53 protein-coding genes, 3 tRNA genes and 1 rRNA gene are annotated in these 56293 nt (G+C 60.2%); 23 read left to right on the top strand and 34 right to left on the bottom strand.

Annotated elements, in window-relative coordinates; translation table 11 throughout:
* Nucleotides 1–314: 314 nt before the first annotated feature.
* A complete protein-coding gene (locus HW452_RS00285; RefSeq protein ID WP_224104111.1) occupies nt 315–479 on the bottom strand; it encodes a hypothetical protein in 165 nt (54 codons plus the stop codon).
* 127 nt (nt 480–606) lie between these two features.
* Here HW452_RS00285 and HW452_RS00280 point away from each other — a divergent pair, with 127 nt between their 5' ends.
* Complete coding sequence (locus HW452_RS00280; RefSeq protein ID WP_224104110.1) at nt 607–975, top strand: hypothetical protein; 369 nt, start codon at nt 607–609, stop codon at nt 973–975.
* A 51-nt stretch (nt 976–1026) separates the two neighbouring features.
* Here HW452_RS00280 and HW452_RS00275 read toward each other — a convergent pair whose 3' ends face one another.
* The 6 genes from HW452_RS00275 to trmB form a co-directional block, all read right to left on the bottom strand.
* Nucleotides 1027–1920, bottom strand: coding sequence for an AEC family transporter (locus tag HW452_RS00275; protein ID WP_224104109.1), 894 nt, complete (start codon nt 1918–1920; stop codon nt 1027–1029).
* Nucleotides 1921–2000: 80 nt separating this feature from the next.
* Complete coding sequence (gene glnE / locus HW452_RS00270; RefSeq protein WP_224104108.1) at nt 2001–4958, bottom strand: bifunctional [glutamate--ammonia ligase]-adenylyl-L-tyrosine phosphorylase/[glutamate--ammonia-ligase] adenylyltransferase; 2958 nt, start codon at nt 4956–4958, stop codon at nt 2001–2003.
* Between the two features lie 24 nt (nt 4959–4982).
* Nucleotides 4983–5354 (bottom strand): diacylglycerol kinase, encoded by a 372-nt coding sequence (locus tag HW452_RS00265; RefSeq protein ID WP_224104107.1) that lies wholly within the window; start codon nt 5352–5354, stop codon nt 4983–4985.
* Nucleotides 5355–5383: 29 nt separating this feature from the next.
* A complete protein-coding gene (gene dacB / locus HW452_RS00260) occupies nt 5384–6856 on the bottom strand; it encodes a D-alanyl-D-alanine carboxypeptidase/D-alanyl-D-alanine endopeptidase (RefSeq protein ID WP_224104106.1) in 1473 nt (490 codons plus the stop codon).
* Between the two features lie 11 nt (nt 6857–6867).
* The gene (locus tag HW452_RS00255) at nt 6868–7197 is read right to left on the bottom strand and encodes a DMT family transporter (RefSeq protein WP_224104105.1); all 330 of its coding nucleotides are present in this window, start codon (nt 7195–7197) and stop codon (nt 6868–6870) included.
* Nucleotides 7194–7859, bottom strand: coding sequence for a tRNA (guanine(46)-N(7))-methyltransferase TrmB (gene trmB / locus HW452_RS00250; protein ID WP_224104104.1), 666 nt, complete (start codon nt 7857–7859; stop codon nt 7194–7196). The genes HW452_RS00255 and trmB overlap by 4 nt, the downstream gene beginning before the upstream one ends.
* A 209-nt stretch (nt 7860–8068) precedes the next feature.
* Between trmB and HW452_RS00245 the strand changes: the two genes are divergently transcribed.
* The 8 genes from HW452_RS00245 to HW452_RS00210 all read left to right on the top strand — a co-directional run bounded on the left by HW452_RS00245 (nt 8069) and on the right by HW452_RS00210 (nt 15771).
* Entirely contained in the window at nt 8069–9952 is a 1884-nt protein-coding gene (locus HW452_RS00245; protein ID WP_224104563.1) for a beta-ketoacyl synthase, read from the top strand.
* Nucleotides 9949–10443: a pantetheine-phosphate adenylyltransferase gene (coaD, locus tag HW452_RS00240; RefSeq protein WP_224104103.1), complete on the top strand. Its 495-nt coding sequence runs from the start codon at nt 9949–9951 to the stop codon at nt 10441–10443. The genes HW452_RS00245 and coaD overlap by 4 nt, the downstream gene beginning before the upstream one ends.
* 80 nt (nt 10444–10523) lie before the next feature.
* The gene (locus tag HW452_RS00235) at nt 10524–10772 is read left to right on the top strand and encodes a YfhL family 4Fe-4S dicluster ferredoxin (protein ID WP_224104102.1); all 249 of its coding nucleotides are present in this window, start codon (nt 10524–10526) and stop codon (nt 10770–10772) included.
* Between the two features lie 13 nt (nt 10773–10785).
* Nucleotides 10786–12075 (top strand): MATE family efflux transporter, encoded by a 1290-nt coding sequence (locus HW452_RS00230; protein WP_224104101.1) that lies wholly within the window; start codon nt 10786–10788, stop codon nt 12073–12075.
* Between the two features lie 125 nt (nt 12076–12200).
* Nucleotides 12201–13511, top strand: a complete 1311-nt coding sequence (locus HW452_RS00225; RefSeq protein WP_224104100.1) for a short-chain fatty acid transporter — start codon at nt 12201–12203, stop codon at nt 13509–13511.
* A 70-nt stretch (nt 13512–13581) separates the two neighbouring features.
* Nucleotides 13582–14118, top strand: a complete 537-nt coding sequence (locus HW452_RS00220; RefSeq protein WP_224104099.1) for an acyl-CoA thioesterase — start codon at nt 13582–13584, stop codon at nt 14116–14118.
* A gap of 44 nt (nt 14119–14162) precedes the next feature.
* Nucleotides 14163–15167: an ion transporter gene (locus tag HW452_RS00215; RefSeq protein ID WP_224104098.1), complete on the top strand. Its 1005-nt coding sequence runs from the start codon at nt 14163–14165 to the stop codon at nt 15165–15167.
* Entirely contained in the window at nt 15160–15771 is a 612-nt protein-coding gene (locus HW452_RS00210; RefSeq protein ID WP_224104097.1) for a LysE family translocator, read from the top strand. Before HW452_RS00215 ends, HW452_RS00210 begins: the two co-directional genes overlap by 8 nt.
* Here HW452_RS00210 and HW452_RS00205 read toward each other — a convergent pair.
* Together HW452_RS00205 and HW452_RS00200 are read right to left on the bottom strand one after the other, a co-directional pair.
* The gene (locus tag HW452_RS00205; RefSeq protein WP_224104096.1) at nt 15768–16121 is read right to left on the bottom strand and encodes an I78 family peptidase inhibitor; all 354 of its coding nucleotides are present in this window, start codon (nt 16119–16121) and stop codon (nt 15768–15770) included. The genes HW452_RS00210 and HW452_RS00205 overlap by 4 nt on opposite strands.
* Before the next feature lie 94 nt (nt 16122–16215).
* Nucleotides 16216–16347 (bottom strand): entericidin A/B family lipoprotein, encoded by a 132-nt coding sequence (locus tag HW452_RS00200; protein WP_106373812.1) that lies wholly within the window; start codon nt 16345–16347, stop codon nt 16216–16218.
* A 204-nt stretch (nt 16348–16551) separates the two neighbouring features.
* Between HW452_RS00200 and HW452_RS00195 the strand changes: the two genes are divergently transcribed.
* Complete coding sequence (locus HW452_RS00195) at nt 16552–16971, top strand: HIT domain-containing protein (protein WP_224104095.1); 420 nt, start codon at nt 16552–16554, stop codon at nt 16969–16971.
* Here HW452_RS00195 and HW452_RS00190 read toward each other — a convergent pair.
* From HW452_RS00190 to HW452_RS00175, 4 genes are all read right to left on the bottom strand, one after another.
* Nucleotides 16968–17996 (bottom strand): nickel/cobalt transporter, encoded by a 1029-nt coding sequence (locus tag HW452_RS00190; protein WP_224104094.1) that lies wholly within the window; start codon nt 17994–17996, stop codon nt 16968–16970. The genes HW452_RS00195 and HW452_RS00190 overlap by 4 nt on opposite strands.
* A 36-nt stretch (nt 17997–18032) precedes the next feature.
* The gene (locus HW452_RS00185; RefSeq protein ID WP_425348078.1) at nt 18033–18641 is read right to left on the bottom strand and encodes a DUF1007 family protein; all 609 of its coding nucleotides are present in this window, start codon (nt 18639–18641) and stop codon (nt 18033–18035) included.
* Nucleotides 18642–18730: 89 nt separating this feature from the next.
* On the bottom strand, nt 18731–19108 hold the full coding sequence (locus tag HW452_RS00180) for a hypothetical protein (RefSeq protein WP_224104093.1): 378 nt from the start codon (nt 19106–19108) through the stop codon (nt 18731–18733).
* Complete coding sequence (locus HW452_RS00175) at nt 19105–19659, bottom strand: hypothetical protein (RefSeq protein WP_224104092.1); 555 nt, start codon at nt 19657–19659, stop codon at nt 19105–19107. The genes HW452_RS00180 and HW452_RS00175 overlap by 4 nt, the downstream gene beginning before the upstream one ends.
* Nucleotides 19660–19766: 107 nt before the next feature.
* On the opposite strand from HW452_RS00175, the gene HW452_RS00170 reads away from it, so the two are divergent.
* Together HW452_RS00170 and HW452_RS00165 are read left to right on the top strand one after the other, a co-directional pair.
* Nucleotides 19767–20906, top strand: a complete 1140-nt coding sequence (locus HW452_RS00170; RefSeq protein WP_224104091.1) for a glycerate kinase — start codon at nt 19767–19769, stop codon at nt 20904–20906.
* 177 nt (nt 20907–21083) lie between these two features.
* The gene (locus HW452_RS00165) at nt 21084–21560 is read left to right on the top strand and encodes a Dps family protein (RefSeq protein WP_224104090.1); all 477 of its coding nucleotides are present in this window, start codon (nt 21084–21086) and stop codon (nt 21558–21560) included.
* 62 nt (nt 21561–21622) lie between these two features.
* Here the strand turns inward: HW452_RS00165 and HW452_RS00160 are convergent, their stop codons facing one another.
* Together HW452_RS00160 and HW452_RS00155 are read right to left on the bottom strand one after the other, a co-directional pair.
* A complete protein-coding gene (locus tag HW452_RS00160; RefSeq protein ID WP_224104089.1) occupies nt 21623–23089 on the bottom strand; it encodes an aminoacyl-histidine dipeptidase in 1467 nt (488 codons plus the stop codon).
* 32 nt (nt 23090–23121) lie between these two features.
* Nucleotides 23122–25284: a tRNA(Met) cytidine acetyltransferase TmcA gene (locus HW452_RS00155; protein ID WP_224104088.1), complete on the bottom strand. Its 2163-nt coding sequence runs from the start codon at nt 25282–25284 to the stop codon at nt 23122–23124.
* 354 nt (nt 25285–25638) lie between these two features.
* Between HW452_RS00155 and dctP the strand changes: the two genes are divergently transcribed.
* From dctP to HW452_RS00140, 3 genes are read left to right on the top strand one after another with little or no spacing between them, the layout of a single operon-like run.
* Nucleotides 25639–26742 (top strand): TRAP transporter substrate-binding protein DctP, encoded by a 1104-nt coding sequence (dctP, locus tag HW452_RS00150; RefSeq protein WP_224104087.1) that lies wholly within the window; start codon nt 25639–25641, stop codon nt 26740–26742.
* A 58-nt stretch (nt 26743–26800) separates the two neighbouring features.
* Nucleotides 26801–27304: a TRAP transporter small permease subunit gene (locus HW452_RS00145; protein WP_224104086.1), complete on the top strand. Its 504-nt coding sequence runs from the start codon at nt 26801–26803 to the stop codon at nt 27302–27304.
* Entirely contained in the window at nt 27301–28635 is a 1335-nt protein-coding gene (locus HW452_RS00140) for a TRAP transporter large permease (protein ID WP_224104085.1), read from the top strand. Before HW452_RS00145 ends, HW452_RS00140 begins: the two co-directional genes overlap by 4 nt.
* A gap of 87 nt (nt 28636–28722) precedes the next feature.
* On the opposite strand, the gene polA is transcribed toward HW452_RS00140, so the two are convergent.
* Complete coding sequence (gene polA, locus HW452_RS00135) at nt 28723–31503, bottom strand: DNA polymerase I (RefSeq protein ID WP_224104084.1); 2781 nt, start codon at nt 31501–31503, stop codon at nt 28723–28725.
* A gap of 164 nt (nt 31504–31667) precedes the next feature.
* Between polA and HW452_RS00130 the strand changes: the two genes are divergently transcribed.
* Nucleotides 31668–32627: a homoserine kinase gene (locus HW452_RS00130; RefSeq protein WP_224104083.1), complete on the top strand. Its 960-nt coding sequence runs from the start codon at nt 31668–31670 to the stop codon at nt 32625–32627.
* The gene (gene speA / locus HW452_RS00125; protein WP_224104082.1) at nt 32624–34540 is read left to right on the top strand and encodes a biosynthetic arginine decarboxylase; all 1917 of its coding nucleotides are present in this window, start codon (nt 32624–32626) and stop codon (nt 34538–34540) included. The genes HW452_RS00130 and speA overlap by 4 nt, the downstream gene beginning before the upstream one ends.
* A gap of 74 nt (nt 34541–34614) precedes the next feature.
* On the opposite strand, the gene HW452_RS00120 is transcribed toward speA, so the two are convergent.
* From HW452_RS00120 to HW452_RS00065, 12 genes are all read right to left on the bottom strand, one after another.
* Complete coding sequence (locus tag HW452_RS00120) at nt 34615–35280, bottom strand: fumarylacetoacetate hydrolase family protein (RefSeq protein ID WP_224104081.1); 666 nt, start codon at nt 35278–35280, stop codon at nt 34615–34617.
* Between the two features lie 114 nt (nt 35281–35394).
* Entirely contained in the window at nt 35395–36378 is a 984-nt protein-coding gene (gene thpD / locus HW452_RS00115) for an ectoine hydroxylase (RefSeq protein ID WP_224104080.1), read from the bottom strand.
* Nucleotides 36379–36827: 449 nt separating this feature from the next.
* Nucleotides 36828–37634 carry a Crp/Fnr family transcriptional regulator gene (locus HW452_RS00110; protein ID WP_224104079.1) on the bottom strand — a complete coding sequence of 269 codons (807 nt, stop codon included), beginning with the start codon at nt 37632–37634 and terminating at the stop codon, nt 36828–36830.
* A 917-nt stretch (nt 37635–38551) separates the two neighbouring features.
* The gene (locus tag HW452_RS00105) at nt 38552–39055 is read right to left on the bottom strand and encodes a ferritin-like domain-containing protein (protein ID WP_224104078.1); all 504 of its coding nucleotides are present in this window, start codon (nt 39053–39055) and stop codon (nt 38552–38554) included.
* 39 nt (nt 39056–39094) lie between these two features.
* Nucleotides 39095–39931, bottom strand: a complete 837-nt coding sequence (locus HW452_RS00100) for a manganese catalase family protein (protein WP_224104077.1) — start codon at nt 39929–39931, stop codon at nt 39095–39097.
* A gap of 1429 nt (nt 39932–41360) precedes the next feature.
* Nucleotides 41361–41436: transfer RNA gene (locus HW452_RS00095), tRNA-Thr, on the bottom strand.
* A gap of 72 nt (nt 41437–41508) precedes the next feature.
* Nucleotides 41509–41583 (bottom strand) — tRNA-Gln (locus HW452_RS00090).
* Nucleotides 41584–41589: 6 nt separating this feature from the next.
* Nucleotides 41590–41665, bottom strand: a tRNA-Phe gene (locus HW452_RS00085).
* A 155-nt stretch (nt 41666–41820) separates the two neighbouring features.
* The gene (locus HW452_RS00080; protein WP_224104076.1) at nt 41821–42096 is read right to left on the bottom strand and encodes an oxidative damage protection protein; all 276 of its coding nucleotides are present in this window, start codon (nt 42094–42096) and stop codon (nt 41821–41823) included.
* A gap of 31 nt (nt 42097–42127) precedes the next feature.
* Nucleotides 42128–43222, bottom strand: a complete 1095-nt coding sequence (gene mutY, locus HW452_RS00075) for an A/G-specific adenine glycosylase (RefSeq protein WP_224104075.1) — start codon at nt 43220–43222, stop codon at nt 42128–42130.
* A 126-nt stretch (nt 43223–43348) separates the two neighbouring features.
* Nucleotides 43349–45682, bottom strand: coding sequence for an AsmA family protein (locus tag HW452_RS00070; protein ID WP_224104074.1), 2334 nt, complete (start codon nt 45680–45682; stop codon nt 43349–43351).
* Entirely contained in the window at nt 45682–46164 is a 483-nt protein-coding gene (locus HW452_RS00065; RefSeq protein WP_224104073.1) for an acetyl-CoA sensor PanZ family protein, read from the bottom strand. The genes HW452_RS00070 and HW452_RS00065 overlap by 1 nt, the downstream gene beginning before the upstream one ends.
* Before the next feature lie 206 nt (nt 46165–46370).
* Between HW452_RS00065 and hisB the strand changes: the two genes are divergently transcribed.
* Genes hisB through hisF form a run of 4 tightly spaced genes read left to right on the top strand, consistent with a single transcriptional unit; the run spans nt 46371 to nt 49189 of the window.
* Nucleotides 46371–46964 carry an imidazoleglycerol-phosphate dehydratase HisB gene (gene hisB / locus HW452_RS00060; protein ID WP_224104072.1) on the top strand — a complete coding sequence of 198 codons (594 nt, stop codon included), beginning with the start codon at nt 46371–46373 and terminating at the stop codon, nt 46962–46964.
* 55 nt (nt 46965–47019) lie between these two features.
* Nucleotides 47020–47661 carry an imidazole glycerol phosphate synthase subunit HisH gene (gene hisH, locus HW452_RS00055; RefSeq protein ID WP_224104071.1) on the top strand — a complete coding sequence of 214 codons (642 nt, stop codon included), beginning with the start codon at nt 47020–47022 and terminating at the stop codon, nt 47659–47661.
* A gap of 11 nt (nt 47662–47672) precedes the next feature.
* Entirely contained in the window at nt 47673–48419 is a 747-nt protein-coding gene (gene hisA, locus HW452_RS00050; RefSeq protein ID WP_224104070.1) for a 1-(5-phosphoribosyl)-5-[(5-phosphoribosylamino)methylideneamino]imidazole-4-carboxamide isomerase, read from the top strand.
* Entirely contained in the window at nt 48416–49189 is a 774-nt protein-coding gene (hisF, locus tag HW452_RS00045; protein WP_224104069.1) for an imidazole glycerol phosphate synthase subunit HisF, read from the top strand. The genes hisA and hisF overlap by 4 nt, the downstream gene beginning before the upstream one ends.
* Nucleotides 49190–49269: 80 nt before the next feature.
* On the opposite strand, the gene HW452_RS00040 is transcribed toward hisF, so the two are convergent.
* Complete coding sequence (locus HW452_RS00040) at nt 49270–49869, bottom strand: YjaG family protein (protein WP_224104068.1); 600 nt, start codon at nt 49867–49869, stop codon at nt 49270–49272.
* Between the two features lie 111 nt (nt 49870–49980).
* Between HW452_RS00040 and HW452_RS00035 the strand changes: the two genes are divergently transcribed.
* Nucleotides 49981–50685, top strand: coding sequence for a type 1 glutamine amidotransferase (locus tag HW452_RS00035; protein WP_224104067.1), 705 nt, complete (start codon nt 49981–49983; stop codon nt 50683–50685).
* A 30-nt stretch (nt 50686–50715) separates the two neighbouring features.
* Here the strand turns inward: HW452_RS00035 and mnmH are convergent, their stop codons facing one another.
* The 4 genes from mnmH to HW452_RS00015 form a co-directional block, all read right to left on the bottom strand.
* Complete coding sequence (gene mnmH / locus HW452_RS00030) at nt 50716–51810, bottom strand: tRNA 2-selenouridine(34) synthase MnmH (protein WP_224104066.1); 1095 nt, start codon at nt 51808–51810, stop codon at nt 50716–50718.
* A complete protein-coding gene (selD, locus tag HW452_RS00025; RefSeq protein WP_224104065.1) occupies nt 51810–52847 on the bottom strand; it encodes a selenide, water dikinase SelD in 1038 nt (345 codons plus the stop codon). The genes mnmH and selD overlap by 1 nt, the downstream gene beginning before the upstream one ends.
* Nucleotides 52848–52904: 57 nt before the next feature.
* The gene (gene radA / locus HW452_RS00020) at nt 52905–54281 is read right to left on the bottom strand and encodes a DNA repair protein RadA (protein WP_224104064.1); all 1377 of its coding nucleotides are present in this window, start codon (nt 54279–54281) and stop codon (nt 52905–52907) included.
* 94 nt (nt 54282–54375) lie between these two features.
* Nucleotides 54376–54828, bottom strand: coding sequence for a copper resistance protein NlpE N-terminal domain-containing protein (locus HW452_RS00015; protein WP_224104063.1), 453 nt, complete (start codon nt 54826–54828; stop codon nt 54376–54378).
* 164 nt (nt 54829–54992) lie between these two features.
* Between HW452_RS00015 and hisC the strand changes: the two genes are divergently transcribed.
* Complete coding sequence (gene hisC, locus HW452_RS00010; RefSeq protein ID WP_224104062.1) at nt 54993–56054, top strand: histidinol-phosphate transaminase; 1062 nt, start codon at nt 54993–54995, stop codon at nt 56052–56054.
* Nucleotides 56055–56173: 119 nt separating this feature from the next.
* On the opposite strand, the gene rrf is transcribed toward hisC, so the two are convergent.
* A 5S ribosomal RNA gene (gene rrf / locus HW452_RS00005) occupies nt 56174–56289 on the bottom strand.
* Between the last annotated feature and the right edge of the window lie 4 nt (nt 56290–56293).

Genomic DNA, 56293 nt, shown 5'->3' with positions numbered 1-56293 from the left:
TCCGAATACCGAGATCCGATCAAACCAGCCGAAAAACCGTGTTACGGTGTCCAGTGCCGTTTCAGAACCATTCAGTATGAGCAACATTAGCGCCTTGTACGCTGGGATATCGCTCAGGCCGCCCGCTGGCAATCACGTTGCCCTGCACATCGGCAACCCACAGATCCAGATAAACCGTGTAAGAGCGTAGAATCGTCGCCAAACGGGTGCTTGCATGAGTACAGTGTGACTGACTGGCCGTCTGAGCAGCTTCCACAACGGCGCTATCCGTGGCCCACCAGCGTACATCACAGGAGCGCTCATACAGGTTACGGTCAATGATCTCGACGGCATTGAGGGCGATATCCGTAAGCAGCCTCGATACGGGTATTCAGTGCCAGAATTTCGGTCTGCTGCATGATTTTCTCAATCATGCCGATCTTCTCCTGTGTAATGGTGGCGATATCGTAGGCGAGACTTAAGACGCTGTTATCCTGCATGGGCGTTCCTTTTGATGATTAAAAGCCATACAACCCCTGCTTATTCTCAAGCAAGATATACGCCAGCTACCAATGAACTTGCCAGGCTAGCTGTGTTCCAATAAGGCAAACGACGATGGAGGCTTTTATGCCACAGATGAATCGCGACCAACGCAACGCTGCCTGGCAGGCCGCCCACCAGTGGCGGGCACGTGCCGCGCAGACCCGACCCACCGGATTGATGGGTAGCCTGAAGCTTTTATTAACGTGGCTGGCGTTTGGTGCATTGATGGTGGTTGGCGTGGTGCTTGGCCTGATCTTTCTTCTGATCGGCTGGGCGATGATGCCTTTCGTGCGTCACAAGATGAAAAAGCGCATGGAGCAGATGCGTGCCGACCAGGCCCAGGATATTGGCGGTGGCTATGCTCATACGCATGCCCGGCCCGAGCCCCGTTCAAATCATCAGGACGCGCTGGAGGGCAGTTATGAAGTCAAACAGGAAACGCCACCCCGCTAAGCCGGAATTAGAGCGCTCTTACTCCTCTCTGAAACAGATCGGGTCGCTTTTTTAAAGCGGCGCATATACCCATGAAAATGCAGCTGCCAGCGTAAGCGGCATCACGATCAGGCTTCCCAGGTTGCCGATAAGCACCAACGAGGCCACTTTCTGGGGGGCAAGCTTGAACTGCTCGGCCACCAGATAGTTGAGCACCGCAGGCGGCAAGGCGGAAAACACCAGAAGCGCCGCCATCTGAAGCGACTCCAGTGGAAGTAGCCACATCAACGGCAGGCCAATCATCAGCCCGGAAAGTGGACAAAGTACCGCGCCCAGCAGGCCCGTGCGCCAGTCACCCAGATCCACGTCCAGAAGCCGCACGCCCAAGGCAAACAGCATCAGAGGAATACACACCCCGCCAAGCATGTGCATGGCTTCCAGCAGCCAGCCCGGTAGCCCCACCCCGCTCACGTTCACCACAAGCCCGGCCAGGCTTGCCGCCACGATGGGCATGCGCAGGATGTGCCACATCGGGGCGCGCGGGTTGATCATGTAAAGCCCCACCGAGAAATGCAGCACCATCTCGACGATAAACAGCACCACCGCTGCCGGCAGCGCCGCCTCACCAAAGGCCAGCACCAGCAGCGGCACGCCCATGTTGCCGGTATTGTTGAACATCATGGGCGGCAGAAAGGTTTTTATATCCAGTTTCAACCAGGACGCCAGCGGCCACAGCACGAGACCCGACCCCAGCACGACGGCGGCGCCGGCAAATCCGAGCCATGCGTAATCCGCCAGCGGCGCCTGACGGTCGGCCAGTACCGCAAACACCAGCAGAGGAACGAACAGCTCCATGTTCAGGGTGTTGAGACTGCTGATATCCGGCGTGCGAAAACGCCCATAGAGCGCCCCGCTGCCGGCAATCAGGAACACCGGCAGCAGAGTGGCCAGAATATGCCCCATCATGGAGTGCGCCCCGGTTGGCGTGGGTACATGGTCACATCACTTGTTGTTATGGTGTGGGCACCGCCACTTCACCCCCCTGTTCAGGGTTCAAGAAAGCGCTGCCAGAGTGCGCCTACCGCTGCCCGGTGCACCTTGAAGTCCTCCGCTTCGCCCATGGCCTTTTCGCCGGTCAGCGCACCGCGATGGGTGCGGCTGCGGTAGGCAAGATACGCCTGCTTGAGCTGTTCGCCCTCCTCGGCAGGTAAGTACCCACTATCAGTCAGCGTCTCCAGAATGCGGATATTGTCGCTATAGGTCAGCAGCGCCGGCGTCTGGTGAGCAAGCGCTAACACCGCGTACTGGCAGAGAAACTCGATATCCACCATGCCGCCCGCATCATGCTTGAGATCAAAGCGGGTATCCGGCGTCTTGCTGCCCAGATGATCGCGCATCTTGTGACGCATGGTTACCACGTCGTCACGCAGGGTCTGGGTATCGCGCTGGCGTCCGAGTACCTCGCCACGAATCTCATCGAAGCGCTTGGCAAGCGTCGCGTTTCCCGCCACGACGCGGGCACGCACCAATGCCTGGTGCTCCCAGGTCCAGGCGCTCTGCTGCTGGTAGTCGGCAAAGGCATCGAGCGAGGTAACCAGAAGGCCCGCGTTGCCCGACGGGCGCAGGCGCATGTCGACCTCATACAGGCTGCCGGCAGGCGTCACCGCGGTGAGCAGATGAATGATCCGCTGGCCCAGGCGGGTAAAGAACAGCGGCGTATCGATCGGTCGCGCGCCGTCGGTGGTGCCCTTACCGTCGCTGTCGTGAAGGAATACAAGGTCAAGGTCCGAGCCATAGCCAAGCTCGATACCGCCGAGCTTGCCGTAGCCTAGAATCAAAAACGCCGGCTCGCGCGCATTGAGCCCCTGAGGGGCGCCATGCTTGCGGGTCACATGCTTCCAGGCCATGGCCAGTACGGCGTCGAGGATTACCTCGGCGATATAGGTGAGGTAATCGCTCACTTTCATCAAGTGGCGTGTACCCGCCACGTCCGAGGCGGCCACGTGAAGCATCTGCGCATGCTTGAATACGCGCAGCGCTTCCAGCTGGGCCTCTTCATCCTCCTCCGGCAAGCGGCTGAGCGTCTGGCGCAGCTCGTCGGCCAGACGCGACTTGTCGGCCGGCGTATAGAGCGTCTCGGGCGTCAGCAGCTCATCGAGCAGGATGGGATAGCGCGCCAGCCGCTCGGCAATCCAGGGGCTGGCCACGCACAGGCGCATCAGGTGCTCCAGGGCGTGAGGGTTTTCACGCAGCAACGCCAGATACGCCGTGCGCCGCAGGACCGATTCGATCAGCGGCTGTACGCGGGCAAGCGCGATATCCGGCATCTCGTTTTCGGCCACGGCGGCCAGCAGCAGCGGCATCAGCGCATCCAGGCGCTCAAAGCCGATCCGCTGCATGCTCTGCACCTGGCGCGAATGGTAAAGGCTCTGCAGGCGCTTGAGCACTTTATCAGGCTCGGCAAAGCCGGAGTCGCGCAGGTAGGCCACCGCGTCCTCCTGGTCGAGCTCGTTGCGCCATATCAGCCGCCACTGGGCCGGCGCCAGGCGGCTCTCTTTACCCGCCTCCTCGGCCTCTTCCTCTTCCGGGTCGGCAATCACCGCGTCGAAGTGGCGGCGTACGCGTTCGCGTGCTGCCTCGAGTGCGCCGATCAGCGCCGGCCAGTCGGCATACCCCAGGGCAAAGGCAACGCGCGCCTGATCGAGCTCATCGACGGGCAGCGTCTGGGTCTGGCGATCTTCAAGGGCCTGCAGCACGTGCTCGATATCCCGCAGAAAGGCGTAGTCGGGCAGCAGCTCATCCACCACGGCCTGGGGCAGAAGGCCCAGTTGAGGCAGGCGGTTGAGCGCCTGTTGCAACGAGGTGATCTGCAGTTCGGTGTCGCGGCCGCCGCGAATCAGTTGAAACGCCTGTGCCACGAACTCCACTTCACGAATGCCACCGGGGCCAAGCTTGATATTGCTCTGCATGCCCTTGCGCTTCACTTCGCGGTTGATCATGGCCTTCAGTTCACGCAGCGATTCGATGGCACCGAAGTCGAGATAGCGGCGGTAAACGAAAGGCCTGAGGCTAGCCAGAAGCTCGGTGCCAGCGTCGATATCACCCGCTACCGGGCGCGCCTTGAGCATGGCGTAGCGCTCCCATTCGCGCCCCTGGTCCTGATAGTAGCTCGAGAGCATGGAAAAACTGCCCACCAGCGGCCCGCCATCGCCGAGCGGACGCAGGCGCATGTCCACCCGAAACACGAACCCGTCGGCGGTCATCGCATCGAGCGCGGCAATCAGCTTCTGGCCCAGCTTGGTGAAATACTCCTGATGCTCAAGCGACTTGCGCCCGCCCTGGGTGTCGCCCTTTTCGGGAAAGGCAAAGATCAGGTCGATATCCGAGGAGAGGTTGAGCTCCCCCGCCCCGAGCTTGCCCATGCCCAGTACCACCAGGCGCTGGGGAGTGCCGTCGGCCCGTGCAGCGGGCACTCCCCAACGGCCGGCATAGAACTGCTCGAGCCAACCAAGCGCCCCCTCAAGGCACAGCTCGGCCAGCTGGGAAACCGCCTGGGCGGTGTGCCACATGGTATAGCCCGCCGGGCGGTTCATGTCGCGCCACACGATACCCAGCATGCGTGCCCGACGAAAACGTCGCAGCGCTCGCTGCATGGCAGCCTCATCCTCGGCGCCCTCAAGCGCCACCTCAAGCCACTGCTGCAGGTCGCGGCGCGTCGGCATCGCGTCAAGCTCGCCGCGGGTATCGAGCTCGGCCAGCCAGCCGGGATAGCGCGCCAGCGTATCGAGTGCAAAGGTGGATACCGTGACGACACGGGTCAGCGCTTCGCGGCGCGGCTCGCCAAGCGCCTGCCAGTACCGGGATGGCAGCGGCTGCTTCGTCATCGAGGCGACGTTATCCGCCTGGCCAAGCGCATCGTTGAGTCGCTGGTTCGCCTTTTGCGCCGCCCCGGCAAGCGCCTCAGACAGGACATTCTCGGATAAAGCACCATCGCCATGTTGCATAACCACCTCATTGCCAAGAAGGCTCTAGCCGAAGAATCTTTGCCAGCCAAGCAGGCCCCAGGTAAGTCCAGCCATGATCAGCGAGAGCATCACCGCCGCGGAGCCGATATCCTTGGCCCGCCCGGAAAGCACGTGATGCTCGGTACCGATACGATCAACGACATTCTCGATCGCGCTGTTCAAGAGCTCGACGATCAGTACCAGAAACAGGCTGCCCACCAGCATCAGCCAACTGATCGCGTCGCTGCTGAGCCACCAGGCAAAGGGCAGCATGATCGCTGCAATGCCGACCTCCTGGCGAAAGGCCGTCTCGTTGCGAAAGGCGGCTTTCAACCCTTTCCAGGAGTATCGCGTCGAGTGCATCAAATGGGTTAGACCGGTGTGCCCTGGTTTCATGCAGCTTGCCTCACATGCACGTAAAAGAATCAGTTCGCCAGAATCATCGCATCCAGATCGAGCGACAGCGGATCCAGCACCTCGGGCCAGCTTAAATAAGGTGTGTTACCACTTCCGTTCACCAGCACACTAAATACGCCCCAACGTCCGGTCGCTGTACGAAAGTAGCCTGCCGCTGCGCGAACCGCAAAGGGCTGGTTGAGCGTTCCCGTCTTCAGCATGACGTTATTCTGAAACGTGGGCGAGCCTCGCTTTATAAAACGCATGACACCGTTGGCCGGTGACTGAAAGGCGGCCACGAAGCTTGGGAACAGCGCACTCTGGCGATACATGTCTTCGAGCATCACGTTGACGCCGTGGGCCGAGGTTCGGTTCTCCGTGGTCAGCCCGCTGCCGCTGTAAAGCGTGAGTGGCCCATGGCCCGGCAGCTGTTGGGCATAGGTCTCGATGGCGGCCCCGGCCTGACGCAGCTGCGCCTGCGGCGTTTGTACCAGGTTCAAGGCGAGTACATCGGCCATGTAGTTGTTGGAGTAGTTCATGGTCCGCAGCAAGAGCTCCTGCAGCGGCTGGCTATCCACGGCGGCCAGACGCCGAGCGCTGCCGGCAGGCTGCATGGTGGTCAAGCGCCAGGGGTCGCGCACCACGATGCCTGCCTGGTTCAACATGCCAAGCAGCACCTGGGCCGTCTCCTCGGCGGCATCGCTCGCGCCGCGGTAGATGTCCTGAGCCATGGCGTTGGTCGAGATCTGGCCGGTGAGGCGCATCATGTCACCCCGCTCATCGGTGATGCGCTCGGCACTGATCTCGGTGCCGCTGTTGGCAGGCCGGGTAACGACCTGGTTGTCAATGGCGATCAGCGGCTGCTGGCTATCGCACAGCCCGGTGCGCGCGGGCTCGCCGGCAACGCTGGATGGTGCCACGTTGACGCACCAGTTGCCGAAGTTCACCCCCGCCGAGCTCAGCGGCGCGCTGTAGGCATTGGTCACTCGGGCGCGCGCATTGCAGCGGTCACTGGTAATGCACTCTACCGGGCCAAAGCGCCACTGGCTAACGACCAGGGCGCCATCGACCTCGCGGACACCGGCCAGCTGCAGGCGCTGCACCAGGCGCCACAGGTTCTCCGTGGTAAGCCCCGGATCGCCACCGCCTTCGAATACCAGATCGCCGCGCAGCACGCCGTTATCGATATGGCCACTGCTGACCAACTGGCTGGTGAAGCGGTGCTGAGGGCCAAAGCGGTTGAGCAGCGCAGCGGCCATGTACGCCTTGGTGACCGAGGCAGGCGCCATCTGCCGCTCCGGGTTCAAGCTTCCCAGGGTAACGGGGGCGCTGCTATCCAGCAGGCGCGCCTCGGCACTGATCGAAAAGCCCTTTTCCTGCAGTTGGCCCAGGCGGGTGAAATCGGCCAGGGCCGATGCACAGACGCTCAGCGCGGCCGCCGCCACACCAGCCAGCAAGCAGACGCGCCACGGGCGCGCCGCTGATTTAGACAAGTAAGTCACGTTAATACGCCTCAATGCACACTCATTTTGGAAAATACTTGCAGCACGACGACCCCGGCCACAATCAGACTTAGGCCTATCACGCCGGGCAGGTCGGGCCTTTCACCGAACGCGTACACGCCCAGCAGCGTAACCAGCACGATCCCCAGCCCCGACCATATTGCGTAGGCGATACCGACGGGCAGCGTACGCAGCACCAGGCTGAGCAGATAAAAGGCCAGTCCGTAGCCGATCACCACGAGCATACTGGGCAGTGGCCGGGTAAAGCCCTCGGAAGCCTTGAGGGCGCTGGTGGCGATTACTTCGGCCACGATGGCCATAACCAGATAAACAAACGTCATGTCCGCTCCAGATCAACCCGCAGGCGCCAGAGTGTCTGGCCGCTTTGGGCGTACTTGGCTTCAAACGGGGTCAGGTACTCGCCTTCAGGCTGCCATACCCCTGTTTCAGCCTGCTTACCGGTTACCTGGGCCACTGCCAGGGCAAACTCCTCGACATACAGCTGCCAGTTGGAGCGCAGCTCCAGCTGGCCACCAAGCGCCAGGAGCGTGGGCAATACCGGATGGCCATGCCAGCGCATCTTCAGATGGGCCCCCTTGGGGTACGGGTTGGGGTACAAAAGGTAGTGGCGCGCCGGCGCCCAGCCCGCCCGCTCGGCCAGCCGCCAGAAATCGATCAGATCGGCCCGCACCAGCAGCGCGTTATCCGGCAATGCGCCGTGGTCGCGCCCCAGACGGTCCTCGCTGCGGTCTACGCCGATTACCGCGTGGTCAGGGAACCGTACCGCCAGTTGGCGGGTCGAAACGCCAACGCCACACCCTGCATCCAGAACAAGCGGGGCCTGGCGGGCCTGATACCAGGCGTGCGCCTGCTCGAATGCCTGTTGCGTGTGTTCGGCAATGGGCTTGCGCAACGGCTGAGCAAGCGCCCGGTCTACCCGGCGTGCCAGATCATGATGCGGGCCCGGCTGATTGGATATGACGGGTCGTGAATTGTACTGCATGCCATCGCTCGGATTGAAAAGAGGTGATTCTATCAGTCTCCGATGCTTGCAGCATGACGCCGTTGGGCGCCCGGTGCTATGATCACGCCCACGACATTTATTAAGCTCGGTGACACGTTGCGATTTTGCGTATCACTGACAATAACGATCATCAAAAACCACCGCACCACGAGGAACCCGGCTTGTCACACTTACCGGTGATTGTCGGCATGGGCGGCATCAATCCCGCCGGCAGAACCTCGGGCCATCAGGCCTTTTGCCGCACCGTGCTCGATGCCCTTCCCGCCGCTCAGCAGCGCCAGACACTGGAGGGCCTGGCGGCCCTCATGCAGCTTGTCGAGCACTCCGAAAAAGGGTGGCACGACCATACGGGCCAGCCTGTCGACTCGCCTGCTCAGTCGCTGCGCGACCAGGTGCTGAACCACACCCTGATTCGCCGTAACGAGGATCCCAAGTTCCTCGACTCCGGCCTGCCTGCCAACCGTCAGGCCAGCCTGCAGCTTGCCGAGCCGCTGCGCTTCACCCTGCGCCGGCGCCAGCTACCCGACAACCTGCCGGACACCTGGCAGGTGCGTGAGCTGAGTGCTCGCGAGGTAGAAGTCAGCGTACCGGCCGGCGTGCTGGAAACGCTGCTGCCCGATGCGCAGACACCCAAGGTACGCGCAGCGGCCCAGTTGCCAAGCGGCTTCGACCCGGCAAGCCTGTACCGTAGCGTGCACCATCCGCGCGGGCTGGCCATGGCCGTGTTCGGCGCCAGCGACTGTCTGGGCGCAAGCGGCTTCGCCTGGGAGACCCTGCGCCAGACGCTGAATCCTGACCACATCGCCGTGTATGCGGGCAACTCCATCGGCCAGCTGGATGATGCCGGCTGGGGCGGGCTGCTCAAGAGCCTGGTCAGTGGCCAGCGGGCGACCTCCAAGCAGATGCCGCTGGGCTATGGGCAGATGCCTGCAGACTTCTTGAACGCCTACGTATTGGGAAGTGTGGGCAGCACCGGCGCCGTGCTGGGTGCCTGCGCCAGCTTTCTCTACAACCTGCGCCTGGGAGTCGAGGATATCCGTTCGGGTCGGCGGCGGGTGGTCATGGTGGGCACTGCCGATGCGCCGATCACGCCGGAAATCATCGAAGGCTTCCGCGCCATGGGGGCGCTTGCCGATGATGCCAGCCTGAAGGCGCTGGACGCCCTCGAGCTATTGACCGACGCCGACTATCAGCGCGCCAGCCGCCCCTTTGCACGCAACTGCGGCTTCACCATGGCCGAAGCCAGCCAGTTCGTGCTCCTGATGGATGACGCACTGGCCCTTGAAGTCGGTGCCGACATCCTGGGCGCCGTACCCGATGTATTCGTCAATGCCGACGGTTTCAAGCGTTCGATCTCGGCCCCTGGTATCGGTAACTACATTACCCTTGGCAAGGCGGCGTCGCTTGTGCGTGATATTCTCGGCGACAAGGGCCTCAGGGAGCGCACCTTCCTGCACGCCCATGGCACCAGCACGCCCAAGAACCGCACGACCGAATCCCACGTGCTGGATGAAATTGCTCGCGCCAACGGCATCAAGCACTGGCCCGTGGCGGCCATCAAGGCGTTTATCGGCCACTCGCAGGGCTCCGCTGCCGGCGACCAGCTCGCCAGTGCGCTGGGCAGCTTCGCCTACGACCTGGTGCCCGGTATTCCCACCCTCGATGCGGTGGCCGATGACGTACACGCCGAGCGTCTGCGCTTTTCCCAGACCACCATGGCCTTCAAGGCCGACGCCTCGTTCATCAATGCCAAGGGGTTTGGCGGCAACAACGCCACCGGCGTGGTGCTGTCTCCGGACGTGACCGAGCACCTGCTGCGCCAGCGCCACGGCAGTGCGGCCATCAGCGCCTGGAAGGAGCGCCGCGAGGCCGTACGCACCCAGGCGGCTGCCTACCTCGCCCAGGCAGATAGCGGCCACTACGCGCCCCGCTACCAGTTCGGCGAAGACGTGCTTGAAGGCCCGGAGCTTGAGATTTCCGCTGACCGGATCCATATTCCGGGCTATGCCCAGCCCGTTTCGCTGGCAAGCGACAACCCCTTTGGCCGCATCGACGAGGAGAGCTCGCCATGAGCGCGCCACGCGCCAATATTGCCGTTTACCCCGGCACCTTTGATCCGATCACCAACGGCCACTTCGACCTGATCGAGCGGGCGTCTCGCCTGTTCGACAAGGTGGTGATCGGCGTGGCGGCGAGCCCCAACAAGCGGCCGGCCCTCGACCTGGACACGCGCATCATGCTGGCCAAGGCAACCTGCTCGGCACTTGGCAATGTCGACGCCGTAGGGTTTTCCGGCCTGCTGACTCGCTTCATGCAGGAGCAGCGCGCCACGATCATCCTGCGCGGCCTGCGCGGGGCGTCGGATTTCGAATACGAGCTGCAGCTTGCCAACATGAATCGCGCCCAGAATCCGGAACTCGAAAGCGTCTTTCTGACGCCGGCGGTGGAAAATTCGTATATCTCTTCCACCATCGTGCGTGAAATCGCCAAGCTCGGCGGCGATATTTCATCGCTGGTGCCTTCTCAGGTCGCAGAAGCGCTGCGCAAGCATTACACTACGTAACGACCCACCATTGTTGAGTAAAACGCTCGGGTATCGTTGCAAGACGGACCCGGCGTACCAGCCGTTCGCGAGGTATGCCCATGGCCCTGATGATCACTGATGAATGCATTAACTGCGATGTCTGCGAGCCTGAGTGCCCCAACGATGCGATCTCTCCCGGTGAGGAGATCTACGTCATCGACCCGAACCTGTGTACCGAATGCGTTGGCCACTTCGATGAGCCGCAGTGCCAGCAGGTATGCCCGGTAGACTGTATTCCGCTTGACCCGGCCCGGCCGGAAACGCAGCAGCAGCTTCTGGAGAAGTACCGCATCATCACCGCTGCCTGACCCCAGGCGGCGCATGCGTATATGGGCCATTGCCTGGCCGATCATCCTGTCCAATATCACCGTCCCGCTGCTGGGACTGGTGGATACCGCCGTGGTCGGCCACCTGCCTGATGCGCGCTATTTGGCGGCCGTGACCCTGGGGGCCACGCTGTTCAGCTTTCTCTACTGGGGATTTGGCTTTCTGCGCATGGGCACCACCGGGCTGGTGGCTCAGGCGATGGGGCGCGAAAGTGACGGCGATGTCCAGAACCTGCTTGGTCAATCGCTGATCATTGCCGGCGCCCTTGGCGTCTTGTTGATCGTGTTCTCCACCCCGCTGATTTCGCTTGGTCTCTGGCTGCTCGATGGTAGCGACGTCGCCACACCGCTGGCGCGTGAATACGCCGAGATACGCCTGTGGTCGGCGCCTGCGGTGCTGGCCAACTACGCCATTCTGGGCTGGTTTCTGGGTCAGCAGAACGCCCGCGTGACGCTTGCGATTCTGCTGCTGACCAATACCATCAATATCGTCCTCGACCTGTGGTTTGTGGTGGGGCTTGGCATGACCAGTGATGGTGTTGCCTGGGCGAGCGTGATTGCCGATTACAGCGCGCTGGGCTTTGGAGGTTACCTGGTAGTGCGTCGGCTCACGCAGCTGAGCGGGCACTTCTCCCGCGCGCATCTGCTGGCACTTTCCGCCTATAGCGCGCTGTTCACCATCAATGCCAACCTGTTTGTGCGCACTCTGGGTTTACTGTTCGTGATGGCCTTCTTTACCGCTCAAGGTGCACGCCAGGGCGACACGGTGCTGGCCGCCAACGCGGTGCTCTTGCAGTTCATCATGCTGACAAGCTATGCGCTAGACGGCTTTGCCCACGCCGCCGAGGCGCTGGTGGGCCGAGCCTATGGTCGTCGCCATTGGCAGGAGCTGGCCGCCATCGTTCGTCGGACAGCACTGTTTTCGCTATGGACGGCGGGGGCGGCCGCGCTGCTCTTTGCTCTCGGCGGCAATCAGCTGGTGGCACTGCTGACCGGGCTTGAAGAGGTACGCACCACGGCGGCAAGCTATCTGCCCTGGATGGTGCTCATGCCGCTGATTGCGGTATGGAGCTATCTGCTCGACGGCGTCTTCATCGGCGCCACTGCCGTGCGTGAAATGCGCAACAGCATCTTCATCGCCATGGCGGTGTACCTGCCCGCCTGGTGGCTGACTCAGGGCCTTGGCAACCATGGGCTGTGGCTAGCCTTTACGCTGTTCATTGCCGTGCGCTCGGCAGTGCTGATCGGTTACTACTGCCACTACCGGCGTGTCTACTGGCACTAGATAACAGCCGCTTCACGGCACCGGCCCAACTCTTCGAAACCTGCCAGTTGAAGGTGAAAACCCTTCCGCGCCGCCGTATATTGTGCTGACAACAACTAGCTGACAACAACCAAGAGAGCCCTCTCATGCTTAAAATGATTTCCAAACCGGCCGTCAGGCTGGTCGAGCGCTACCTGCCCGACCCTTACATATTCGTGCTGCTGCTTACCCTGGTGGCAGCAGTGGCGGCCATTGCCGTAGAACGCCAGACACCGCTTGCGGTGATGCGCATGTGGGGGGATGGTTTCTGGGGACTCTTGACCTTCTCCATGCAGATGCTGCTGGTGCTGGTGACCGGTTTCATGCTGGCAAGCTCACCGCCGGTGAAACGCCTTCTGCAACGGCTGGCCGGCACGGCCAGAAGCCCGGGCGGCGCGATCATTCTGGTCACTCTGGTATCGCTTGCCGCCAGCTGGATCAACTGGGGGTTTGGCCTCGTGGTGGGCGCGCTGTTTGCCAAGGAGCTTGCCCGGCTGGTGCGGGTCGATTACCGCCTGCTGGTGGCCAGCGCCTACTCGGGCTTTATCGTCTGGCATGGCGGCCTGGCCGGGTCGGTCCCGCTGACGATTGCCACCGAAGGCCATTTCACTGCCGACCAGATCGGCGTGATCGGCACCGGCTCGACCATTTTTGCCTTCTTCAACCTGGCGATCGTGGTGTGCCTGTTTATCGCCGTGCCGCTGGTCAACCGCCTGATGCTGCCCGATGAAAAGGACAGCGTGCATGTCGACCCGCAACTGCTCGATGATGAGCCCGCGCCAGTGGGCCGGATTACCCGCCCGGCCGAGAAACTCGAAAACAGCATGGCGCTGTCACTGCTGGTGGGTGTACCCGGGCTTGTGTTTCTGCTGGATCACTTCATCCTGCGTGGGGGTGGTCTCAACCTGAACGTCGTCAACTTCCTGTTTCTGTTTCTGGCAATCGTGCTGCACCGTACGCCGCGCAGTCTGCTGACCAGCCTCAATGAAGCCATCAAGGGCGGGGCGGGCATTGTCATCCAGTTTCCCTTTTACGCGGGCATCATGGCGATCATGGTGCAGTCGGGGCTGGCCCAGAGCATGTCGGAGTGGCTGATCTCCTTTGCCACGGCAACGTCGCTGCCGTTCTGGTCGTTTCTGAGTGCTGGCATCGTCAATCTGTTCGTCCCCTCCGGCGGCGGGCAGTGGGCCGTTCAGGCGCCGGTCATGCTGCCGGCGGCCCAGGCGCTGGGCGCGGATATCTCCCGCGTGGCGATGGCGGTTGCCTGGGGCGATGCCTGGACCAACCTGCTGCAGCCCTTCTGGGCACTGCCCGTGCTGGCCATTGCCGGGCTCAAGGCCAAGGACATCATGGGCTTTTGCCTGGTGCAGCTGTTCATTACCGGTATCATTATCTCGGTGGGTCTGGTCTGGTTCTAGTCACCAGGTACTCGACCCTTGGATTCGCTACCCGCCCTGAGCGGGTGGCGCGTATAGACAAGGATTCACTATGTCAGATGCAGCGCAAGCCGCCTTGCCAGGACAGCACGAGCTGTCGATGACCGTTCTCATGACCCCCGACATGGCCAACTTCAGCGGCAAGGTGCACGGCGGGGCCATTCTCAAGAAGCTCGACGAGGTCGCCTACGCCTGCGCCAGCCGCTACTCTGGTCACTACGTGGTAACACTGTCGGTCGACCAGGTACTGTTCAAGCAGCCCATTCATGTTGGCGAGCTGGTCACCTTTCTGGCCTGCGTGAACCATGTAGGTCGCTCTTCCATGGAGATTGGCATCAAGGTGGTGGCCGAGGATATCCGCAACAAGCTGATTCGTCATACCAACAGTTGCTACCTGACCATGGTGGCCGTGGACGCGAACGGCAAGCCCGCAAGCGTTCCGCCGCTGACGCTGACCACGCCGATCCAGAAACTGCGTTTCGAAAAGGCGGCGCTGCGCAAGAAGCATCGCAAGCAGGCGGAACAGGAAGAGAAGATGACCCAGCAGCACTACCAGACCCAGACTGAACCCGGCCAAACGCAGGCTTGACGACCACGCAGCTATTTTGCTCTCACGCCCAACAAGGAGGTTGCATGCCCATCAGGCGGCGCTACCCACAACTGCCCAAGCCCGTCGAGTACGCTCATATCGGCTGGGACCTTATCATCATCATCGCGGTAGTGCTCAACCTGGGGCTTTTGCTGTTTGATTCGCTTTATCTGATCGGGCCGTTCAATCAGGCAGTGGCAAGCCTTGCGCCCGGGTTTCACGCGTTTTACGACAGCGAGGTCCATGACCGCTTCTTTCACATCGATCTGTTCTTTGTCGGTCTGTTCGTGGTCGATATCCTGCTGGGCTGGGCAGCAGCCATTGCCGAGCGGCGTTACCACCGCTGGTTTTTCTACCCCTTCGTTCACTGGTATGACGTGCTGGGCTGTATTCCGTTAAGCGGCTTTCGCCTGTTGCGGGTATTGCGCGTGGTCTCGCTGCTTCACCGTCTGCACCGCCTGGGGCTTGTCAACGTTACCCACTGGCCCATCTACAAGTTCTTCTTCAAGTATTACGACATCCTGCTCGAAGAGCTTTCCGACCGCATCGCCCTGCGCCTGCTGGGCAACGTGCAGCAGCAGATACTGGCCAGCGACTCCCTGACCGAGCGGGTCATCGACCGGGTCATCATGCCACGCAAGGCGGCGCTGATCAGCGAGATCGTCCAGCGCCTGGAGAGCACCGTCGGCGAGGCCTACCAGCTCAATCGCGATACCGCCATGACGGCCATTGACAATCTGGTGACCCGCACGCTGAACGAAAGCCCGGAGATTCAACGCCTGCAACGCCTGCCCATGGGCCAGACCGCCACCAGCGCCATGCAGGCCTCCATCAGCGGTGTTGCCCAACGGCTGGTAGACGAAATGGCGCTCGGCATTCACTCTCCCGAGTTCAGGCAATTCATCGAGCGCACCGCGGACAGCAGCTTTGACAGTTGGCTGAGCGTTGACAAGCAGAGCAACCAGATTACCGAGCAGGTGCTCTACGACATCCTGGAAATGCTCAAGGAGCAGGTCAACCGCCAGCGCTGGAAGGATCGCTATGAGTAGTGAATGGCTGCTTCTGCTGGGCCCCGTGGCTATGTTCATGATGCCGATGACCTTGACGCCAGGGCCCAATAACCTGATGTTGACCGCCTCCGGGGCCAACTTTGGCGTGCGTCGCACCGTGCCCCATATGTGGGGAATCATCGGCGGGTGCTTTCTGCTCTATCTGGCCATTGCGCTGGGCTTGGGTGCGCTGTTCGAGCGTTTTCCCGTACTGCACACGACACTTCGCTGGGTAGGCAGCGCTTACCTGCTTTACCTGGCGTTCAAGATCGCCACGGCGGCGCCGCCCAACGTGCAGAATACCAGCGCCAAGAGCGCACCGCTGACGTTCTGGCAAGCGGCTCTGTTTCAGCTTGCCAACCCCAAGGCTTGGGTGCTGGGGCTTGCGCTCATCGCAGGCTTTCTGCCCGAGAGCGGACCCAAGATCATCAACGCCGTGATTCTTGTGAGCTTTGCCGAGCTGGTTGCCCTGCCGTGTCTTCTGGTATGGGCGAGCTTTGGCATGGCCATCGGCCGCTGGATCAAAACCGCCGCTGCCTGGCGCGCATTCAACGTCACCATGGGCATGTTGACCGCCGCCTGCGTGATATTGATTCTGCGCTAGCCGCAGCGCAGCGCTTCGATGCGCTCGTCGTCATCCACATGAATGTTCAGGCGCTCGGGGCGATGGTCCATCGTCGCCGCATCGCCGGGATGCAGCACGCGAACCTGGCGCGACTGGCTTTCGCTTTGCAGCTGGGGCAGGTTGGCTTCATCGAAGATTTCGCCGAGCGCGTAGTCGACCGCCGCGGCATCACACATCTCGAGCGAAACAGGCTGGGCCGCCTGCTCGCCTGCAAAGGAGTCTTCCACGCCGGTGGCGCAGGCACCCAGCAGCAGGATTGCCCCGCCCGCCACGAGCATTGTCGAGTAGCGTACTGCGCCGCACATGGTGATGTAGTGCCAGGTGGTCATTGGCTTGCCCTTGTTCTGGTTATTCGGGTTACCCGCACACAAAACGGGCCAGGCGTATGCCCGGCCCGCTCGACATCGTCAAGGCATATGCTTTTTAGTCAGCAGCGTCCTGAACCGCCTGCCCGCCGCGCTCCACATCCTTGCCAGCACCGGAAATCGTGTTGCAGCCAGCCAGTGTACCGGCTGCCATCAACAAAATGAGGCTCGTCGCCAAAAGCTTTTTCATGGATGTTCTCCTTAACGTGTCAGTCAACAGCAAAAAGCGCCATGGGCAGTGACCGCCCTTCTAAGGCGTACTCTCAGCGTAACAGCGTTTTGGCATTTTCGCCTGTTTTCCATGAGCTGATTTGCTTGAAAGGCGTTATCTACAAGCTTGGCCGGCGCACTCACCTGCTATGATGGCCTGACCCAAGATCGCCTGGAGTACCTCATGAACGACGTCAATCTGGACCCCCGCCTCAAGGATGACACCTTTCCCATCGCGGACCTGCCGCTTTGCCGAGTGCTGCTGATGAACGATGCACGCTACCCTTGGGCCATTCTGGTGCCACGCCTTGAGGGTATCAGCGAAGTATTCGAGCTTTCCGAGTCAGACCAGGCCCAGCTATGGCGAGAAGCCACCCAGCTGGGCCGCGTGATGAAAAGCCTGTTTGAAGGCGACAAGCTCAATATTGCCACATTGGGCAACGTCGTCAGCCAGTTGCATGTCCATGTAGTGGTGCGCAGGCGCAGTGACGCTGCCTGGCCCGCTCCGGTATGGGGTCACGGCAGCGCCGAACCTTATGGCCTTGAACAGCTGGCCGGCCTGCGAGATCAACTGATCGCCCATGTCGGGCGCCTGGACGTTTAACGCAGCAAGGGGCTGCCCTGACGGGTGGGTGGCTCGCCCAGAAACGGCGTGCCCGCAGGCTGGGTGGCGCTTGCCATGGCAAGCGTCACCCCAAGCACGATGATCAAGGCGCCACCCGCCAGTGCTGCCCATCCTGCTACTTTCTGAATGGCCTCGGAGGCGTGCTGCTGCTTGGCCAGGCGCCGTGTGGCCCAGCGGCGGGCAAACACGCTGGCAAGCGCCAGGGCCGATACGGTGATGCCGGTCCCCAACGACATCGCCACGACAGACACGACCCCCACGTAGAACTGCCCCAGCAGGCTGGCAGCCCCGAGCAGCAGGACCGCACCGCTACAGGGGCGCATGCCGATGGCCAATACCGTCATGATGGCCGTGCGCCAATCCAGCGCCTGCTGGGGTTCGACATGATGAGCACCGCCGCAGCAGTGGTGATCATGGCCGGGCAAATGAGCATGACCCTGGACAGGGCCAGCCGTGTGGCTATGTACGGCAGGCGTGAACACCAGCGGCCGATAAGCGCGACGCAGTTGCTTGTAGGCGCGCAGGCAAAGCCACCCACCAAGAAGCGTTACCAGCAGAAAACTGGCTTGCTCCACCCACACGACGCTGCCCATGGCCTGGCGGGTCAGCCACCCCAGCCCGTGTACCAGCACGGCCACCATCACGATGGCGGTAACGCCTTGAAGCAGCGACGCGGCAAAGGAGAGCCCCAGCGCCCGCCGGGTGGCACCACCGTGCGACGCAAGATAGGTAGCCAGAACGGCCTTGCCGTGGCCGGGGCCGGCGGCGTGAAAGACGCCATAGCCGAAACTGACGCTCAACAGCACCCACCAGGTAGCCTGAGTGGGCGTGCGGGCAAGTTCGGTGATCGCCAGGGTCAGCGAACGGTGAAGTTCCCGCTGCCAGGCAAGCAGCTGGTAGCTTGCGCCTTGCAGGCTACCCTGGAGCAGGAAAAACAAGCCGATGGCGGCAAGGGCCAAGAGCCCGGCCACCATCAGTGGCTTACGGTTAACGGGAGAGTGCATGACGCGCGGTACCTGTCTTCATACGTGTTCGATCAATCAGCGGCAGTCGATATGCCCGGTTTCGGCAAAGTGGCGACCAAGCCCCGGCTCACCCTCCTCGTCCACATCCAGCAGCGCGGCCTGCATGACCAGCTCCGGGTCCGGGTCGGCGCCCAGAATGGTCAGCTCGCACACCGGTTCGCCGTGCAGCACCAGGGCATCCGGGTCGGGTTGATTACCGTCTGCCTCGTGCACCATCTCGATGTAATAGGTCGGGTCGAATATCTGATAGTCGAGGGTATGCCCGGCCAGCGGCTGTGGCGTTTCCAGGGGCAGAATGAACGTAAACGCAAGCCGCCCATCGTTTTCTCTGGCCGTATATTCGCTGGCCTCGCCAAGCGCCAGGGGCTCGCCGTCCAGGCGTATATCGGTAAAGTAGTGCTGTTCGGCCAGATTATTGCGTATTTCGAGGCCGAGCTGATCAAGCCCTTCGTCCAGGCTTGTGCCGTCTACCTGGGTAAGCTCTTCAAACACCACCAGACTGTAGAACGGGTCCATGCGCCAGGTCTGATGAAGCCCGCGCATTACCCCGTCGTCGTCGGTCAATACCCGGATGCTGAAATCGATCCAGCCATGGGGATGCGCCGCTGCCAGGGGGCTCAACATCAGGCCGATGATGCCCGCACCCAGCGCCCAGCGTCGGCTGCTCAAGCTACGCTTCATGGTGTGATAACGACTCTGTTTCATAGGCTGCTTCACGGTGCCAATCCCAACCTTGCCTGTAAACTGACGAGCCACGGGTCCAGCAGGTAGGGCGGCAGTGGCTGCGAGCCGCGCCAGGCCGTCACGCTTACCTGACTGCCGCGGGCGGCTTCACTCACCTGCAACTGCACGCGGTACTCGGGCCAGCGTGCCAGCGCCGCCTCTGCTCGCCCCAGCGCCAAATCCGCGTGGCGAATCACATAGCCCTGCTCCATCATCAGCTCGACGGCGCTTCGAAACGTGGTGTCGACCGGCGCGGCATACACCAGTTCGCGCGGGGCTGAAGGTGACGTGGTCGCACAACCTGCCACCAGCAAGACGAGCGCACCGATTCCTGCCCACCTGGCCCAGCTCGCGGCTAGATACCTCATAGTGCTCTCCCCGACGGCAAGCTACCCGGTTCGAGGGCTGACTGAAAGCGCTGGCAGAAATCATGGCTGCTGGCGCTGCGGGATTCGCGCAGGTCACCCAGATGGTCGTAGCGGCGCAGATCGCGGGAAATTCGTACGTCATCACCCACCAGCACCGACACCCGCTCGACTTCGACAGGCTGCTGATTGAGCCCGCCACCAAACCCGAGCCCGATACCGGCGCCAGCCCCGCGCCCGATTCCGAACCCGCCAAAGACACGCATCCCCCGGCCATAGCCGTAGGCGTTATCATAGGGGTCGTAGTAGCCGTGCAGCGCCTCTTGCCGGCTGGCGCTGATCAGTCCAAGGGACGTGTCGGTGGAGTCCAGCTCGAACCCCCACTCGGTCAGCACCGCCACGCTCTGGCGCAGCACCGCTTGGGTATCGGTTGCACCAATGGGAAAGTGACACGCCACCGCCGGGGCAGGCTCGGCCTGGGGCAAGCGGTCCGGTGTGGCCTGACAGCCGGCCAGGGCCAGCAGGCAGGTCAACGTAACAGGTATCGACTTCATGTTGGATCCTCTAGCGGTCGTCACGGCTGGTTTGCCACCAAGCGGCGCGTTAAGCTCGCCCCTTTTATCACGATAGATCACAGACACTGATCCACGGAGGTCGTGCGATGAATATCCTGCTTTGCCCCGACAGTTTCAAGGACGCGCTGAGCGCCGAACAGGCCGCCCAGGCGATGGCGCGGGGGGTGCACAGTGCCACGCCCAGCGCGCAGACCCACTGCTGCCCACTGGCCGACGGTGGAGAAGGCAGCCTGGACGCCCTGATAGCCGCCACCGGCGCCGAACGCTGCCAGGCGACGGTACAGGATGCGCTTGGCCGCCCGCGCCAGGCCACATGGGGCTGGCTTGGCGAACAGCGTACCGCGTTTATCGAGCTGGCAGAAGCCAGTGGCCTGCAACACTTGAGTATTGCAGAGCGCGACGCCCTGCACACCTCGACCTTTGGGGTCGGCGAGCTCTTTCTCGCCGCGCTGGATCAGGGCGCGGAAAAGGCTCTGTTGTTGCTGGGTGGTAGCGCCACCAACGATGGGGGCGCCGGCATGCTTCAGGCGCTGGGCGCGCGCCTGCTCGATCAACAAGGCAACCAGTTGCCTCCCGGTGGCGCAGCGCTGGCAGCACTTGCCACCCTGGAGCTTGCCGGCCTCGACCCGCGCCTGGCCATGCTTGATGTGGAAGCGGCGGTGGATGTGGATAACCCGCTGCTGGGCGAGCGCGGTGCCAGTGCTGTATTTGGTCCACAAAAAGGCGCCTCGCCTGAGCAGGTGGCAATGCTGGATGACGCGCTTGGCCGGTTGGCAGAGGTCAGCGCCCATGAGCTGGGTGAAGATTACCGCGACCTGCCTGGTGCCGGTGCAGCGGGCGGCATGGGCTTTGCTGCACGAGCCTTTCTCGGTGCCACGCTCAAGCCCGGCATCGAAATGATCATGCAGCAGGCCAATATGCCCGCGCTTCTGGAAAGCGCCGACCTGGTGATCACCGGCGAAGGCCGTCTGGATGGGCAAAGCCTCTCCGGCAAGACGCCCATCGGCGTGGCACGTGCCGCCCGGCGCCTGGGCAAGCCGGTGGTAGTGCTGGCCGGCAGCCTGGGCGAAGGCTGGCAGGCCTGCCTGGAAGAAGGCGTCACCGCCGCCTTCGCCCTGGCCGATGGCCCGATGACCCTTGAAGAGGCGCTGCCGCGAACGGCCGAGCTGCTCAGCGCGCGTTCGGAAAGTGTCATTCGGGTGTGGACAAGTTCGCGGACCTCTTGAAAAACGCGGCCAGTGCCAGCATTACTGGACAACAACGTCGCGTCATCAAGTTCGACGCCATGCCGTGACGCTATGGGTCCGATGTAGAAAACCTGTTTTTCAACATCGCCACGACGTCTTATGCTGATCAAATGATTTGATGGCCGTTTTTTTCCGGCTCCAACAGGGAGAGACAACATGACCGATACCAACAGCATTGGCCTGCATGAAAGCAGCGCCAGCCAGCTGGCTGAAAAACTCAATCATCTGCTGGCCAACTATCAGATCTTTTACATGAACGTGCGCGGCTACCACTGGAACGTCAAGGGGAGTGATTTCTTCGAGCTTCACGTCAAGTTCGAAGAGTTCTATACCGATCTGTTGACCAAGGTAGACGAAGTCGCCGAGCGCATTCTGACCCTGGGCCACAAGCCGGTTCACGCCTACAGCGACTACGCCAAGCTTTCTCATATTCAGGAAGACAAGGACGTTCACGACGGCAAGGCCTGCGTCAACGGCGTGCTCAAGGGCTACCAGACTCTGATCGAGCTGCAGCGCGAAGTGCTCTCCCTGGCCTCCGATGCCGACGATGAAGGCACCGCCTCACTGGCCAGCGACTATATTCGCGAACAGGAAAAGACCATCTGGATGCTCAACGCCTATCTCGGCAAGTAAAGCGCGCTCCACTTGCCAAGCAAAACGGCACCTTCAGGGTGCCGTTTTTTTATGCCTGGTAGTCAAGATTTCTGGGCCAGGTCTTCCATCAGCGCGTGCAGCATGCGCCAGAACTCATCGACGGAATCAAGCTCGACGCGCTCGTCCGGTGAGTGGGCGCCGCGAATCAGCGGGCCAAAGGAGATCATGTCCAGATGTGGGTACTTGCTGCCCAGAATACCGCACTCGAGCCCGGCATGGATTACCTTGACGGCTGGCTCCTGGCCGAACAGCGCTGCATGGCGCCTGTTGAAGGTAGCAAGCAGCGCGCTCTCGGGATTGGGCGCCCAGCCCGGATAGCCATTTTCCACGCGTACCCGGGCACCGATAAGGCCGAACAGCGCCTGAAAACGGTCGGCCATCGCCGCCGCTGCCGTATCGTGCAGCGAGCGAACCAGCGCGCACAGGTGCAAGCGCCCGGCTTCGAGGCTCAATACGCCCAGGTTGTTGGAGGTTTCCACCACGCCCGGCACGTCGGCGCTCATGCGCTCGACCCCGCAAGGGGCAGCGTGCAGCGCGGCAACCAGCATGGCGCTGGCGTCCAGCGTCAGCGGCTCTGCCTTGCCAGCCCCTGTCGCCTGCGTCGCCTTCAGCGAAAGGCCGCTGTCGCCACTCCCCAGCTCGGCGCGCAGCGTGACTTCAAGATCACTCAGCGCCTTCACGGCGGCGTCCATTTCATCACCTGGCAGGGCTACCTGGGCAAACGCTTCCCGGGGGATGGCGTTACGCAGCGTACCGCCCTGATAGCTCACCAAGCGCGCGTCAAAGCCTTCCAGAGTGCGCAGCGCACGTACCAGCAGGCGGTTGGCGTTACCCAGCGGCTGATGGATATCCATGCCCGAGTGCCCGCCCTTGAGACCGGTGAGGGCCAGGTCGAGAAGCTGTTCATCGTCTCGCAGCGCGGCGCTGGGCAGTTGGGCATCCACTACCACGTCAGCGCCGCCCGCACAGCCGATATACACTTCGCCGCGGTCTTCGCTGTCCAGGTTGAGCAGCAGCGAGCCCTTGAGCCAGTTCTCGGCCAGGTTCAGCGCGCCGCCCATGGAGGTTTCTTCCTCAAGGGTGAACAGCGCTTCCAGCGGCCCGTGGGTCAGGGTGGGGTCTTCCAGCACGGCGAGAATGGCCGCCACCCCCATGCCGTTGTCGGCCCCGAGCGTGGTGCCATCGGCGTGTAGCCAGCCGTCGGCCACGTAGGTGCTGATCGGGTCGCGGGAGAAGTCGTGAGAGTGGCCGGCATTGGCCTGGGCCACCATGTCCAGGTGGCCCTGGAGAATGACGCCTGGGGCCTGCTCGCAGCCGGGCGTGGCTGGCTTGCAGATACGCAGGTTGCCAAAGCTGTCGCGGTCGTGGGCCAGGCCCTGGGCGTCGGCCCAGGCTTCGAGAATCGCGACCAGCGCCGCCTCTTCGCCCGAGGGGCGCGGCGTATTACACAGCGTGCGAAAGTGGCGCCAAACGATGGAGGGCGTCAGCGCGTCCAGGTGTGCGTTCATAACAACTCTTCATTATCCAAAGTCGCTCCACTTTACCCCTCCACGCGGCGAGGGAAAAGCATGCCGTTTACCGCGACTTGCTCGACCACCTGACGTAGCCTCCGCGCGGCGTCGGCGTGAGCATCGGCCAGGGAACGGTTCTGATAGGCCCACCCCGCCAATTGCTGGTGAGCAGCAGACGCTGCCTGAGTGGCACTGGTTTCCCGGGCGAGCGCCTGGAGTGCCGGCCGCGCCAGCGCCGGGTCGCGGCGCGCGTAGGCCACATCGCTGACCGCCTGACACTCCTCGGCGCTCAGTGGCTGGCGAGGTAGCGCCTGGAGCAGCAGCGACACTACCTCCGCCGGCAGGCCGCAAAGCTCGAAGGCCAGAAGCCCGGGCAGCGCTGCGGCAAACGCGGCGCTCAAGGCGCTCAGCACAGCGTCGCCTTCGTCGTTCAGCGGTTTGGCCACCATCACCGCAAACTCGCCCGTGGCGGTTTCGCGGGTCACCCCCAGCCGCACGGGCTGAAACCCCTGGGCAAGCCAGAAGCGCAGCAGAGCGGCCTCGGCGCCGAAGGTCGCGCCGTACAGCGCCACACCCTGGCGCGCGGCGTCCCGGCTGTCGTCGGCGATCAGTTGCTGGCCCAGGCCTTCGCGGCGGCGTTCAGGGTGAGTGGCAATGCGCACCACGCGCCTCCAGCGGGCGCAAAGCGCGGCCCGGTTGCCCACGTGCGCCGCCAGCGACTGGGCCAGCAAGTGCCCCTGAGGGCGGCGCTTGCCCAGCGCCACCTGCTCGGCAAGCGCGGGGGCAAAGCCGCCCTCCTCCCGCGAGACCAGTACGGCCTGGGGAGCCCAGGACCTGCCGGTCACGCGCAGCGTGGTGCCCGGCCCATCCAGCAACTGGCGTAAATCGCTGGGCGAGGTGCGATAGTGCGACTGCACCAGCAGACCGAACAGGGCTTGCAGGGCGACTTCATCCAGGGCCAGCGCGGCGCGCTCGATCATCTGCGACGCTACCGGCGGTTTCAGGCGTTCAACATCGGGCAACGGCGCCTTGAGCAGCAGCAGCTGATTCACCGCGGCTTCAAGCGGATCGCCCGCCGCCCAGCGGATGGGCGCGTTCAAGGTCAACGCTTTCCACTGCGGCGCCAGCCGGTCGAGCGCGCTGCGAAAACGCAGCGCAAAACCACGCCCGGAACCTTCGTAGCCATCCACGGTGGTGGCAAACGCAATGCGCGGAAAGGCCCCAAGCCACTGACCGAGAAGCGCCGCCGGAATGGCCGCCGCCTCATCGACCATCAGGTAGCGGCCATCGCCGCCCTGCCGCCCGGCCTCGACCTCCTGGGTCAGCACGTCCGGTGGCAGAAAACAGAGCTCGGCGCCGCTTTGCAGTTGAAAGCGGTCAGGGGGCGAACGCTTGCCCTCCGGGCACAGCGCGGCCAGCCGCTCGAACAGGCTTTCCACCGCGCCCAGCCTGGGCGCGGTGATGACCAGCGACATGCCGCTCTCCAGCAACCGTGCGCAGGCAATGCCCAGCGCAGCGCTCTTGCCCCGCCCACGATCGGCGGTGATCACCAGCGGGCGGCGGCGCTTCAGGCGCACCAGCTGGGCCACACAGGCAGCCTGATCCACCGTGCGGCAGGCCGCGTCATCAATCCTGCCCGCGGCTTGCAGGCTCGCCCCCAGGCGGGGAAGCGCGGGCAACGCCTGAGCCTGCCACGTCACCACATCCTGGCGGTTACTAAGAAGATGCGCCAGACGTGCCAGATAACGGGCGCTCAGCTGCTGCCATGGCCAGGGGTGATCGGCCAGGCGGGCGTAATCCGGATCTGGCTGGGCGCCCCAGTCTGCCGGTGTGATCAGCACCAGCAGGCCGCCGGCAGTGAGTGTGCCCGCCAGCGCCCCGAAGGCTTCAGGGTCAAACCCTGCACTGGTGCTGGCATCGAATATCACCAGCTGATGCTCGGCGCCCAGGCGTGTACGCGCCTTGCGCGGCGTTATAAAAGCCAAATCCGCCGGCGCATCCTCCTCATGGGCAACCCACAGCGGCGCCTGCCAACAAGCGGCATGCCACAGCTGCTGGGCACGGGCGCGACACTCTGCGGGGCCGCCTGCAAGCCAGACCAGCTGGCGCCAGCGGCGGCGGCGAAGACGCCCGGCATGTGCCAGCAACGCCTTGATGGCGCGCGCATCGCTGCTTAACGTTTTCGTCAACATGGCTCGACCTCGGGCCTGGGTAGCGCTGGCATAAAGCTCCTGGCAGCGGTCAGTGGGTTAACACTTTGGTGGAACAAAACAGCTTGGTTGAACGCTGCAGCACCGGCAAGCCGCCACTCCCACGCCCAATGACCATATTCAAACTATTGATTTGATAATTAATATTTTCACATACCTTGATTCACATACCGCCATGCCCTCTATTTTATCCCTATTGCGCGGCCGGCGGGCGAGTGTGCTAGCTTAACCTTGCGGCCTGCCAATAATGCGTTTACGTCAACGTTAGCCTGCCGCCTCTTTCCTGCATTGCGGTAACAACCACTAATAACGCCATATGCCAACCAGGAAACCATCATGAACAAGCTCTCCCGCTTCAGCCTCACCGGCCTTGCAACTGGCATCACGCTCGTTGCACTGACGACCACCGCCCACGCTCAGCAGCAGTGGACCATGACCTCCACCTGGGCGGAAAATCTTGATCTGATCAAGATCGATCAGCACTGGGTCGAGCTGGTCAACAAGCTTGCCGGCGACGAGGTACAGATCACCTTTCGCGCCGGTGGCACGCTGATGCCCGGCCCGGAGGTATTTGACGCCACCGAGACCGGCAGCATCGAAGCCGCCGGCGACTGGCCCGGCTACTGGGCGGGCGTCAATCCGGCCTTTTCTCCCTTGGCCACGACCACCAGCCTGTTCAACGGCGTCGACTATCTTAACTGGATTCAGCAGTGGGGTGGGCGCGAACTCTACGAGGAGATCTACGGCCAGTTCAACATGATGTACCTGCCCTACGGGATCACCAACAACGAATCAGGTTTCATGGGCCGCACGCCGATTGCCAGCATTGCCGACCTTGAAGGCAAGCGCCTGCGCTTATCCGGTCGCGACCAGGGCCGGGTACTCGAGCAACTGGGCGGCTCCCAGGTGACGCTTGCCGGTGGCGAGGTGTATCAGGCCATCGAGCGCGGCGTGATCGATGCTGGCGAGTTCTCGACGCCAGGGGTCGACTTCAACGCAGGCTTTGCCGAAGTGGCCGACAACTGGGCAACCCCGGGCTGGCACCAGTCCGCCAGCGTGTTCGGTGTGATGATCAACATGGATGCCTGGAATGCGCTTTCCGAGGCGACTCAGGAGAAGCTGCGCATCGCCGCCGATGCCACCATGGCCTGGTCGCTGGCCTGGTCCGAGCGCGAGTCCAATGCTGCCACCCAGAAGTTCATCGATGCCGGTGTGACCATCAACCAGTTCTCCGAAGAGGACCTGGCGCGCATTCAGGAAGTGACCAACCAGGTCATCGTTCAGGGCGCCTGCGAAAACCCCGACCACGCCAAGGTCTACCACTCCATGGTGAGCTATCTCCAGGAGTATGCCACCTGGCGCGACGTGTCGGTACCCTTCAACATGAGCCGCACCATGAACGACCTGCCGTCTCTGGAAGAGATCGAAGCCTGCCTGTAAGGCGCTCACGTTTCGCCCCGGCCGGGCCGGGGCGGTTATTGTGCGAAGGAGGTCTTTCATGAATGCGATTGCCCGCGCCATCGATGCGCTCAATGAGGCGTTTGGGCGCCTGATAGCGCCGCTGATTGCCGTGATTACCCTGATCGTGCTGTTCGATATCGTCTCGCGCTTCGTGTTCGGCCGCCCCAGCGACTGGGCGTTCGATGTCACCAAGATGCTGTTTGGCGCGCACTTCATGCTGATGGCAGCCTACGGGCTGCGCCACCACGTGCATGTCGAGGTAGACGTACTGAAGCGCCTGCTATCGCGGCGCAAGCAGGCCGTGCTGGAACTAATCGGCTATGCGGTGTTCTTCGTGCCGTTCATCTGGATGCTGATCAAGTACGGCTGGCTGTTCTTCGAGCGCGCCTTCAGCCGCGGCGAAACCACCTACGGCATGGTGTCGATTCCGGTCTATCCCATCAAGGGCGTGATTGTGGTGGCGGCGGTTCTGCTGCTGCTTCAGGCCATCGCCATCGTTCTGCGCGCCTTGATGCAGCTGCGTGAGGAGACACCGGCATGAACCTGAGCCCTGAATTACTCGCCCTGGCGATGTTCGGCGGCCTGCTGGTCGGGCTGTTCATGGGCCATCCGCTGGCGTTCGTGCTGGGCGGCGTGGCGGTGATCGGGGCCTTTCTGGGCCCCGGCGAGCGGGTGCTGGGCACCCTGATCAACAATATCTACGGCAATGCCATGGATAACTACGTGCTGGTGGCGATACCGCTGTTCATCCTCATGGCACGTTTTCTGAACGACTCCGGCGTGACCGAGCGCATGTTCGACGCCATGCGCCTGCTGCTGGCCAACCTGCGCGGCGGGCTGGCGCTGACCGTGGTCATGGTATCGGTACTGCTGGCCGCCACGACCGGTATTGTGGGTGCGTCGATTGCGGTGATGGGCATGATCGCGCTGGTGCCCATGCTCAAGTACGGCTACAACAAGGAGCTCAGCGCCGGGGTGATCATGGCCAGCGGCTGCCTGGGCATTCTGATTCCGCCGAGCATCATGCTGATCCTGATGGCGAGCTACTCGCCGGTGTCGGTAGGTGCGCTGTTTGCCGGCGCCATGGTGCCGGGGCTGATGCTGGGGGTGATGTATGCGCTTTACGTGCTGCTGGTCTGCCACTTCAAACCCGCTTTTGGGCCGCCGGTGCCCAGAGAGGAGCGTGCTGAAGTGAGTACGCGCCAGTTGCTGATCATGTTGGGCAAGTACGTGGTGCCGCCCATGTCGCTGATTCTTGGCGTGCTGGGGGCGCTGTTCGCTGGTATTGCCACGGCAACGGAAGCCTCCGCCATCGGCGTTTTCATCGCCTTCGTGCTGTTTCTGATCTTTGGCGACCGCAGGCTTTCCACCTGTTTCAAGACGCTGCTGGAGGCGGGCAAGACCACCACCATGGTGATGCTGGTGCTGGTGGGTGCGACGGCATTTACCGGCGTGTTCTCCAGAGGCGGCGGCATGCAGGTGATTCAGGATCTGCTGTTGGCCATGCCCGGCGGCACCACCGGTGCGCTGATCATGATGCTGCTGCTGGTGTTCGTGCTGGGCATGTTTCTCGACTGGACAGGCATCGTGCTGCTGAGCTTTCCGATCATGCTGCCGATCATCCAGCAGATGGGCGTCGACCCGCTGTGGTTCGTGGTGATGGTAGCAGTAGTGCTGCAGACGTCGTTTCTTACCCCGCCATTTGGCTATGCGCTGTTTTATCTCAAAGGTGTGGCCCCGCCCGGCGTGGAGATCGTCGATCTCTACAAGGCCGTGGTGCCTTTCGTGGCGCTGATTCTGCTGGCCTGTTTGCTGATGGCGTTCTTTCCCTGGCTGGTCACGGGCCTGCCCGGCCTGCTGGTCGGTTATTGAACGCCCATCCCTTGCCGTGCCGGCAAGGGATGAGCCTGTTACTCAGGTGTTCTAGCGCTGGTTTTCTAGCCGCCCTCGCGTCAGGTGTTAGTGCGCTTCATCCCAGTTGGCGCCACTCTCGGCTTCGACGATCAGCGGCACCTTGAGTTCGGCGGCAGCCTGCATGCGCTTTTGCACTTCGACGATGAACGCCTCGACCTGCTCCTCCTTGACCTCGAACACCAGTTCATCGTGCACCTGCATGACCATCAGCGCATCGAACTCGCGCTCATCGAGCCAGGCGTCCACGTCGATCATTGCCTGCTTGATGATGTCTGCCGCGGTGCCCTGCATCGGGGCGTTGATCGCGGTGCGCTCGGCGCCCTGGCGGCGGTTGCGGTTCTGGGAATGGATGTCCGGCAGGTAGAGGCGCCGGCCCAGCACGGTTTCGACGAACCCATCTTCCGCCGCCTGGGTGCGGACCCGATCCATGTAGCGGGCCACGCCCGGATAGCGGTCGAAGTAGCGGTCGATATAGGTCTGCGCCTGATTACGCTCGATGCGCAGCTGGCGCGCCAGGCCCCAGGCGCTCATGCCGTAGATCAGCCCGAAGTTGATCGCCTTGGCGCTGCGCCGCTGATCGCTGCTTACTTTATCCAGCGCCGTACCGAACACTTCCGCCGCCGTGGCGGTGTGAATGTCGCGGTTCTCGGCAAACGCCTCCAGGAGGCCCTTGTCCTCGGAAAGATGCGCCATGATACGCAGCTCGATCTGCGAGTAGTCGGCGGCGACGATCCTGTAGCCGGGGCGGGCAACGAACGCCTGGCGGATCTTGCGCCCCTCTTCAGTGCGAATCGGAATGTTCTGAAGGTTGGGGTCTGATGATGACAGCCGCCCGGTCGCCGTGACCGCCTGATGGTAGCTGGTGTGAACCCGCTTGCTCTGCTTGTTGATCAGGCGCGGCAGCTTGTCGGTATAGGTGGATTTCAGCTTGGAAAGCCCGCGATGCTCCATGATCACCTTGGGCAGCGGAAAATCCAGCGCCAGCTCCTCGAGCACCGCTTCTGCGGTGGAGGGCGCACCTTTCGGCGTCTTCTTGATCACCGGGATCTTCTGCTCATTGAACAGGATCTCGCCAAGCTGCTTGGGCGAGCCCAGGTTGAACTCGCGCCCGGCAAGCTCGAAGGCCTTTTGCTCGAGTTCGCGGATGCGCGCCTCGAGCTGCTGGCTCTGCTCGTGCAGGCGCTCGGCGTCGATGGCCACGCCGTTGCGCTCGATGCGCGAGATCACCTTGATCAGCGGCAGCTCCAGATGGTCCAGCACCTGGGCCAGGCGCCCCTCTTTCTCGACCAGCGGGCGCAGGGTATCGTGCAGGCGCAGGGTGATATCCACGTCTTCACAGGCGTAGGGCACGGCTTCTTCCAGGGCAATCTGGTTGAAGGTCAACTGCTTGGCACCCTTGCCGGCAATCTCCTCGAACGCGATGGTCTTCTCGCCCAGGTACTTGAGCGCCAGCGAATCCATGTCGTGGCGAGTGGCAGTGGAGTTCAGCACGTAGGAGGCCAGCATGGTATCGGCCAAGGGCCCGGCGACGTCGATCGCATAATTGGCCAGCACGGAAATATCGTACTTGAGGTTCTGGCCGAGCTTGACGATGCTCGTGTCTTCCAGAATCGGCTTGAGCGCGGCCAGTACCTGGGCGCGGTCGAGCTGGGCCGGGGCATCCAGGTAGTCGTGGGCCAGCGGAATGTAGGCTGCCTGCCCGGCTTCGAGCGCCAGGCCAATACCCACGATTTCAGCTTCCATGTAGTTGAGGCTGGTAGTTTCCAGGTCAAAGCAGAACCGCTTGGCACTTTTCAGCCGCTTGAGCCAACCATCCAGCTCGCCCTGCTCGGTGATGACGTGATCTTCCCGCGCCGAACTGCCGACAGGGGCTTCGGTGTCGCTGCCTTCACCGGCGGCGTCTTTCGGCACCGGCTCGCCGCCTTTTACATCGTCAACGCCCTCGTCCTTGCCGTCGAGAAGCTCTGCCAGCCACTGCTTGAACTCCAGCTGCTTGTAGAGCTCGGCGAGCTGCTCACGATCCGGGTGGGCGATCTCCAGCTCATCGAGCCCCACCGGCAGCTCGCAGTCGACCTTGATGGTGGCAAGCTCATAGGAGAGGTAGGCCTGTTCGCGGTGCTCCTCGAGCTTCTTGGGCATCGTCTTCGCCCCCCGAAAGCTCAGCGTCTTGACTCGCTCCAGGTCCGCGTAGATGGCGTCCAGCCCGCCGCCCATGCCCTGTAAAAGCCCCAGCGCGGTTTTCTCACCCACGCCGGGCACGCCCGGAATGTTATCCACCTTGTCACCCATCAGGGCCAGAAAATCGATGATCAGCGAAGGTGGCAGGCCAAACTTCGCCTCTACCCCGGCTTCGTCCAGGGTTTCATCCTTCATGGTGTTGACCAGGGTGATATGGGCATTGACCAGCTGCGCCATGTCCTTGTCGCCGGTGGAGATCACCGCATCGCGCCCGGCCTGGGTGGCGTGGTGGGCCAGGGTGCCGATCACGTCATCCGCTTCCACGCCTTCGATGCACAGAAGCGGCAGGCCCAGCGCTTTGACACAGGCGTGCAGCGGCGCGACCTGGCTGCGCAGATCGTCCGGCATCGGCGGGCGGTGGGCCTTGTACTCGGCGTAGATGTCGTCGCGAAATGTCTTGCCCGGGGCGTCGAACACCACGGCCATGGGACTTTTCGGGTAATCCTTGATCAACCGCTTGAGCATGTTGATCACGCCCTTGACGGCGCCGGTGGGCTGGCCATTGGAGGCCGTCAGCGGCGGCAGCGCGTGAAAAGCACGGTACAAGTACGAGGAGCCATCGACGAGCACGATCGGAGCACGGGCCATAACCAATATCCATTGCAAAAATGAGTAGTGTGGCATGATACGCGTTAAGCGCCAGGGCTAGAACCAAACCGTTGCGGGCAAATTGCCCCAGCCGCTTATCAACGCTGCCAACTCGTGCGGCAAGCCGCTACAATAACGGGCTTGGCAACCTGGGCGAGACTCTCATGGCTGTATTCACCCCGCTTAGCGACGCACAGGTCGCAGCGTTTCTGGAAAAGTTTGATGTCGGCAGCTTCAAGACTCTGCAAGGAGTGGCGGGCGGCACCGAAAATTCGACCTTTTTTGTCACCACCGAACACCGCGAACTGGTGCTGACCCTGTTTGAACAGGGCGAGCACGAGGAGCTTCCGTTCTTTGTCGATCTGCAGGACTACCTGGACGAGCACCGCCTGCCGGTCCCCGGCCCGGTGCACGACCGCGAGGGTATTGCCCTGCACAGCCTGGCAGGCAAACCGGCGCTGCTGTTTCCGCGCATGCCGGGGCGCCATCCCGAAGCCCCCAACCTGGCCCAGTGCAAGGCACTGGGTGACGCCCTGGGGCGTATGCACGTGGTATCCCAGCACTTTTCCGGCCACCGCCCGAACCCGCGCGACCTGCACTGGCTTCAGGCCATGCATCACAAGGTGCTGGCCTACATAAGCCCGGACGATCAGACCTTGATGAAAAACGAGGTCGATGATTTCGAGAGCGCCTTCGGCCAGGTCGATACGCTGCCTCAAGGCGCGATTCATGGCGACCTGTTCCGTGACAACACCCTGTTTGACGGCGACCGGCTGGGCGGCATCATCGATTTCTACAACGGCTGTACCGGTGACCTGCTGTTCGATCTGGCCATCGTGGTCAATGACTGGGCCTCCAACGAGGACGGCACGCTCCATGCCGAACGCTACAATACGCTGCTTGCCGCCTATCAGGCCCGCCGCCCGTTGACCCAGGACGAGCGTGACGTCTGGCCGGTCATGCTGCGCCTGACGGCACTGCGCTACTGGCTGTCGCGCCTGCTGGTGGTCTATGTCGATCCACCGGCCCACGACTTGACGCCCCACGACCCCGAGCGTTTTCATACCATTTTAAAAGCGCGCATCGCAGATGGCGCCTTACCCTTGCCCGAGGCTGATTTATGAGTGCAACGCAGACTGGCGGATCGGCGCTGAGTGCCCGCCGCACATGGAACATCGATCAGTGGGGCAGCGGTTACTTTGACGTCGACGACCAGGGCCAGGCGCTGGTGCGCCCTCTGGGCAGCGACGCCGAAGGCCCTGCCCTGCCCCTGCGCGAGCTGGTGAGCCAGTTGCAGGAGGCGGGTCTGCGTTTGCCTGTTCTGGTTCGCTTCAGCGACATCCTTCACGACCGGGTCGAGCAGCTGTGCGGCGCCTTCGATGCCGCCATGAGCGACATCGACTACCAGGGTGGCTACACCGCGGTTTACCCCATCAAGGTGAATCAGCAGCGCCGCGTGGTGGAAGAAATTCTGGCTACGTCCGAACGCGGCAATGGCCGTGTAGGCCTGGAGGCCGGCAGCAAGCCCGAGCTTCTTGCCGTGCTGGCCCTGTCCGGCGGCGGCTCCTCGCTGATTGTGTGCAACGGCTACAAGGACCGCGAGTACGTGCGCCTTGCCCTGCTGGGCGAGAAGCTTGGTCACCGCGTCTATCTGGTAGTGGAAAAGCTCTCCGAGCTTGCCATGATCATGGAGGAGGCCAGGGAGCTGGACGTCACGCCACGCATTGGCCTGCGCGCCCGACTTGCGTCGGTGGGCAAGGGCAAGTGGCAGAATACCGGCGGTGAGAAATCCAAGTTCGGCCTGACCGCCAGCCAGATTCTAGAAGTGGTGGAAACGCTGCGCGCCCAGGATGCCCTGGCAAGCCTGCAGCTGGTGCACTTCCACCTGGGCTCGCAGATTGCCAACATTCGCGACATTCAGCGCGGCCTGCGCGAGTGCGCACGGTTTTATGAAAACCTGATTACTCTCGGCGCACCGATTGATACGGTAGACGTCGGCGGCGGCCTGGGCATCGACTACGAAGGCACCCGCTCGCGCAGCTACTGCTCGGCGAACTACTCGATGCGCGAGTACGCGCGCAACGTGGTAAGCGCCTTCGCCCAGCTGTGCGAGGAGGCCAGCCTGCCCCAGCCGCACCTGATCAGTGAATCCGGCCGAGCGCTGACCGCGCATCACGCGGTACTGGTGACCAACGTGATCGGCGAGGAGCGCATTGATGCTGCGCCGCCGGAAAGGTCATCCACGAAAGATCCACAGGTAGATGACCTGTGGCGCGTCTTCGAGCAGTTGGAAACGCCTCAGGAGCCACGCATGCTGGTCGAGGCCTGGCACGACCTGCTTCAGGCGGTGAGCGAACTTCAGGACCGCTTCGTGCTGGGGCTGAGCGACATCAGCGCGCGTGCTGAGGGTGAGCGCCTTTACCTTGCTGCCTGCGCCCGGCTGCGCAGCCTGCTGGATACTCGCAACCGCGCCCACCGCGAGATCATGGATGAGCTGGCCGAAAAACTTGCCGACAAGCTGTTCGTCAACTTCTCGCTGTTCCAGTCGGTGCCCGATGTATGGGGGATCGAGCAGATATTTCCGGTGCTCCCGCTCAGCGGACTCAACCAGACGCCAACCCGCCGTGCGGTGATTCAGGACATTACCTGCGACTCCGACGGGCGTATCGATAGCTACGTGGACGGTCAAGGGGTAGAAAGCACCCTGCCCCTGCCCGAGTGGCCGTCAGAAGATGAGCGCTGGTTGGGCTTTTTCCTGGTGGGCGCCTATCAGGAGATTCTGGGCGATCTGCACAATCTGTTTGGTGATACCGACTCGGTGGATGCCGCCTTGGATGAGCACGGCAACTGGGTACTTTCCAATCCGCTGGCCGGCGATACCGTGGCCGCAGTGCTGGCCTACGTCAACTTCGATGCCCGCGTGCTGAAGCAGAAGCTGACCGAGCAGATCGCCAACAGCGGATTTTCAAAACAGGAGCAGGAAAGCTTTGCGGCAAGCCTGAACGAAGGACTCGAAGGCTACACCTATCTGGAATGAGCCGCGCCGTAATTACATGGCAAGCCGAACGCCCCCTGATCGATCTCCGGGGGCGTTTTTACGAGAGCGTGTGGTCAATCGACCACCGATGTAGTGATCTCAAGGCCACCGGTCAGCGTGAGGCGCAGCGCCATGCCACGCGTCAGCTCACCTACGCCGGCGGGGGTGCCAGTCAGGATGACATCACCAGGCTCCAGGGTGAAGTGGCGGCTCATCTCGGCTACCAGCGACGGAATCGCAAAGATCATGTCCGAGCCTTCGCCGCGCTGGCGCTCTTCCCCATCGATCTCCAGCGTAAAGGCCAGTGCATTCCAGTTGGGCACGCGGCTTAATGGCAAGAACGAGGAGAGCGGACAGGAACCGTCAAATCCCTTGGCAATTTCCCAAGGATGGCCCTTCTCCTTGAGCTGGGTTTGCACATCGCGCAGGGTCAGATCCAGCGCCAGGCCGATACCGACAATCGCGCGCTCGGCCTCATCCGGCGTTGCGTGGGCCAGGGTATCACCCACCAACAGGGCCAGCTCGGTTTCGTAATGGACGTCGCCGCGCGAAAATGGCGGACTAAGCGGTGCAGTGATATCGACAACGCTTGTGGAAGGTTTGATGAACAGCAGAGGCTCGCTGGGAACAGGGTTATCCAGCTCCTTGGCGTGATCAGCATAATTGCGGCCAACGCACACGACTTTGCCCAATGCATGGGAAAATGCCTGACCATCGGTAAATTGTGGAACAAGACGCATGGGGGTATTCTCCTTCTCTTTATGCGTGCCGCCTTCGCAACGACAGACGCAACAGTCTACCTTACCTATGCGAATGTTCCACAACCTAATACACGATTACCGCTCCAGCGAAACTTACTGTTCTAGCGACCAATTTTCATCCGGCGAGTGGGCCAGGAAGTCCGGACGATGCTTGGGAGCCGCATAGGGTTCGCGGCAACGGTTATCCGGGCGGTTGAACACGAAGAACACATTACTGCGCGGGTCAGGCGATAGATTCGCATTGGATGCGTGCAGCGTATTGCAATCGAACAGCAATAGCCCGCCCGCCTTTCCCTTGGGCGCCTCGATACCATGTTCCGCGACCAGCTCGCGCAGCGCTTCATGGCTGGGCACGCCAACCTCTTGCGCCTTGAGAGAGCTTTTATGGTTGTCTTCGGGAGTTTCGCCCAGGCATGGCACGAATTTCATGTGCGAGCCGGGAATCAGCATCAAGGGGCCATTGAACTCATGATTATCGGTCAGAATCAGTGAAGCACTCACCGCATGCATACCCGGCATCCCATCTTCGGCGTGCCAGGTTTCGAAGTCCGAGTGCCAGTTGAATCCCTTACCTGCAAACCCCGGCTTGTAGTTGATGCGTGACTGGTGCACGTAAGGGTCATCGCCGATGATCTGGCGTGCCGCCCCGGCTACACGTTCATCATTTGCCAGCGCACCCAGGCGCTCGGAGAGATAGTGCACGGCAAACAGTGAACGAATTTCGTTGCTGTCCGGTTCGGTAATGCTGAAATCCCGATTGCGGTATGCGTCCGTCGTCATCAGTTTTTGAATATCATCACGCAGCGTATCGAGCTCATCACCGGTAATCAGGTTGGGAATGAACAGAAACCCCTTGCGCTCGAACTCTTCAAGCTGGGCTTCACTCAGCGGCCCCGACAGGTGTCTCCCCTTCACGACTGCATCCTTACGTGGCTGCCAGAGCGACTCGGGCCGGCGGGTCAAACGCGATGGGTAATCATCCTGAACGCCCGCCTGCTGTGTAGAGGGCACATCGGCTAATTCACTGTACTGCTTGTGCGCTGTTACGTTATTGAGAGATAGATTGCTGACTGTCATCTAATCCACTCCTTGTATGATTAAATTTCAGATCAATGTCATGCCCTAACAAGGTAGACAACACGGGCGAGGCTGCAAGTCGCGAACGGTTTTATCTAACTTGCGTTATAAAAAAGCGCCCGGCGCGACTAATGCACTACAAACAATAGTATTCCTTTCCTTCGAACATTGATGCCAGATCGTTATGCAGCTGGTTCGTTGCCTACATACAAGCTATAGAATTTATAGCATCAAGGTTATTACCGACAGCAGAATGCCCGCTAACGATGCAACCAGACGGGAAGGTATAGAAATATCAGAGGAGAGAATCAAGAAGGAAGGATAGCGACGACCACAATAGAAGCCAATACATGAGCGCACCGACTTCTGTTGCTTTTTCATGCAGATACCTAACAAGAACACTCATATGGCGCTCATTGAATATAAAACAGCCACTTCATGACGATTAGTCATCCATCCAGGCGAATATGGCCATAAATGAAATCACCATCAAATCCAGTTGACTTGGCCATCTCTTCTGGCTTTAACAACTTGATGCTACTGCGCGTTTTACGAATAAACTTTTTTTGCTCAAGCGCGGTCATGCAGCGGCTAACATGAACGCTGGTAATTCCCAACAGCTCTCCCACGACATCTTGAGTAATAGGAAATGAGTAAATATTGGTCTTTAGCAGCCCCTTGAAACAAAAGCGCGTATAGATTTCCAGTAGAAAATGAGCAACACGCTCTTCGGAGCGGTGATGCGTACAACTTCTCAAGCGCTCGATTGTAATATTGTCATTGACCATGATATAAGACATGACAGCTCTTCTGACACTTACATCATTCTTGAAAAGCTCGTGTACATGTTCGACAGACACTTTCTCGAGAACGCAATTAGTAAGCGCAAGAATTATAATATCGTGATTTTCAAAAAAACTTTCGCGAAGACCGATAATATCCCCTGGCATGAATACATTGCATATGTCCTGCCCGCGCTTATCGGATGCGTGACATAAGCTGGCCCACCCCTCCTTGACGATAAAAACATCTGCCCGGCCATCGCATAAAGAGAACATCTTTTGATTCCTCTTGAGCTCGACCGTTTTTTTACGAACCTCATTCAAGCTTTTCAGCGATTCAGCACTCAACTCTCCATATAAACCTAAAACACTTTCCAATGAAATATTAAAATCGCTCATCGCCACGTCACTAGATTCATTATTAAAAGCTTTACTGTCCATAACATCATGTCTTGCAGCCATTACCTTATCCATTTCTACACTCCTTTGTAGTTAGACAAAAGCTGTACGGCGAGAAAGTAATGCACCACTTATATACAACTCGAGGAATATTCAGGTGGAAAAAATATAGTCAACGGCGAAACGATAAACAAGGATTATTTGTTTCGCTTAACTGGATAAAAGCGCATTGTTAACGCGTTGTCGCAAAATAACTTTAACATTTATTAAAAACAGCCTGCCGCTATAAAAAAAGCCCTGAAATTCTATAACTTACTATAATAAATTCAATTTATAACAATTCTATACATACAAAAACACAATTTAAGTTAGCAATATAATGGATACAGAGATCACCTGGATATATGCTTAAAATAAATAGTTATTCAAATAAACACATACTTATTGGCAATAACTTATATACCAGGATCATGGCTTTAAGTTAGTTTACACTACCCGAGTATTAATCAGGGGTGATTTTATAAATTAAAAAAGCTGGCAGTGTTCAAATTTTCATAATGAGCGATAACGGAGTTATAACGACACATCGTGTAATAACTGCGCAAAATAAAAGAACACACAATATATGAAGCACCAAGCATCGCTATCGCCATTAAGGTAAACAAGCCATCCTCTTTATCGACTATTAACAATATCAGGCCACAAATGACTGATTTTCCAGCATGATAGACAGCCGTATTGATCAGCGAGAATTACCCTTCAGGATATATCGAGGGCAGCTTTTCTCTTGGCTCCGGGAGGTCCAGGGGGAAATTATCCTCATGCCCCAGGTCACCAAGCGGATATGCGAGGGTGTTCGCCAGCCAGGCAACATCTTCAAGCCGCTTGATAACGGCTTTTTGTATTTCGGCGGCAACGTCTGTAGAACATAAAAAACCCCGGCAAATCATCATTGCCGAGGTTTCAGGGCGCTCGCTCAACTGAACGTGGTGTTAACGCTTGGCGCGCAGGTTGTCATCATCGGCACGCATCAAGAACTGTGTGGTCGTTGATTCGATGTGCTGACTCAGCCAATCCGCCATGGCCTCCTCCTCTTTGAGGATATCGCGGCATACATGGGCCACGCCTGTCTGGCCGGCGTTTTCCGCCGCTTGGATCAACGCCTTGTAATTGGCGATTTCAAAATGCTCGAACGCGTAGCAGGCGATACTGCCCTTCATTACTTCATCACCGGCCATCATGCCGCCTAATGCCTGACCAAAGGCGGTCAACTTGCCGCCCAGGTCCTTGAGCGCGGATGTATCGATATCCAGACCTGACATGGCCTGCTCAAGGCGTTCGGACTGATGACGTGTTTCTTCCAGGTGCTGTTCGATACGCCCCTGCAGTTCCGGATAGTCGACCAGGCGCTCGGCCTGGGATTTCAGCATTTTCTCAGCCTGCTGTTCCATAGCATGTGCATCGCGCAACCAGTTTTCTAGATACTTGGTATCCATGGTGCCTCTCCTTGTAAAAACCGAGTAGTTGAGTGCCTTCTATTTAGACGGGTCAATCTGCTCTTTTTGAGCGCCTGATTTCTCTTTTGCCATACCCAGAGTGGGCTCCTGGCCTTCAGGTGCCGGTTGGTTCTGTATGGAAAATTCACTACGACCATCAAAGGATGGGCCTTCACCCCAACGTCCTTTGGGAGCCTCTTTATCCAACAGAGTGTTCAGGTAGTAATAAGAGTGCTGTGTGGCTTCATGATCTTCCGGCGTCGAGTTGGGCACCGGCAGATGAGCTCCCAACCCGCCCAGCTCCTCGATGACGGCCAGCCACTGCTGCTGGTGGTAGGTATCACGAGCGATCAAAAACGACAGGAAGTCTTTCATGCCGTGATCATCTGTCCAGTTATAGAGCCTCGAGGCCAGCACGCGGCCACTGGCTTCAGCGGTCACGTTCGCCAGCATGTCGGCCGCTACGTTACCGGTTGCATAGATATGGCTCATATCGAAGGGCACGCCGTTGGAGTTCACCGGCATGGCAGAAAGCCCGGATGAGAGGATATGACGGGGATTCGCGCCGCCCAGAATGGCATTCATCACCGGATCCTTGGCAGTCGCTTCCTGATAGGAAACCGGCGCGCCTTCAAGGTTAAGGGCAACCGCATGACCGAGCATCTCGATATGCGAAAGCTCCTCGGTCGCTGTCGACATCAGTAGATCGCGAATACGGTCATCGCCTCGCGCACCCATTGCTTGAAAGAAGTACTGCATGGCAACCCGAATTTCACCTTCTACACCGCCAATCGCTTGTTGAAGCAACATGGCAAATTCAGGGTTGGGTTTATCTACTTTAACTGGATATTGCAGTTTTGCTGAGTGATGGAACATAGCATAGCCTCATCGTTTAACTGCTCGTTAATACTCGAAACAGCTATTCAAGAATGGAGATCCAGCAGTGGTTTGATCAAGCTAATTGCCTGATATTCATTAACTCAATATTAACCATTGATCAATCAATCTGGCTATTTGAGCGTAGCCAAGGCAACCGGCTTTTCAAGCAGGGGCAACCTCGTCCATCAATGTTTAACTTTTATCATGGAAGCATGAGATATTTTTAAAATGACTGATAACGACTGCAAAAATATTTATAAACAATTAATTTAAAAGAAAAAATAAAAAATGCATAAGCGAGATACGGATAGACGCAAAACTGGGAAAAAACACTATCATCCAATGTTTATTGAAACATAGTTTATAAAAAGAATGGCGCTCGGTATAAAACTTTTAAACTTAAACTTCCATCCTGCAGGTCTCTATACTCAACGCATTGAGAATCTGACCATTATCTGAACATTCAATATAGGCATACGCTTTTCAGATAGAAGATACGAAACACAGTCTTCGTCTTTCAAGCCTTGCGCTAGCTGCCAAACCAACCCCACAGTGAGGGATCTTTCACTATGCCGTTGATAGCATCTCGGGGCAGCTGGGAGAGCTTGATACTTTCAAGCTCCATGCAACCCTCCCAATAGCGTATGGCCTGTATAGATGCGCCAGCCCATTCATGTGTACCTGATGGCAAGCTTTGGGTAGGGTATAGGGGTCAATATCGTTGATCGTAGCGTCCTGCCACGACTTTCATTGATGCAGTTTTGAGACAAGGCTTGAGCTTAGAACGGATTGGCATAGATATCAGTACAATTTTTCCCGCTCTAGCCTTGTGCATATATTATACATGGCCTAGTATGAAGTTGTCGGCGGCAGGAAGCCTCCACAGAAAAGGAATTCCCACTCAGGATGAGTGACCACTCGCCAGGATGGCATGAGTACATCTAACGCCCCTTAACCGGGGCGTTGTTGTTTCTGGCTTATAGCTGTTTCTGGCTTATAGACGCTCTATTTCCGCTTTCCTTCACTCCTCAGTATCAGCCGCGTTCATTTTTACGTTCACACCGAAAAAGCCTCCACGGTCCAGACAAGCGCGCGTGCCATCGTTCAGCTGCTCGCATGAAAGACTTGGCTGACAAACATTGTCACTGATGGACTACAGCAACTTTTCATCTGACAGCTATACTGAAGAGGCTATTGATCGCAGTAGTGGCGTGCCGCGCTCATTCAGGGATGAACAGGAAAGGTGATGAGCGAAAGGAGAAAGGAAGCGCGGCTGGCCATGGACGGCCTTTCTGTCTTGAAAGTGAAAAGGCTGATCGAACGTGTGCACAGGTTTGTAGGCACATTGATAGACACATACGAAAAAGCCGCCCTTGCGGACGGCTTGATCTGATTCTCTAACATGTTGCTTTTAACCATCTTTTGATGGTGCCGACACCAGGAGTCGAACCCGGGACCTACTGATTACAAGTCAGTTGCTCTACCAACTGAGCTATGTCGGCGCTTCACGTTTTCTTGAGAAAATGACTGATTGGCGGTTAAGCTAGTCAGTCAACAAGAAATCTTGTTGGCAATGGCTGGGGTACCAGGATTCGAACCTGGGAATGCCGATACCAAAAACCGGTGCCTTACCACTTGGCGATACCCCAGCAGTGTGGTGGCCAGAGACGGAATCGAACCGCCGACACGGGGATTTTCAATCCCCTGCTCTACCAACTGAGCTATCTGGCCGCTGCCAACGGTGCGTATTAAACTAAAAACGCAGCTTTTCGTCAACACCTTTGTGAAACTTTCTTTTCTAACCGTCGCTTAGGCCATGCCTTCGACTAACGGTACAGGGCTGAAGCGCCCGTATTTCCTGCCATTGCAGCCTGCCAGGCTTTCGGTTACGCCTGTGTAGGCGGCACATACCCCTCGGCCTGGTCGGTCGTTTCATTATCCATGTAGCGCTGCATCTGCTCCATCAGGTAGGCGCGATCCTCCGGGTTGAGCATGTTGAGGTGCTTTTCATTGATCAGGCGGGTCTGTAATGCCTGCCACTCTTCCCATGCCTTCCTGGAAACGCTGGCCTGAATCTCCTGCCCTTGCTTGCCGGGCAGCGGCGGGAACGCAAGCGCGGGCAGTTCCTTTTGATATTTGCGACAAAAAACCGTGTTGCTCATTGAAGACTCCTTGTTGGACGTATGGCCCAGGTTATACACGTCCGGGCGTTAGGTTGAGAGTAAAAGGGGCAAGCTGATCAAGCAGTGCCTTTACCGGGGCGGCCAGGCCAAGCGCCTGGGGGTTATTGACGTCATACCAGATTCCGCCTTCTCTTACCCCGTTCAGCCTATCGCAGGAAATCGGCTGAGGGGTAATCTCAAGGCGAAAATGGCTGAAAGTATGATGGAAAGCGGGCATGGCCGCCTCGCGTCTGGGAGCGGCCACGTGCTCCTCCAGCCAGGTGTTCAGCTCGCGGTACGTATCAAACTGGGGCAAGCTCCAGAGCCCGCCCCACAGCCCGCTGGGCGGGCGCCGCTCGAGCCATACCTTACCCTCTTGATCACGCAGCACCAGCATGAGAGTACTGCGGGTAGGCAGGGCTTTTCTGGGCTTGGATTCAGGGTAACGCTGGGGTTCGCCCTGGGCGTAGGCCAGGCAGACATCGTTGAACGGGCAGGCCTTGCAGTCCGGCCGGCTGCGCTTGCACAGGGTGGCGCCGAAATCCATCATTGCCTGGGTAAAATCCGCCAGGCGGGTCGATGGTGTGTAGTGCTCGGCGAGCGCCCAGAGCTTACGCTCGATGCCGGGCTTGCCCGGCCAGCCGGAAATGGCATGCAGGCGCGTCAGCGAGCGCTTGACGTTGCCATCCAGAATCGCCGCCCGGCGACCGGTGCTCTGGGCAATAATGGCGCCAGCGGTCGAGCGCCCGATGCCCGGCAGGGCCATCAGCGCATCGACACTCTCGGTAGGCAGCTCACCGTCGTGTTCGTCGAGCGCCACCTGGGCGGCCTTGTGCAGGTTGCGCGCACGAGCGTAGTAGCCAAGCCCTGTCCACAGGTGGAGTACCTCGTCCTGTGGCGCACGGGCCAGGGAGGCAAGGCTTGGAAAGCGCGCCATGAAACGCTCGAAGTAGGGGATCACGGTGGTCACCTGCGTCTGCTGCAGCATGATTTCGGATACCCACACACGGTAAGCGCTGCGCGGCGACTGCCAGGGCAGGTCGTGTCGGCCATGCTTATCGAACCAGGTGAGCAGGCGACGGCAGAACTCGTCTGCCGCCAGCCTTGGAGTTGGCATATCAGCCATGGGGTTTCCTTCGATAGAACAGGTAGTAGAGAAAGCTAGAGAAAGCCGACGCGGTGGCGCCTTGCACATGACGCCAATAAAAAAACGCCGGCGTGTGGGCCGGCGCAGACTGACTTACCTGAATGCTCAGTTGAATAGACGCCGGATACCTTCACGAAGTTCCTGGCCGGCCCCCTTGCCTAACTGCTCGTCCAGTTGTTCGAGGGAGCCACCTACACGCTCCTCTAGCTCTTCGGCCACGCGGCTGCCGGCTTCGTTGCGCAGCAGCTCGACCACGGCCGCCTGAAAGGCGTCGCGATCAAAGCGGCACCACTGCGTATGATCGTCGCTGAGATTGCCCTCACAGCGTACGGGCAGCGGCAACTGCTCGAGACGCGGATTGACGCTGCAAGCTGCATCAGCGGTATCTACCAGCCGTGCATTGGCCCGGGTATCGAAGTGGCGGCTGTTGAAGTCCAGCTCGCCCTCACCGCTTACATTGATGCCCGGCAAGGTGATCAGCAAATCATTGCTGCTGACGATGCCGTTGCGCACCTGGAAGGCGGCATCGAAACGTTCGAAACGCGTGTCGGCGTGCCAGTCACGCAGCGTTCCCTCACCTTCCAGTTGGGCGACCAGCTCGCACATCTGCTGGGAGACGTTGATATCCAGAATGGCGCCTTCATTGAGGCGAGCATTTACCTGGCCATTGAGGTTGCCGACCAGCGCTTCACGGCTGTTGCCGCGCGACGTGAGTTCGCCATCGGCATTGAGACGGCCGCGCAGCGGCGAGGTCTCTTCACCCAGCGCTTCGATCAGGGCGCCCACCTGAACATTGCTCACGCGGGGCGCAAGGGTCCACTCCATGATTCGCTCGCGCGCATCCAGCCGACCGCTGACATCAAGCTCGCCGCCGTAGAAGCGCGACTCGAATCCGCTAAGCCGATGCTCGCCCTCTTCGCCCTGCAGCCGCAGCCGCGTGTTTTCGAAGGTCAGCCCGGCCAGCAGCAGCCGTTCAAGGCGTAGCGCACCATCCAGCGAAAGCTCGCTCAGCCAGGTTTGCGGAAGCAGGGTTTCACTGCTCTGGGCAATCGCCTTGCGTAAAAAGCCTCGGCTTGCCTGCTGTGCGGTGGTGGGGCCGGCCAGGTAGTGGTCAAGGTTGAGCTGGTCGCCCTCAAGATCGAACGCAACTCGCGTGCCATCCAGTGCAGCAGAGAGTTCACCGGTAAAGGTGCTGTCATCCACTACCAGAGAAAGGCGCGGCAGAGACACCTGTTCCGTATCGCCTTCGATGGGGCTGGTCATGGCGATGTCGCTAAGCGCGGCTTCGTTGGCCGTATTGAGCTCGATACCGGCACGACTCAACCAGGGGCGCAGGGTAAAGGGAGCAGCGGTCATCTGCCCGCGATACCTTGGCGCATCCAGCATCTGTTCGATATTGAGGTGCCCGCTTACCCGTAGCCCATCAGGGCCGGTCAGTTGAATATCTCTTAACTGCGCCGTTTGTGCTTCCCAATCGCTCTCCAGCCCAAAGGCCAGCGCCAGCGCCAGGTTGCCCTGCCACTTGTCTGCATTCTGCAGACCGGTTTCCAACACCCCTTCGGTAACGCTCAGCCGTTTCTCTTCCAGGTGGGTAACGATTTCAGCGGCGCGCAGATTCACCTGCTGCGGTTGGCTCCCGGCGTTTACCCGCGTGCGCGTATTCAACCGGGTATTTTCCAGCACGACCCGGTCCTCGCCGAGCTTGAGCCTGATGCGTGTTTCAAGGTCAACGTCGCTGGTCAAATCCGGTGTGCGCTCCAGCACCTCGGCATCGAGGCGATTATGCCGGGTAAGCGTAAACATGGCCTTCAAGGGGAAAGGGCTGACCGGATTGACGTTGCTACCGGAAATATTAAGCGACTGCATACGCCACAATGCCTGACGCTGCACGTCACGAAAGCGGATATCAGCGTCGCGAACTTCGACGCCGGCGATATTGAGCACCACCGAAAGGCTGCTAGCGTCGGCGTTCGGGCCAGCGCTTGCCGGCGCCAGCACGGTCTGCGCCTTCTCATCGCTGCGCTCGGCCAAGCGTTCGACCAGCGGCTCCCAGTTGCCATCGCCCGCTTCATCACGCTCCAGATTCAGGCGCATGCCATCGAGGGTCAGGCCATCGATGGCAATTTCGCCTCGCAGCAGGGGGGCAAAGGCGATACTTACCTCCGCACGGTTGATGGCAGCAAACGAGGCTTCCTCTTCGGGCTGCTCGGGCAGCCAGGCGCGGGCCTGCTCTACACTGACGCCCAGGCGTGGATAGAACGACCAGGTGATCGGCCCTTCGAGCGCCAGATGCAGCCCGGTGTGCTCCTCTACCACGGCCGTCAGACGCGGCTTGAAATCCTCAGGATCGAGAAAGGTGGTGACATAGACCACCGCGGCCACCGCCACAATGCCAATGATACCGATGGCGGCCAGCAAAATACGCAATAACTGTTTCATTACCCTTTCCCTTGTGGGTCTAGCTCGACGAAATCACTGATAAGCGGACCGCCCGACGCGGAACGTTCGGCCTGGCTGCCTGGGCGGTAGCCAAGTTTGGAAAGCAGTAGCTGATCGGCCATTGGCAGTGATGCGGTTTCAATACGCAATTTACGCCCCTGCTGCAAGGCTTGCTCCCCCAGAAGCGCCGCCAGTCGTGAACCAACGCCGCGGCGGCGGGTGGTCTTGCGTACACAGAGTTCAGATACCCACCACGCCCGGTCGGGCGCCTCCTGAACCGCCGCTGCTGCCAGCAGGTGGTCGTTGAAATGCGCGCAGGCAAAGAAGTGGCCTGTGTTCAAGTGCTGCTCGATAAAGGGTAACACGGCCTGGGCTGGCACCCGCTCCTTGGGTGCATCATCATAAATACGCACAAGATCCAGGCGCACCTGCTCATCGGTGTCCCATCGGGCTCGATCGACATGCTCCAGTGTCACCGGCATGGTGAACTCCTCCTTGCCAAAGCAGCCAGGCTGCCGTATTTGATGCCCTGAAACGGCAGCTACCTTGCGCGCATTGTAGCGGATGGGGGCGCCGATTCTCTATAATGGCTGTTTTGCCGCAGATTTATGCCCTGATCAACTGGTGGAGAGACAGGGCGGCTTATCGCCTTTCCCTTCAGAATGCGCTAGAGCGCAGGAGATGCAACATGTCAGCGCGTATTGCCACGGTTAGCCGTGATACGAATGAAACCCAGATCAAGGTCAGCGTCAATCTGGATGGCGAAGGCCGCCTCAACTGCAAGACGGGCGTTCCCTTTCTGGATCATATGCTTGATCAGGTTGCACGGCACGGCATGATCGACCTGGACATCCAGGCTACCGGCGATGTGCATATCGACGACCACCACACTGTCGAGGACCTGGGGATCACTCTGGGCCAGGCCTTCAATGAAGCGATTGGCGACAAGCGCGGCATCTACCGCTATGGCCATGCCTACGTGCCGCTCGATGAAGCGCTTTCACGCGTGGTGATCGACTTCTCAGGCCGTCCCGGTCTTTACATGAATGTCGAGTTTACCCGCGACACCATCGGCCGCCTGGATACCCAGCTGTTCTGGGAGTTTTTCCAGGGCTTCGTCAATCATGCTCGGGTCACGCTGCACATTGACAATATCAAGGGCTTCAACGCTCATCATCAGGCCGAAACCATCTTCAAGGCGTTTGGTCGTGCCCTGCGCATGGCCGTGGCCGAAGATTCGCGCATGGCGGGCCAGATGCCTTCCACCAAAGGCAGCCTTTGATGACGTGCCGTGATTACCCACGCCACCGTTCGTTCATTTTGTTAAGGAGCGCTCCATGACCATTGCTGTGATCGATTACGGAATGGGGAACCTGCACTCTGTCGCCAAGGCGCTGGAGCACGTGACCCATGAGAACGTCATTATCACGCGCGACCCGCGGCGCATTCTCGGCGCTACCCGGCTGGTCCTCCCCGGTCAGGGCGCTATCCGCGACTGCGTTGGCGAACTCGAGCGTACCGAGCTGCGCGGGCTGGTGGACGATGTGCTGACACGTCAGGCCAAGCCCTTGCTGGGTATCTGCGTGGGCCAGCAAATGCTGCTGGAGCGTAGCGAAGAGAATGGCGGCGTCGACTGCCTGGGCTTTTTCCGGGGTAGTGTCGACAAATTTCCGACCGACATGCGCGATGAACACGACCAGCGCCTGAAAGTGCCCCACATGGGCTGGAACCTGGTCGAGCAGAACCACGCCCACCCGCTGTGGGCCGGTATCGACAACAACGAGCACTTCTACTTCGTGCACAGCTACTACGTGAATGCGACCGACGATGCCCAGGTATTCGGCACCACACGCTATGGCCGGGTAGGCGCCCATGTGGCCATTGGCCGTGACGCCACCTTTGCCGTACAGTTTCATCCTGAAAAAAGCTCCCGTGCGGGCCTGCGCCTGCTTGAAAACTTTGTCACCTGGACGCCCTGAGAGGTTTAGTTATGTTGGTAATTCCCGCGATCGATCTCAAAGACGGCCAGTGTGTGCGACTCAAACAGGGCCGCATGGAGGATGCGACGTCCTACGGCGACGACCCGGTGGCCATGGCCGCCCGCTGGGTGGAAGCCGGCGCACGCCGGTTGCATCTGGTTGACTTGAACGGCGCCTTTGAAGGCAAGCCGGTCAACGGTGAAGCGGTCACCGCCATTGCTCGCGCCTATCCCAACCTGCCGATCCAGATTGGCGGCGGCATTCGTAGTGCGCAGACCATCGAGCACTATCTGAATGCGGGCGTCTCTTACGTGATCATCGGCACCAAGGCGGTCAAGGAGCCGGACTTCGTGGGCGAAATGTGCCGCGCATTTCCCGGCCATGTGATTGTCGGTCTGGACGCCAAGGATGGGTTTGTGGCCACCGACGGTTGGGCGGAAGTCTCCACCGTCAAGGCCGTGGATCTGGCCAAACGCTTTGCCGATGACGGCGTATCCAGCATCGTGTACACCGACATCGCTCGCGACGGCATGATGCAGGGCGTCAACGTACAAGCCACCGCGCAGCTGGCTCGCGAAGGCGGCCTGCCGGTGATCGCCTCCGGCGGCGTGACCAACCTGGATGACATCAAGGCGCTTTGCGACGTGGCCGACAGCGGTATTCTAGGCGCGATTACCGGCCGGGCGATTTACGAGGGCAGCCTGGACGTTGCCGAGGCCCAGCGCCTCAGCGACCAGTTGACAGGAGGCGGCGCGTGAGTCTATCCAAGCGTATCATCCCCTGCCTGGATGTGGATGCCGGGCGGGTGGTCAAGGGCGTCAACTTTGTCGGCATCCGTGATGCGGGCGACCCCGTCGAGATCGCCCAGCGCTACAATCAGCAGGGCGCCGATGAAATCACCTTTCTGGATATCACCGCCAGCCACGAAGACCGTGCCACCACGGTGGAGATGGTGGAACGTATTGCCGGGCAGGTATTCATTCCACTGACCGTCGGCGGCGGCATCCGCACCTGTGACGATATCCGCACCATGCTCAATGCAGGCGCCGACAAGGTGTCGATCAATACCGCGGCGGTGACCAATCCCGAGTTCGTGCGCGAGGCGGCGGAGCGCTTTGGCAGCCAGTGCATCGTGGTGGCGATCGATGCCAAGCGGGTATCCGGTGACGACGAGCCTCCGCGATGGGAAATTTTCACCCACGGCGGGCGTCGCCCGACAGGGCTTGATGCCGTGGAGTGGGCAAAGAAGATGGTGGACTTCGGCGCCGGTGAGCTGCTGTTGACCAGCATGGACCGTGACGGTACCAGGATCGGCTTTGATCTGGGCGTGACCCACGCGATTTCAGAAGCGGTCAGCGTGCCGGTCATCGCCTCGGGCGGGGTGGGCAATCTGGACCACCTGGTGGATGGCGTGCTCAAGGGCGGCGCCGACGCCGTACTGGCGGCCAGCATTTTCCACTTCGGCGAGCACACCATTCCCGAAGCAAAACGCTATATGGCCGAACGAGGTATCGAAATGCGCCTTTGACGGGCGCATGGATTTACGCCCTCTCCAGCAGCATCACACGCCGTGCGTGACCCCAGGCCTGCAACGTCCGGCAGGCCTGCCTACTCCTCTTCGTCCAGGCTCAAGCCCAGATTGCTGATGCCATTATTGCGGCCAAGCCTGCGTATATCCTTCAGCGCGGTCTTGCTGATCGGCTCGCTGACGGCATCAAGCACGGCATCCTGAAAGTCGTTTTCATCTTCCATCAAGGGGTGGTCGCGGATCAGCAGCGCGAGCTTCTGGGCATCCTCCTCACCTTCGGTGAGTTCAATAAAGGCGCGCACGCCAGCGCGTGAGGTACGGCTCACGTCCAGCACGGCTTCGGGAGAATCGCCCTGTAGCGTATCAAGCAGCGCCGAGATGGATACCACCGCGTCCAGCGCTCGGCGCGCACCAAAGCTTTCATCTTCTGCCGGGGGTTCGCACTCGGCGAGCTTTTCGGCCTGGCGGGCAAAATCGATACTGGCACCGGGTACGCTAAGTCGCTCCCAGACCAGATTCAGCACGGTGCGCAGCGTATGACCATCCCCATGGCCGGTGGTCTGTTCATAGAGCGCGTAATTGGGTAACAGTCGCTCGCAAAGCGCAGCCATGAACGCCTGCTGAGCCACAAGCGGCAGCACCTGAAGCCGCTGATAAAAACCTAAGGGTTTGGACGCCATACTGATTTCCTAACGCGCGATATTGGTGAAATGAGGGCAATACGTTATGGTCGAACCTCGCTGTCATGAACCCCGACAGCCTGACTGAGTACGGCCGGCGAGGAGATTACCATGCATATACATCTGCTACAGCACGGCTCTGATCATGACCCCGCCCGCTTGACCGACTGGTTGAGCAGTATGGGGCATAGTTACACCGTTTTTCATCTTTACGCGGGCGAACTCGCCCCACGCCCGGCGGAAAGCGATGCGCTGATCGTGTTGAGCGGGCCAGAAACCTTTCTTCATCAGCCGCCCTCGTGGTTCAAGGCCGAGGACAAGCTGATCAACCGCTACCTGGATGGCCAGAAGCCGGTGCTGGGCATCGGCCTGGGCGCGCTTTTGATCGCCCGGGCACTGGATGCCGTGGTAGCTCCCGGCACCTATCCGGAACGAGGCTTTCATAAGGTGACGCTCGCCCCGGAAAGCCCGTTCGATCTACCCGAGCAGTTTGACGCGTTCATGTGGCATCGCCACGTGTTCAGCCTGCCCGAGGACGCCCTGCCGCTGGGAGGAAGCCCCGCCGCCCCGCTGCAGGGCTTCAGCTGGGACAGCGGTCGCGTAGTGGGCCTGCTGTGCCATCTGGAGGTAACGCGTTCAAGCGTGATGCAGCTTCTCGAGCAGGCGAAAGGTGCGGCCGAACACTCGGCTTTCAGCAGCAAGGCGGCCGAACGCTTTGTGCAGACCGCTGACCAGATACTGGACAACCCTACCCGCTTTCACCAGCTGGCGCCGCTGCTTGATCGTGTCATGACCCAGTGGCTGAAAATAACCTGAACGATCGCTGGACCTGTCGCTCATACCATTCTACCGGCTGCCGGCATTCCACTGCCTGGCAGCCTCCAGGCAGCTCTCCCAATCGCCTACATGAATATCCGGTGCCGCGCTTGCCTGCTGCCTTTCCAGGTGATAGCGATAGAGCGGATCGTAATACTCGGTCAAAAGTGGTGCCAGCCACGCTTCATGGGCCTGGGGATTGCCCTCGGCATGGGCCTTGAAGGCCAGCGCCTGAAGCCGCTGCAAGCGTTGAAGACGTGCATTGCCCAAGCGCTTTTCCAGCCGAATCAGCGCATTGCCCAACTGACGCTGCATCAGGGTCCAGCCTTCTTGCGCGCCGCAATACGCGGTGTACTCTTTTTCAAGCTCGATGATGTAGTCGTTCAGGAGCTGATCGAGCCGCCAATCGAGGGGCATCTCGATGCGCACACGTGGCGCCTTTTGCAGAGCATGCCAGAAGGTGAGCGGTATGTTGGCATTCCCGATCTGGCGTGACTCATCCTCAATGACCAGCTTGTCCGGCAGGGCCAGCAGCCGCGCGCCCAGCGCATGCTCGAAATCGATCTGAGTCGCGGGTGCTTCTGGTCTGCGTCCGAAGGCAGAGCCTTTATGGTGGGCGCAGGCTTCGAGATCGACGCCGTTTTCCAGCTGATTGATCAGCGTGGTCTTGGCGCAGCCGGTCAACCCGGCTACCACCAGCATGGGCTGCTCGGCCGCCTGCTCGATACGCTGGCACAGCGCGTGACGCATGGCCTTCCAGCCACCCTCTATCCGCGGTGTCGAAATCCCCGCCGCTTGAAGCCATTGCTGGGTGATCTGCGAGCGCAGCCCGCCGCGAAAGCAGTAGAGAACGGCATCAGGGTGCTCGCAAAGATAGGCTTTCCAGGCCGCGATACGCGCCTGCTTGATATCGCCGCTGACCAGTTGTTCACCAAGTGCAATGGCGGCTTTCTGGCCCTGCTGCTTGTAGGCAATGCCTACCTGACGGCGCTCTTCGTCCACCATCAAAGGGAGATTGACCGCCCCGGGCAGGCTGCCCTGGGCAAACTCGATCGGGGCACGCACATCAATCAGCGGGCGCGCTTCGCTGATAAAGCTCAGGGAGGGAGGCAGTGCTTCAGGCATTATCCGACCATCTCGATCAACGCATCGCCTTCACGGGGTTTCATGACGCCAAAGGGCTCAAGCGATAATCCAAATTCTCGGCCAATGCGTTCAACGTCATCTTCCCAGGCGGGGTCGACACTGAGCAGCAGGCCGCCGGAGGTTTGCGGGTCACACAGCCACTGCCAGTGGGCGTCATCCATGCTGGGCAGGCTCTTGCCCAGGGCATCACGGTTGCGCAAGGTGCCGCCGGGAACGGCGCCCTGGCGGCGATACGCCTCGGCTTCGGCCAGCCGCGGGAGGCGGCGAAAATCGATCTGGGCCATCACGTTACTGGCGCTGCATATTTCCGAAAGATGGCCGGCCAGACCGAAACCGGTCACGTCGGTCATGGCGTTGAGGCCTTTGACACCGGCAAGGGAAACACCAATACGATTGGATTTGAGCATCGTTTCCCGAGCAAGGCCATGGTGGCCTGCTTCCAGTAGCCCACGCTTTTCGGCTGTCGTGAGCAGACCAACGCCGAGCGGCTTGGTCAGAAACAGAAGATCCCCTGGCTTGGCACGGCTGTTGAGCTTGAGCTGATCGAGATCCACCAACCCGTTCACTGCCAGGCCGAAGATGGGCTCAGGCGCATCGATGGAGTGCCCGCCGGCCAGAGCGATGCCCAGTTCGCGGCATACTCCCTGAGCCCCGGCGATCACATCACCGGCCACTTCCGCACTCAGTTTATCCAGCGGCCAGCCAAGGATGCTCAAGGCCATGACCGGGGTGCCGCCCATGGCATAGATATCGCTGATGGCGTTGGTAGCAGCGATGCGCCCAAAATCGAACGGATCATCGACGATGGGCATGAAGAAGTCGGTGGTGGAGATCATGCCGCGGCCATCGCCAAGATCGTAAACCGCGGCGTCTTCACGCCCCTGATTACCTACGATCAGCTGCTTGTGTCCGGCGCTCGGGCCAGCCTTTGCCAGAATGCTATCCAGCACGTCCGGGGCGATCTTGCAGCCACACCCGGCGCCGTGACTGTACTGGGTCAAGCGAATGGAACTCATGGCGTTTCTCCTTGGCACATCGATATTTTTTTCATGATGACTTAAGCGTAGCACTACTTACAGCGCCTCCAGGGCATCGCTGAGCTTGTCCACAGCGATTACTTCCATCCCCTTCGGCGACTGCTTGGGCGCGTTGGCGCGCGGCACGATAGCTCGCAAAAAGCCATGCTTGGCAGCCTCGGCAATGCGCTCCTGGCCACTGGGTACCGGGCGTATCTCACCGGAAAGTCCTACCTCACCAAACACCACCAGCTCCTTGGGAAGCGCGCGGTTCTGCAGGCTCGAAACCACGGCCAGCAGTACGGCAAGGTCCGCACTGGTTTCTAGTACCTTGACACCACCTACCACATTCAGGAAAACGTCCTGATCCCCGGTAAACAGCCCACCATGGCGATTCAATACAGCCAGCAGCATGGCCAGTCGATTCTGATCGACCCCGACCGCCACGCGGCGCGGGTTGCCCAGCGCAGATTCATCGACCAGCGCCTGCACTTCCACCAGAATGGGCCGAGTGCCTTCCCACACCACCATGACCAGACTTCCCGGCGCCTGCTCTTCCTGACGCGAAAGGAAGATGGCACTGGGGTTCTTGACCTCCTTGAGGCCTTGTTCAAGCATGGCAAAAACGCCCAGCTCGTTGACGGCACCAAAACGGTTCTTCTGGCCGCGTAGCGTGCGAAAGCGGGAATCGGCGCCGCCTTCCAGCAACAAGGATGCATCGATCATGTGCTCGAGCACCTTTGGGCCGGCCAGGGTGCCGTCCTTGGTCACGTGGCCCACCAGCAGCAGCACCGTATTGGTCTGCTTGGCAAAGCGAGTGAGGGCTGCCGCCGATTCACGCACCTGAGCGACCCCGCCCGGCGCCGAACTGATATCTTCCAGGTGCATGGTCTGGATAGAGTCGATGACCAGAATTTCCGGCTTTTCACGCTCGGCGACCGCCAGAATGGTCTCGACGCTGGTTTCCGCCAGCATCTTCAGACCGCTGGTAGGCAACTGCAAGCGGTGGGCGCGCATGGCGACCTGGGAAAGCGATTCCTCACCGGTCACATACATGATGCGCCGCTGCTGAGCCAGCTTGCAGGCCGTCTGCAGCAGCAACGTCGATTTCCCCGCGCCCGGGTTGCCGCCTAGAAGTACGGCAGAGCCCGGCACCAGACCGCCGCCCAGCACACGGTCAAACTCATTGAAGGTAGAAGTGAGCCTGGGCACTTCGCTCAAGTCGACATTGCTGAGATCGACCACATCCCGGGAAAGATTGCCTGCATAGCCTGCCCTGCCGGCGGAGGTTGCACTGCCACTGCCCGGACGGGCGCTTGCCAGACGGACCTCACTGAGCGTATTCCACTCATTGCAACTGGAGCACTGGCCTTGCCACTTGCGGTACTCGGCCCCGCACTCGGTACATACAAAGGCACTCTTGGCTTTAGCCACTGCGTTCATACTCCCGTTATCGAATCATGCTGATGGCGTCAGGCGCTGAAATACAAAAGGCGGCCCGTGGCCGCCTTGTTTCGCTACTGCTTGATTACTGACGCTGTAGCTGTAACATTTCGCCATTTTCGAAGCGACGACGCTCCGGGTCGATCAATTCAAGCGTACGCTCGTCGATACGCTGGAAGTAGTAGATCTGGCCGTCGCCATTAGGCGTCAGCTCATAGACGGTTGCGTCCGGGTCAGACGGCGTACCGTTCAACACTTCCCAGTTGCCCGCGTAGTTTTCCGGCGGCGGTGTTTGAGGATGGTTACGATAGGTCGCATCCAGTGTAAAGGTGCGCTCGTCTGCTGCGCCCGTTTCCTCGCCTACCATGGTAACGTCCAGGTCGATACCGTCACAGTTGCGGCAGGGCAGCGTTCCCTGGTAGTGCTGTTGTGACGCGCTGACTCCTGCGTCACTTTCCTGGCCTGACGGGCCGCCGGTTGCACAACCAGCCAACAATGCCAACATAGCCGAACCGGCTAGCAAACTCCTGAATTGCATTGGATCTCTCCTTATCGTGTTGGTCATACATTTCTTGCGTGCGGTTATGACAGCATAACCGTTACAAGGTGCGACGCCCACCCCTTAGACGCATGGGAATGCTTGCGCTTGGGCAAGCATCAAGCGACCATGGCTTATTACGCAAGGATAATCAGGTTACCACCATGAGCCAATTCTGGAGTCCCGCTGTCAAGGCGCTTACCCCTTATGTCCCAGGCGAGCAGCCGCGTGAGCGCTTGATCAAGTTGAATACCAACGAAAACCCTTACCCCCCGGCACCCGGTGTGGGCGAGGCCCTGCGCAACTACGCCACTGACCACCTGCGCCTTTACCCGGACCCGACCTCGGCGGCTTTACGCGCCACGCTTGCCGACACTTTCGGCGTGGAAAGCCAGCAGGTATTTGTAGGTAACGGCTCCGATGAAGTGCTGGCATTGGCCTTTCAAGCATTCTTTTGCCACGATGCGCCGCTTGATACGCCCACGATCACGTATAGCTTCTACCCGGTTTATGCCAATCTCTATAATGTTGAGCTACGCACCCACCCGTTGACCTCACGGTGGGAAGTCGATATCGAGGCGCTCGGCGCGGCCTCCGAGCGTAGCGGCGTCATCTTTGCCAACCCCAATGCGCCCACCGGGCACGCTCATTCGCTTGCCAGCATCGAAGCGCTCCTGAAACGGGTAACCGACCGCGTTGTAGTGATAGATGAAGCGTATGTCGATTTTGGTGCAGAAAGCGCAATTTCTCTGGTTGACCGCTATCCCAACCTGCTGGTCACCGGCACTTTCTCTAAATCACGCAGCCTGGCTGGCCTTCGCCTTGGCTACGCGATTGGCTCAGCCGAGTTGATCGACGGCTTGCAGCGGGTAAAGGACTCATTCAACTCCTACCCGGTGGATAGCCTGGCAAGCCTGGTCGGTATTGCCGCTCTGGAAGATAAGGCGCACTTTGATGCGTGCCGAGAGCGGGTCATGACGACGCGAGAGCGTACCCGTCAGCGCCTAAAAGCGCTGGGCTTTGAAGTGCTCCCCTCCTCAGCCAACTTCGTACTGGCCGAGCATCCCGACCTTGCTGGCGCACAACTTTTTGCAGGGCTGCGTGAGCGCGGTATTCTGGTGCGCCACTTCAACACGGCCGAACTCAACAATTTCCTGCGTATCACTATCGGTACCGACGACGAGATGGATAGCCTGATCGAAGCGCTGGAAGTAATTTGCGCTTAGCGTTGCGAATAGAGAGTAGCAATGCAAGGCGGCGAAAGCCGCCATTTAGTTGACTGTTTTTCTTTCGCGCATAAAAAAATCCCCCGAGGCGAAGCCCCGGGGGATTTTTCATAATAAGTGCCTGACGATGACCTACTCTCGCATGGGGAGACCCCACACTACCATCGGCGCTAAGCGGTTTCACTACTGAGTTCGGCAAGGGATCAGGTGGTTCACGCTCGCTATGGTCGTCAGGCGTA

Source organism: Vreelandella aquamarina (assembly GCF_020075495.1).
GTDB lineage: Bacteria > Pseudomonadota > Gammaproteobacteria > Pseudomonadales > Halomonadaceae > Vreelandella > Vreelandella aquamarina_A.
This window is presented reverse-complemented; position numbering and strand designations above follow the sequence as displayed.

Coding starts and splice junctions, on each gene's coding strand:
- HW452_RS00285 (WP_224104111.1), bottom strand. CDS start 479: ATGCAGGATAACAGCGTCTTAAGTCTCGCCTACGATATCGCCACCATT.
- HW452_RS00280 (WP_224104110.1), top strand. CDS start 607: ATGCCACAGATGAATCGCGACCAACGCAACGCTGCCTGGCAGGCCGCC.
- HW452_RS00275 (WP_224104109.1), bottom strand. CDS start 1,920: ATGATGGGGCATATTCTGGCCACTCTGCTGCCGGTGTTCCTGATTGCC.
- glnE (WP_224104108.1), bottom strand. CDS start 4,958: ATGCAACATGGCGATGGTGCTTTATCCGAGAATGTCCTGTCTGAGGCG.
- HW452_RS00265 (WP_224104107.1), bottom strand. CDS start 5,354: ATGAAACCAGGGCACACCGGTCTAACCCATTTGATGCACTCGACGCGA.
- HW452_RS00255 (WP_224104105.1), bottom strand. CDS start 7,197: ATGACGTTTGTTTATCTGGTTATGGCCATCGTGGCCGAAGTAATCGCC.
- trmB (WP_224104104.1), bottom strand. CDS start 7,859: ATGCAGTACAATTCACGACCCGTCATATCCAATCAGCCGGGCCCGCAT.
- HW452_RS00245 (WP_224104563.1), top strand. CDS start 8,069: ATGGGCGGCATCAATCCCGCCGGCAGAACCTCGGGCCATCAGGCCTTT.
- coaD (WP_224104103.1), top strand. CDS start 9,949: ATGAGCGCGCCACGCGCCAATATTGCCGTTTACCCCGGCACCTTTGAT.
- HW452_RS00235 (WP_224104102.1), top strand. CDS start 10,524: ATGGCCCTGATGATCACTGATGAATGCATTAACTGCGATGTCTGCGAG.
- HW452_RS00230 (WP_224104101.1), top strand. CDS start 10,786: ATGCGTATATGGGCCATTGCCTGGCCGATCATCCTGTCCAATATCACC.
- HW452_RS00225 (WP_224104100.1), top strand. CDS start 12,201: ATGCTTAAAATGATTTCCAAACCGGCCGTCAGGCTGGTCGAGCGCTAC.
- HW452_RS00220 (WP_224104099.1), top strand. CDS start 13,582: ATGTCAGATGCAGCGCAAGCCGCCTTGCCAGGACAGCACGAGCTGTCG.
- HW452_RS00215 (WP_224104098.1), top strand. CDS start 14,163: ATGCCCATCAGGCGGCGCTACCCACAACTGCCCAAGCCCGTCGAGTAC.
- HW452_RS00210 (WP_224104097.1), top strand. CDS start 15,160: ATGAGTAGTGAATGGCTGCTTCTGCTGGGCCCCGTGGCTATGTTCATG.
- HW452_RS00205 (WP_224104096.1), bottom strand. CDS start 16,121: ATGACCACCTGGCACTACATCACCATGTGCGGCGCAGTACGCTACTCG.
- HW452_RS00200 (WP_106373812.1), bottom strand. CDS start 16,347: ATGAAAAAGCTTTTGGCGACGAGCCTCATTTTGTTGATGGCAGCCGGT.
- HW452_RS00195 (WP_224104095.1), top strand. CDS start 16,552: ATGAACGACGTCAATCTGGACCCCCGCCTCAAGGATGACACCTTTCCC.
- HW452_RS00190 (WP_224104094.1), bottom strand. CDS start 17,996: ATGCACTCTCCCGTTAACCGTAAGCCACTGATGGTGGCCGGGCTCTTG.
- HW452_RS00185 (WP_425348078.1), bottom strand. CDS start 18,641: ATGTTGAGCCCCCTGGCAGCGGCGCATCCCCATGGCTGGATCGATTTC.
- HW452_RS00180 (WP_224104093.1), bottom strand. CDS start 19,108: ATGAGGTATCTAGCCGCGAGCTGGGCCAGGTGGGCAGGAATCGGTGCG.
- HW452_RS00175 (WP_224104092.1), bottom strand. CDS start 19,659: ATGAAGTCGATACCTGTTACGTTGACCTGCCTGCTGGCCCTGGCCGGC.
- HW452_RS00170 (WP_224104091.1), top strand. CDS start 19,767: ATGAATATCCTGCTTTGCCCCGACAGTTTCAAGGACGCGCTGAGCGCC.
- HW452_RS00165 (WP_224104090.1), top strand. CDS start 21,084: ATGACCGATACCAACAGCATTGGCCTGCATGAAAGCAGCGCCAGCCAG.
- HW452_RS00160 (WP_224104089.1), bottom strand. CDS start 23,089: ATGAACGCACACCTGGACGCGCTGACGCCCTCCATCGTTTGGCGCCAC.
- HW452_RS00155 (WP_224104088.1), bottom strand. CDS start 25,284: ATGTTGACGAAAACGTTAAGCAGCGATGCGCGCGCCATCAAGGCGTTG.
- dctP (WP_224104087.1), top strand. CDS start 25,639: ATGAACAAGCTCTCCCGCTTCAGCCTCACCGGCCTTGCAACTGGCATC.
- HW452_RS00145 (WP_224104086.1), top strand. CDS start 26,801: ATGAATGCGATTGCCCGCGCCATCGATGCGCTCAATGAGGCGTTTGGG.
- HW452_RS00140 (WP_224104085.1), top strand. CDS start 27,301: ATGAACCTGAGCCCTGAATTACTCGCCCTGGCGATGTTCGGCGGCCTG.
- polA (WP_224104084.1), bottom strand. CDS start 31,503: ATGGCCCGTGCTCCGATCGTGCTCGTCGATGGCTCCTCGTACTTGTAC.
- HW452_RS00130 (WP_224104083.1), top strand. CDS start 31,668: ATGGCTGTATTCACCCCGCTTAGCGACGCACAGGTCGCAGCGTTTCTG.
- speA (WP_224104082.1), top strand. CDS start 32,624: ATGAGTGCAACGCAGACTGGCGGATCGGCGCTGAGTGCCCGCCGCACA.
- HW452_RS00120 (WP_224104081.1), bottom strand. CDS start 35,280: ATGCGTCTTGTTCCACAATTTACCGATGGTCAGGCATTTTCCCATGCA.
- thpD (WP_224104080.1), bottom strand. CDS start 36,378: ATGACAGTCAGCAATCTATCTCTCAATAACGTAACAGCGCACAAGCAG.
- HW452_RS00110 (WP_224104079.1), bottom strand. CDS start 37,634: ATGGATAAGGTAATGGCTGCAAGACATGATGTTATGGACAGTAAAGCT.
- HW452_RS00105 (WP_224104078.1), bottom strand. CDS start 39,055: ATGGATACCAAGTATCTAGAAAACTGGTTGCGCGATGCACATGCTATG.
- HW452_RS00100 (WP_224104077.1), bottom strand. CDS start 39,931: ATGTTCCATCACTCAGCAAAACTGCAATATCCAGTTAAAGTAGATAAA.
- HW452_RS00080 (WP_224104076.1), bottom strand. CDS start 42,096: ATGAGCAACACGGTTTTTTGTCGCAAATATCAAAAGGAACTGCCCGCG.
- mutY (WP_224104075.1), bottom strand. CDS start 43,222: ATGGCTGATATGCCAACTCCAAGGCTGGCGGCAGACGAGTTCTGCCGT.
- HW452_RS00070 (WP_224104074.1), bottom strand. CDS start 45,682: ATGAAACAGTTATTGCGTATTTTGCTGGCCGCCATCGGTATCATTGGC.
- HW452_RS00065 (WP_224104073.1), bottom strand. CDS start 46,164: ATGCCGGTGACACTGGAGCATGTCGATCGAGCCCGATGGGACACCGAT.
- hisB (WP_224104072.1), top strand. CDS start 46,371: ATGTCAGCGCGTATTGCCACGGTTAGCCGTGATACGAATGAAACCCAG.
- hisH (WP_224104071.1), top strand. CDS start 47,020: ATGACCATTGCTGTGATCGATTACGGAATGGGGAACCTGCACTCTGTC.
- hisA (WP_224104070.1), top strand. CDS start 47,673: ATGTTGGTAATTCCCGCGATCGATCTCAAAGACGGCCAGTGTGTGCGA.
- HW452_RS00040 (WP_224104068.1), bottom strand. CDS start 49,869: ATGGCGTCCAAACCCTTAGGTTTTTATCAGCGGCTTCAGGTGCTGCCG.
- HW452_RS00035 (WP_224104067.1), top strand. CDS start 49,981: ATGCATATACATCTGCTACAGCACGGCTCTGATCATGACCCCGCCCGC.
- mnmH (WP_224104066.1), bottom strand. CDS start 51,810: ATGCCTGAAGCACTGCCTCCCTCCCTGAGCTTTATCAGCGAAGCGCGC.
- selD (WP_224104065.1), bottom strand. CDS start 52,847: ATGAGTTCCATTCGCTTGACCCAGTACAGTCACGGCGCCGGGTGTGGC.
- HW452_RS00015 (WP_224104063.1), bottom strand. CDS start 54,828: ATGCAATTCAGGAGTTTGCTAGCCGGTTCGGCTATGTTGGCATTGTTG.
- hisC (WP_224104062.1), top strand. CDS start 54,993: ATGAGCCAATTCTGGAGTCCCGCTGTCAAGGCGCTTACCCCTTATGTC.